Raw genomic sequence first — 56,124 nt, forward strand, 5'->3', positions numbered from 1 at the left:
ATCGTGACTGAATGGGACGCCTTCCGCGCGCTCGATCTGAGGCGCGTCAAGGAACTCGCCAACGCGCCCGTGCTGGTCGACCTGCGCAACATCTACAACCCCGATGATATGGCCGCCGCCGGATTCACTTATGTGAGCGTGGGACGGGTTTAAGCCCCGCCCCCCCGCCCCGGGCTTGACCCGGGGCCCCGCTTTCTTTGCCGTTTCAAAAGGGCGCTGGGCCCCGGGTCAAGCCTGGGACGGGGATGAGGTTTAACGCGGCGTCAGATCCAGCCCGTCGGCAAAGCCCGCTCTTGCGCCGCAGCTGATGAACTCGCCCGCTTCCTCCGGCGTCCCGCCGAGGTTGCCGCTGTAGCGGAACAGGATGCGTCGCCCCTCGATCCGGAAAAGCGGAACCTTCGCGCCCGTCTCCGCGCTGACCGCGCTCCACCAACCGGTGGCCCGGTCAAACCGCGCCGCCTCCACCCCCAGATCGCACATATGCGCATTGCCGCCGATGGCGCTGCCGGTGGCGGCAATGCTGCCGTCGGGGTTTCCGGTGAGGGTCACGCTCTGATCGCTCGCATCGATCAGCACCGGCACGATGCGCCCATACAGCGCGCCGCTGCGCATCGCTTCAGGCAGCGGCAGCAGGCGGCCGTGATAGGTTACGCTTTGGCCGGGTGCGAGCGTGATGCCGGGGCCAAGCTGGCCGCGCAGCACGGCAAGGCGCGCTTCGTAGAGATCACTGAGGCAGGCCCGATCCTCGCAGGCGGAGCGTGATTTCAGCCAGCGGCGCTGAGCGGCCAGATCGCCCTTCCCCGCCGCCCGCAGGTCGCGCCACACCTCGGCCAGTTCGAGATCATACCGGCGCAGGACATATTCGTATTCGTCGCAGATCATCGTCTCGACCGGGGTTGCGGCCTTGGCGCAATCAAAGCTGGGGCGATCCACCTCGGCGCTGGCGGCAAGCGTGCCGTCGATGATCGTGCGCGCCTCCTCGGCGCTGATCGTGGCGGTGACGGGGACATATTCCCCGTTGGGATAGGTCGGGGTGAAATAGGTCGCCAGCCGCAGCGGGCCGTTGATCCGCGCGCCGCCAAGGTTGACGAGCGAGCGCGGCGAGACCGTGGTGTTGTCGAGGGTCACGCCGAGGTTCATCCGCGCATCCCACAGGCCCAGCGCGCTGATGTCGGCTCCGGTCAGATTGGCGTCGGTCAGGTCGGGCGTGGCATTGATGCACCATTCGTCGACCGTTATCCCGCAGGCGAAGCTCGCGTCGGTCAGGGTTGCGGCCCTGAAGCTGACCTCGCCAAAATCCGCGCCCTGCCACGCGGAGACGAAGCGGATGCCGTAAAGGTCTGCGCCGGTAAAATTGGTGCCTGCGAAATTCGTCCCGTGCATCGAGCCCCATGACCAGCGCGCGCCAGTGGCCTTGGCATTGGTCAGTGCGACCCGCACCAGTCTCAGCCCCGGGACGATGGTGTTTTCCCAATTGGTGCCGTCGAGATCGGTCGAGACCAGGCACGCATTGGCGAGCAGCGTGGCGGGCTCGCGCATGTCGGCGCCCTTGAAACTGCCGCCCCGCACGATCCGACGGTGGCCCGCAGGCGCGGCACGCAGCGCTGCGGCGAGGTCGGCGGGCGATGTCATGGCGCGCGCATCGATGATCGCCCACTTCGCGCGGGCACCCGGGGCCTCGCCGGGGAGCGCGCAGGACTCGATGGCTTCAAGCTCGGCTGCGTCCTCAGCATCCCCCGGCACAGGGGCTTGGGCAGCAAGCGAAAGTGCGGCGGCAAGCGTGAACATCGGCGACAGGTCCTCCCGATCAAGGGTTTACGCGAAGGGGCGGCGGGCACCAAGCCCTTGCGACGAGGCGATCCGTCCCCCTTCCCCGCCCCGGACGAGATCCGGGGCCCCGCTTTTGGCGCGCGAACAAGGGGAGCGGGGCCCCGGGTCAAGCCCGGGGCGGGGGAAAGAGATGCAAGTCATAGCATTGGATCGGCCCGCCGAAGGACAGGCCGCAAGGCCGACCGGCCGCCCGCAGGTGCTCGAGCCCGCAGGGATCGAAACAGGACCGAGGACGAGCGCCCGGATGGGCGCTCGAAAAACAAAGGTGCATCAGGGGGCCATCATAAGCCGGGTTCTGTATCCCCGGACGGTATCCTTGCGGACCAGCGCCGGGGCGGCAGCCATTCATCTGCTCGCCGGATTGCTCCGGCGCTCTAGCAGCCAACCCGGGTCTCTCGGCGCGAAACACGCCTACCCTTCTTGCGAAAGGCGCGAGACCCCTATTCGGCCTTGCTCCGGGTGGGGTTTGCCATGCGGTTGCTGTTGCCAGCCCCCCGGTGCGCTCTTACCGCACCCTTTCACCCTTGCCTGTGCGCCCTTTCGGGAAGCCATCGGCGGTTTGCTCTCTGTGGCACTTTCCCTTGCGCCCCCGAAGGAGCGCCGGCGGGCGTTACCCGCCACCCTTGTTTCGTGGAGCCCGGACTTTCCTCGCGCCCCCGAAGGGACACGCGGCTGCCTCAGGCCCCCTGACCCGGCGGCCTATAGGCGGGAGCGGCGGAATTTGCAAAGCTGCCCCGCCGCTCGCCCGCCGTCACGCAGCAGGATCGCTGTCACGCCCACCGATATTGGCGAGGCTCTCGTCCGGTGCCAGCAACAGCTTCCACACCAGCGCACCAATCGCGGCCCCAGCCAACGGGGCGACCCAGAACAGCCACAACTGCCCCACCGCCGCCGTATCGGCGTAGAACGCCACACTGGTCGAGCGCGCCGGATTGACTGAGGTGTTGGTGACCGGGATCGAGATAAGGTGGATCAGCGTCAGCGCCAGCCCGATCGAAATCGGCGCAAAGCCGCCCGGCACCTTTGACGAGGTCGAGCCGAGGATAACGATCAGGAAGCCCGCCGTCAGCACCACCTCAATCACCAGCGCAGACAGCATCGAATATCCGCCCGGCGACAACTCGCCATAGCCGTTGGATGCAAATCCGCCAGCTGCAAAGCCGGGTGCTCCGCTGGCGATCACGAACAACACGCCCGCCGCGCAGAAGGAACCAATCACCTGCGCCGCCCAGTAAGGTGCCAGCTCAGCCCACGAAAAGCGCCCGCCAATCGCAAGGCCCAAGCTGACCGCCGGATTGAAATGCCCGCCCGAAATACCGCCGACCGCATAGGCCATCGTCAGCACCGTCAACCCGAAGGCAAGCGATACGCCCGCAAAGCCGATCCCCAGTTCCGGAAACCCCGCCGCCAGCACCGCCGACCCGCAGCCTCCGAACACCAGCCAGAACGTGCCGAAAAACTCGGCTGCCAACTTCCTCGTCATCCCACTCTCTCCCGTATCGCCCGCCGGATCCCAATCCGGCCAGACGTTGAAAAACCCCTGTCCTACCGCGTCCGCCCCTGATCGCGGTCAAGCAGCAATTGCCACAGGATCGCGGCGATCTCGCCATCGGGGATGCCGGTGATGTGTTCGGGCCGCCAGCGCCGCTCGAACGCCTCGACCGCCTTGGTCTGATCGGTGATGTCGTAGCCGAAGCGTTCCAGAGCGAGGAAGAACGAGCCTTCGTTGTGGAACGGATTGCCCGCGGCAAGGCTTTGCGGACGCGGCAGGCACAGCTTGTGTTGTGCGAGCCGGTCCCAGGGGAACAGCTCGCCCGGATCGACCTTGCGCATCGGGGCGACGCAGGAATGGCCGACCACATTGGCGCGGGGGATGTCGTATTGCTTGACGATCCGGCTCAGCAGCGGGATCAGCGCGTCGATCTGGCTATCTGCAAACCCGCGATAGCCGAGCGCGTGGCCGGGGTGATCCAATTCGATCCCGATGCTCGCCGAGTTCACATCCGGGATGCCGCGCCAGTAGCTTGCGCCCGCGTGCCATGCCCGGCGGGCTTCGGGCACCAGCCGTATCACTTCGCCCTCTTCGGTGATGCAGTAATGCGCGCTCACCGAGGCGGCGGGGTCGCACATCCGTTCCAGCGCGGCTTCGACCGGCTTCATCTCCGTATAGTGGATCACCACCATCGAGATCGGCAGCGTCCGCTCACCATGATTGGGCGAGGGAACCTCGCGGTGGACCAGTTCTGCGTCGTCGCCCCCCAGCATCGATGCAGCCTAGCCGATCATGCCGTCAGGCTCAGGCAGCACCGCGCCCAGCACCAATGCCCCATCGCCCAGCTTGTACTGGAGCCCGCCCTCCATTTCCTCGGCGAGGACCGCGATCATGTGGGCGGCGGCGGTGCGGCTGGTGATTTCGCTTTCGGCGAGGTCGCCTTGCAGTGCCCGGCCGATGGTTTCGTCGAACGCGATCCGCTCGCCCCGCGCGCGGGCGACGATTTCGACCGCGCCGTCGCGCCGCTCCGCCCCGATATCGAGCGTCCCGCCGCGCACCAGCGCGTCCAATCCGATCTGCGCGAGGTTCAGCAGCACCTTGACCGCCGGCTTGGGCAGGCTGGGTTCCGCGATCGCCCAATGCACCTCGACCCGCTTGGCATCAGATGCCAGCGCGTCGATCACGGCCTTGGCCTCATCCACCGGGATCGCTTCGCCAAAGCCGCCTGCCGCGCCGAACGCCAGCCGGAAGAACTTGAGTTTGTCGGTGCTGATCCTCGCGGACTGTTCCAATAGCTCCATGCAGCGCGCGCGCATCTGGGGGTCCTGCTCGTCGGCAAGCAGCTCCAACCCGTTGGCGAGCGCGCCGACCGGCGAGAGCATATCGTGGCACAGGCGCGAGCACAGCATCGCGGCAAGATCAGTCTGGGAAATCATGCCGCTTTCCTAGCCATCGATCATGGTAAAGGGAAGGGCGACAAACCCCTGTTCCCCGTCCATCCAGAACTTCACGTCGCGTCCTGCGATGATCGCCCACACCCGGCCATCGCCTGAAGCCGAGGCGCGGTCGGTGGCAGAGGGCGCGGGCGGCCCTGCGGGATGCGAGTGGAAATAGCCGATCACCTCCGGCCCGGTTCCGCCCCGCGCGGCGCGATGCGCATCGATCAGCGCTTGCGGGTCGATTTCGAAATGGGTCTGCGGCGCGGGATGGACGTTGCGGGTTTCGCGGGCCTCGGTGATGCGCGCGCCCTCGCCCAGCAACAGCCCACACGCCTCCGAGGGGTGAGCGGCAGCGGCAGCAGCGCGCATGGCGGCGAGGGCTTGGCTTGTCACTTCGACTTGCATCACGCATGGCCATACCATGTCCGGACCCGAAATCATCACTGGCACCATCGCCGCCCCATCCCGCCTCGACAAGGCGCTTGCAGACGCCACGGGCCTGTCCCGTGCGCGGGTGCAGGGGCTGATTGAGCAAGGCCGGGTCGATGTCGCTGGCAAGACCGCCACCTCCGCCTCGATGAAGGTCGCCGCCGAGACACCGTTCCGCATCATTATCGCCGCCGCCATGCCCGCCGAGGCGCGGCCCGAGGATATCCCGCTCGTCATCGCTTATGAGGACGCGCACCTGATCGTCGTCGACAAGCCGGCGGGCATGGTGGTTCACCCGGCGGTGGGCAATATCACCGGCACGCTGGTCAACGCGCTGCTGCACCATTGCCGGGGCAACCTGTCCGGCATCAACGGGGTCGCGCGGCCGGGCATTGTCCACCGGATCGACAAGGATACCTCGGGCCTGCTGGTCGTCGCCAAGTCGGACGCGGCGCATGAAGGGCTGGCCATTCAGTTTGCCGCGCACACCGTCCACCGCCGCTATATCGCAGTCTGCGCCGGGCACCCCTCGCCGTCCGAAGGCACGATCAACGCCCGCGTAGGACGGTCCGATGCCGACAGAAAGAAAATGACGGTGCTGCCCAACAATTCCTCACGCGGGAAAACCGCGATCACCCATTACACAGTGATCGAACGGCTGGATGACGCCGCGGTGATCGAATGCCGGTTGGAAACCGGGCGCACCCATCAGGTGCGTGTTCACTTTGCGTCAATCGGCCATCCGCTACTGGGAGACCCTGCCTATGGCCGTACCCCCAAATCCCTTCGCGCCGATCTGGAGCGACTCGGCTTTGCCCGGCAGGCCCTGCATGCCGCCGAGCTTGGCTTTGTCCATCCGGTGACGGGCGAATCGATCCGTTTCAGCAGCGATCTCCCGCAAGACATGTCGGAACTTATCGACCAACTGCGACATAGTAATCGATGAAACCCGCATACATCTGAGGCGTTTTCGCGTATAGATAGAACCCGTGGCCCAGTCCGCGGGATGCCCATCAGGGGTCCTGCGCAAGCGGTCGACGCTAGAAAGGTTAGGTAAAACGTGACCAAGTCCCCAAGTGTCCGATCGAAGTCGTCTTCGGTCCCGGCCCTCAGCGGTGAGCAGAGCCTCAACCGCTATCTTTCGGAAATTCGCAAGTTCCCGATCCTTACCGCCGAGCAGGAATATATGCTCGCCAAGCGGTATCAGGAGCATGAGGATCCCGAAGCGGCTGCCCAGCTCGTCTCCAGCCACCTGCGGCTCGTCGCGAAGATCGCGATGGGGTATCGCGGCTATGGCCTACCCGTCTCCGATCTGATTTCGGAAGGCAATGTCGGCCTGATGCAGGGCGTCAAGAAGTTCGAACCCGATCGCGGTTTCCGCCTCGCGACCTACGCGATGTGGTGGATCAAGGCGTCGATGCAGGAGTTCATCCTGCGCTCGTGGAGCCTCGTCAAGATGGGGACCACTGCGGCGCAGAAGAAGCTGTTCTTCAACCTTCGCCGGATGAAGAAGCAGCTCGAAGCCTACGAAGACAGCGACCTGTCGCCCGAGGACGTGACCAAGATCGCGACCGATCTGGGCGTGCCGGAGCAGGAAGTCATCAACATGAACCGCCGGATGATGATGGGCGGCGATGCGTCGCTCAACGTCAGCTTGCGCGGGGATGAGGAAGGCTCGGGCCAGTGGCAGGATTGGCTGGCGGATGATCGCCCGTTGCAGGACGAAACCGTCGCCGATGCCGAAGAATCGCAGATGCGCATGGCGATGCTGTCCGAAGCGATGGAAAGCCTCAACGAGCGTGAGCGTCACATCCTGACCGAGCGCCGCTTGACCGAAAAGCCGCAGACGCTCGAAGAGCTGAGCCAAGCCTATGACGTGAGCCGCGAACGCATCCGCCAGATCGAAGTGCGGGCGTTTGAAAAGCTGCAAAAGGCAATGCAGCGGATCGCTGGCGAACGGTTGCTGCCCGGAGTGGCGTAAGCGCTGACCGGCCGGGGCCGCCGTGGCGGCGTCTTTGCCGGGTTATTGCACGGTTATGTCGCGGTTATAGCCCGGTTATAAATCGGCATTGAAGGGGCGCTGCGAGCAATCGCAGCGCCCTTTTCCCTGTCAGGCCAGCCAATGTTTCACGTGGAACATTTGCGGAACGATTACTTCGCCGGAGCCAAATCCAGCACCGCTGCAACCATCGCACGCGTGCCCAGCACCACGCTTTCGCGCGGGGCGACCTGGAACAGCGGGGAGTGGTGCCCGGCAATCGGCGCACCGCCCGCCTTGGCCGTTGCGATCCGCTCCGGCGTCGTCCCGCCAACCGCGAAGTAGTAACCCGGCACGCCCGTATCGGCCGCAACGAAATAGGTGAAGTCTTCGGCCCCCATATTCTTCTGCTCGAACGGCACGAAGGCCGCCGTGCCCAATTCGCGCTGCATCACCGCGTTGAGACGGCGGGCAAGCGCGGCGTCGTTGATGGTGGTCGGCGTGCCAGGAAGGCGCGTAACGGTGACCGGCATATTGTCGGGCAAGCCATGCGCCTTGCCGATATTGACGGCGATGCGCTCGACCGTGGCGATCACCTGTTCGCGAGTCTCCTCGTCATTGGCGCGCACTGTGACTTGCAGCTTCGCCTCGTCCGAGATGATGTTGTGCTTGGACCCGGCATGGAACGAACCGACGGTCACCACCACCGGTTTGGTCGGCGAGATTTCTCGGCTGTCGATGGATTGCAGCGCGGTCACCACCTGCGACGCGATGTACACCGGATCGCGCCCCAAGTGCGGCGCTGCGCCGTGGGTGCCGATCCCCGGCACGCGAATATCGAGCGAATCCGAGGAGGAATATTGGATGCCTTCCGAGGCGGAGACCTTGCCCGTCTCCAGTTCGGCGGCGACATGGAAAGCCAGCGCATAGTCGGGCTTGCCGAAGCGCTGGTACAACCCATCCTCCATCATCGCCTTGGCCCCGCGCACGCCTTCCTCGGCGGGTTGGACGATGAACATCAGCGTGCCCTTCCACTGGCTTTTCATCGCCACCAGCCGCCGCGCGGTGCCAACCAACGAGGTGATGTGCACATCATGCCCGCAGGCGTGCATCACGGGATATTCCTTGCCGTCCTCGCCCACCTGCATCGCCTTGGAGGCGTAACCGAGGCCCGTTTTCTCCTCGACCGGCAGGCCGTCCATGTCGGCGCGCAGCAGGATCAGCGGGCCATCGCCGTTCTTCAGGATGCCGACCACGCCGGTCTTGCCGACGCCTGTCGTCACCTCCAGCCCGGCCGCTTTCAGCTCCGCTGCCATCTTGGCCGCCGTGCGATTTTCAAGGAAACCCATCTCGGGATTCTGGTGGAAGTCGAGGAACAGCGGGGCGAGGTAATTGTCGTACTCCGCCTCGATTGCCGCCTTGGTCGCGGGCGCTTCGGCGAGCGCGGGTTGCGAGGCAAGGACAAGCGCGATGGCGCTGGCGGCGGCGGCGTGGAACAGGCGCATGGAATTCTCCCCAAGGTTTGGACACAGGTAGCCACGGCGCGGCCCCGCCTGCAAGCGCCGATGCTTCCCTGCGCCGGATTGCTGCGCTAGAGCCTGCGCTGTGATCACGATCCTGCGCCTCATCGCCAAGGCCTTTGGCGCCTTTATCGGTCTTACGCTGGTGCTGGTGGTGGCGTTCAAATGGCTGCCTGTCCCCGTCACCGCAACTATGCTGATGGACGATAAGGGCATCACCAAGGACTGGGAAAGTCTCGACAATATCGACCGCAATCTGGTGAGCGCAGTGATCGCGGCGGAAGATTCGCGCTTCTGCGAGCATTACGGCTTCGATGCCGAGGCCATCGAGCAGGCGATGCGCGAGAATGCGGAAGGCGGGCGCATCCGCGGCGGATCGACCATCAGCCAGCAGACTGCCAAAAACGTGTTCCTGTGGCAGGGCGGCGGGTTCTTCCGCAAGGGGCTGGAGGCGTGGTTTACCTTCTGGATCGAGACGATCTGGGGCAAGCGGCGGATCATGGAGGTCTATCTCAACGTCGCCGAGACCGGGATCGGCACCTATGGCGCCGAAGCGGGGACGCAGCGCTATTTCGGCCATTCCGCCGCACGCCTTTCAACAGACGAGGCGAGCCGGATGGCAGCGGCCTTGCCCAGCCCCAAGAAACGCTCGGTCAAAAGCCCCGGCGGCTGGCTCGCGCGCCACGGCAACCGGATCGAACGCCGGATCGGGATCGTGAGGCGTGACGGGCTCGACGCTTGCGTCTACAACTGATCTGACATGCACGCGCACGCTCATCATCACCATCACGCCAGCGGCGCTTCCGACTGCCACGGGCTGCATAATTCGCATGGGCACCACCATGCGCCGGCCGATTTCGGCAATGCGTTCCTGATCGGCATCGGGCTCAATATCGTCTTCGTCGTGATCGAAGGCGCGGCGGGCCTGATCTATGGTTCGATGGCGTTGGTTGCGGATGCCGGGCACAACCTGTCGGATGTGCTGGCGCTGGTGCTGGCCTGGGTCGCGAGCATCGCTGCGCGCCGGCCGCCATCGGGCCGCTTCACCTATGGTTTCAAAAGCTCCACCATCCTCGCCGCGCTCGGCAATGCGCTGCTGCTGGCAGTGGCGATTGGGGCGATCCTGTTCGAAACCCTGCACCGGATCATGACCCCGCAAGAACCGCAGGGCATGGCGATGATCGTCGTCGCCGGGATCGGGATCGCGATCAATGCGTTGACAGCCATGCTGTTTCTGAAGGGGCAAGAGGACATCAATATCCGCGGGGCCTATCTCCACATGGCCGCCGATGCGCTGGTGTCGCTCGGGGTGGTTGTGGCGGGGCTGGCAATTGTCATTACCGGCCTGTGGTGGATCGATCCGATGGTGAGCCTCGCGATTATCGCCGTCATCGCATGGGGCACCTGGGGCCTCGCGCGTGACAGTCTCACCATGGGCCTGCTCGCCGCTCCTGCCCGGATCGATCTGGCTGAGGTCAAGCAGCACCTCGCCAGCTTTGACGGGGTGAGCGCCGTCCACGACCTTCACGTCTGGCCGATGTCGACCACCGAAGTCGCGCTGACCGCCCACCTTGTGATGCCCGGCCGTCCGGCAGCCGATTCTTTCCTGCGCGATATCGCCGCCTCGCTCGAAACGCGCTTTGGCGTGGGCCATGCGACGCTTCAGGTGGAAAGCGGCGAGAACCCCTGTGGAGGCTGCTGCTGATGGCTGCCCGTCCCCGCCCTGCCTCTGATGAAGCGCGCGAAGCGCTGCGCGATGCCATGGCGCGGCTGGCGACCGGCGATCAGGCGGCGCTGGAAGAAATCTATCGCGCCACGCGGGTGAAGCTGTTCGGCATCTGCCTGCGTATCTTGGGTGATCGAAAGGAAGCCGAGGACGCCTTGCAAGACGTCTATGTCAATCTGTGGCAGCGGGCCGACCGCTATGACCCGACCCGCGCGAGCCCGATCGCGTGGCTGGCGGCGTTTGCCCGCAACCGGGCGATTGACCGGCTGCGCACGGGCAAGGTGCGCGGCGGTGCTGTGCCGGTTGAGGAAGCCGCGCCGCTCGCCGATGAAACCCCGCTCGCCGATATGCTGATGGTCGATGCCGAACAGGCCGCGCAGATCCACAAATGCCTCGGCGCTCTGGATGCCCGCACGCAGGGCCATATCCGTGCGGCGTTCTTTGACGGGCAGACCTATGCCCAGCTGGCCGAGGCGGCTGACGTGCCGCTCGGCACCATGAAGAGCTGGATCCGCCGCGGCCTGCAACGCCTGCGCGCCTGCCTCGAAGCGAGTGAAGCAGCATGAGCGGCCCCGAAGATACCGGCCCCGAAGTGACCCGGGACGATCCGATGATCGCCGCCGAATGGGCGCTCGGCCTGCTGGAAGGCGAGGAATTGCTCGCCGCGCGCGGTAAGGCCACGACCGATCCGGACTTTGCTTGGCGCAAGCAATGGTGGGACGATTGGTTCGCCCCGCTCACCGATGGCATGGCCGGGGCCGAGCCGGGCGAGCAAGTCTGGGACGGCATTGCCGCCCGCATTGCCGCACAGCAGACCGCTGCCGGTGTTGCAGCCGCATCGCCCGAGGCGCCTACCGTCAACGTGGTCGCGCTCGAAGCGCGGGTGCGGCGCTGGCAGTGGGTGGCGGGGATTTCGTCGATGGCGGCTGCCGTGGCGCTGGCGCTGTTCCTCTCCTCACCCTTGGGCTCACCCGTCGCGCCCCCCGTTCAGATTGTCGCCACTGAACCGATGGTGGCGACGGTGCCGATTGGCGAAAATGGGCTCAGGCTGGATGTGACCTATATTCCCGAAAGCGAGAAGATGCTGGTCGCCGCGATCGGTCTTACCGCTGACGGCGTGCATGATCACGAGCTGTGGCTGGTGCCTGCTGATGGCTCCGCGTTGCAATCGCTGGGCGTAGTTGCGCCGGGCGAAGTGCGCAGCATGGCGCTCCCCGCAGCGGTCACCGCCAAGCTTAGCGACGGGGCGAGCCTGGTGCTCACCCGCGAACCGATCGGCGGCAAGCCCGAGGGCGTCGACGCCGGCCCGGTGGTGGCCAAGGGCGCTTTCAGCCGCGTCTGAAGCAATTTCGCTTCGCCGTATGCAAGCGGCAAGTCATCCTCATTAGCAATAAGTGCGCATCCGCCTGCCGCAAGCCTGCGTAGCTTCGTGGCAAGCGGGAGGGCTTGCAGACGTGACATTCCCTTTACGGAGATCCCCACTGTGACCCCCAAGAACACCCTGACTGCCGTGATCGCCGCCGCTCTGGCCGCCACCACCGGCTTTGCCGCACTCCCCGCCGTTGCCCATCAGCATGGCGACCATGCCAAGGCCGCGCCGAATATCATCCAGACGGCGATGAGCACCGGCGTGCACAACACGCTGGTCGCAGCCGTCAAGGCCGCTGGCCTCGTCGAAACCCTCTCCGGCCCCGGCCCCTTCACCGTCTTCGCACCGACTGACACAGCCTTTGCCAAGCTGCCTGAAGGCACCGTGGCCACGCTGGTGAAGCCCGCGAACAAGGGCATGCTGACTGGCATCCTCACTTACCATGCCGTCGCCGGCAAGGTGACCAGCGCCGATCTGGTTAAGCTGATCAACCAGCACGGCGGCGAAGCGACCATCAAGACCCTCGCCGGCGGCGAACTGACCGCGCGCCTTTCGGGCGACAAGATCGTCATCACCGATGCCACTGGCGGCGTGACCGCCGTGACGCAGGCCGACGTCATGACGTCGAACGGCGTGGTGCACGTGACCGACGGCGTATTCCTGCCGGGCTGATTTTTCGAACAAGCTGGCGCTGTCCCTCATCCCCCATCCCCTCCATCCGAGGGGCAGCGCTTCTCCCGACCCCGTCCGGCCTCCCCCCGAGGCCGGTCGGGGTTTTGGCTATTTGGGCAGGTCCAGCCAGAGCGTTAATTCTTGGGCAGCCAACGCTTCATCTTGGCCCGCAGTAGCCGGACGAGTGCGGGGTCCATGAACGCGTAATCGTCCGGGATATCGAGCACTATCAGTCGCTTGTCCTTGAGCGCTGCCTTATGCTTCTGCTGGAGCTTGCCTCGATGCTGCCGCTCCATGACGAAGATGAAATCGGCCCAGTCGACCAATTCATCGGTGAGCGGATTTTCAGCATCGTTGTTAGTGCCGGCCGAGGCCGTGACGATACCCGGCACCTCGGCGAAGATGTGCTCAGCCGTGGGACTGCGCAGGCGGTTCTGGCTACAGACGAACAGGTAGTGTCGCATCGCTACCATCGACACAGAAGGAGGGACGGTCGCGCAGCGACCGCAAGGCCGACCGCCGCCCGAGCTTATGCGAGGAAAGCCAAGCGCGCGGATGCGCGCGCCCGGCGCTCGAGGGCGAACAAATTACGCCGCCTCTTCCTTCTTCTTTTCCAGGCCGATCACGCGGATCGGTTCCTTCTTGCCCGCAACCACATCGGCGTCGATCACGATTTCGGTGACGCCTTCCATGTCGGGCAGATCGAACATCGTGTCGAGCAGCAGGCCTTCGACAATCGAGCGGAGCCCGCGCGCGCCGGTTTTGCGCTTGATCGCACGCTCGGCAATCGCCTGAAGCGCGTCGGGCGTGAAGGTGAGTTCCACATCCTCAAGCTCGAACAGCTTGCGATACTGCTTCACCAGCGCGTTCTTGGGCTCATTGAGGATCGTCACCAGCGCCGGCACGTCGAGATCGTGCAGCGTGGCGATCACCGGCAGACGACCGACGAATTCGGGGATCAGGCCAAACTTGAGGAGATCCTCAGGCTCGGACTTTTCGAGCAATTCGCCCACGCGGCGCTTGTCCGGATCGGCGACATGCGCGCCGAAGCCGATCGAGCGCTTTTGCAAACGGTCCGCGATGATCTTGTCCAGACCCGCAAAGGCCCCGCCGCAAATGAACAGGATGTTGGTGGTGTCGACCTGCAAGAATTCCTGCTGCGGATGCTTGCGCCCGCCCTGCGGCGGGACCGAGGCGGTGGTGCCTTCCATCAGCTTCAGCAGCGCCTGCTGCACACCTTCACCCGAAACGTCGCGGGTGATTGAGGGGTTTTCAGCCTTGCGGGTGATCTTGTCGATCTCGTCGATGTACACGATCCCGTGCTGCGCCTTTTCGACATTGTAGTCGGAGGATTGCAGCAGCTTGAGGATGATGTTCTCCACGTCCTCGCCCACGTAACCCGCTTCGGTCAGCGTCGTCGCATCGGCCATCGTGAAGGGCACATCGAAGGTGCGCGCCAGCGTCTGCGCCAGCAGGGTCTTGCCCGAACCGGTGGGGCCGACCAGCAGGATGTTCGACTTCGCCAGTTCGACATCGCCCGATTTGCCGGAGTGCTTCAGCCGCTTGTAGTGATTGTGCACCGCGACCGAGAGCACGCGCTTCGCGCGGTCCTGCCCGATCACGTAATCATTGAGCTGCGTGAAGATATCCATCGGCGTGGGGATCTCGCCGTCTTTCTTGCCGGCGATCCCTGCCTTGGTTTCCTCGCGGATGATGTCGTTGCACAGCTCAACACATTCATCGCAGATGAACACGGTCGGGCCGGCAATAAGCTTGCGCACCTCGTGCTGCGACTTCCCGCAGAAGCTGCAGTAGAGGGTGCTCTTGCTATCGGATCCGCTCAATTTGGTCATTCCTGTGTCCTCGAATCCAGCCCTGCACGCTGCGCTACGCGGATGGCGGATTCGTCAAGTGTATCCATGGCACCAGATGAATCAACACATGGCGCGATATTTCGTGTTGTTACCATAGCGGCACCGCTGCCGAATGAACGGGAAAAGCGGCCTGGCAAGGCCACTGTCCCGCCCCGGTGCAGGTGGCAGACAAAGCCTTGATGCTGGCCTTACTCAGGCGCGCCGCCCGAACCGAGCTCATCGCCGGTTTCGTCATTTTCGGGCCGGGTCTCGAACACCTTGTCGACCAGACCAAAGGCCTTGGCTTCTTCGGCTTCGAGGAAGGTGTCGCGGTCCATCGCCTTTTCGATTTCCTCGAGGCTGCGGCCGGTGAACTTCACATAGAGATCGTTCATGCGGCTGCGAATGCGCAGGATTTCGCGTGCCTGGATCTCGATGTCCGAGGCCATCCCACGTGCGCCGCCCGAAGGCTGGTGGATCATGATCCGCGCATTGGGGAGCGCCACGCGCATACCCGGCTCGCCCGCAGCCAGCAGGAAGCTGCCCATGCTGGCGGCCTGCCCGATGCAGACGGTCGACACGCGCGGCTTGATGTACTGCATGGTGTCGAAGATCGCGAGACCGGCTGTCACCACCCCGCCGGGCGAGTTGATGTACATGCTGATCGGCTTGCTGGGGTTTTCGCTTTCGAGGAACAGCAGCTGCGCCACGATCAGCGAGGCCATGCCATCTTCGACCTGTCCGGTCACGAACACGATGCGTTCACGCAGCAGGCGCGAGAAAATGTCAAAGCTGCGTTCACCGCGGCTCGTCTGCTCGACGACCATCGGCACCAGCGCGCCCGTAATGGGGTCGCGCGTGAACTGTCCCTGGGTGCCGTGGGTCTCGCCGGTATTGCCGAACAGATCGATCATGTCAGTGCCGTGTCCTTCGTAGGTGTCGATACGGCTATGTCGGACGCTGGGGGGCAATTTCAAGGGCGTTTACCTTGTCCCTGTGAATTGGTGTGCATTGGCGGCGTATAAGCACCGCCATCCGGGGCGTTTTGCCCCTTGCTGTTGCGCATAACCGTGGCAAACCCTGAAGCGATGAAAACAGCCCACCTCGCCCGCCCGGCCCTAGCCCTGCTGCTCGCCACCTCGGCCACCGCAGCTTTAGCCCAAACCGCAGGTCCCGCCCCGGCCCACAACACGCAAGACCGGGCGGCCATGAACGAGCTGCTGGCGGCGGATGAGTACATTCTTCGCATTCAGGCGCTCGACGATAATGGCCCGCGCATCAATGCAGTGATCGACTATGATCCCGCCGCTTCGGTCAAGGCGCGACAATTACTCGGCACCGGCCCCTTGCGTGGGCGCACCGTGCTGGTGAAGGACAATGTCGAGACGGCAGAATGGCCAACGACCGCGGGCAGCCTCGCCTTGAAGGACAACGCGACGGGCCGCGATGCGACGCTCATTGCCCTGCTGCGCAAGAATGGCGGCGTGGTGCTGGGCAAGACCAACCTGTCCGAATGGGCGAATATCCGCTCCGACGGTTCAACCAGCGGGTGGAGCGCGGTCGGCGGGTTGACGCGCAACCCCTACGCCATCGATCGCAACACCTGCGGCTCCTCCTCGGGCAGCGGCGCGGCGATTGCGGCGGGCTTTGCCTGGGGCGCGATCGGGACGGAGACCAATGGCTCGATCACCTGCCCGGCGGCGATCAACGGCCTCGTCGGGTTCAAGCCCAGCGTCGGCATCGTCAGCCGCACCCATGTGGTGCCGATTTCGAGCACGCAGGACACTGCCGGGCCGATGACGCGCACGGTGCTGGACGCTGCCTTGCTGCTGACCGCGATTGCGGGCGAGGACAAGGCCGACCCGGTCACGCTCGAAGCCAAGCGGGTGAAGGATTACACCGCCGGGCTGGAAGCCGCCTCGCTGCAAGGCGTGCGTATCGGTGTGTTGCGCAGCGCCGTGGGAAGCCGCGGGGATGTGAAGGCGCTGTTCGAAGCGGCGCTGGCCGATCTCACGCGCGCAGGCGCCGTGCTGGTCGATATCGAATATGCCCCGCCGGGCGACCTGTGGGGCGCCTCGCTCCCGGTGCTACTCTATGAACTGCGGGTCGAGATGGACAAGTACCTGAGCGGTCGTCCCCTGGCTGAAGGTCCGCGCAGCCTTGCCGATGTGGTCGCGTTCAACCGCGCCAATGCAGCAGCGGAAATGCGCTGGTTCGGGCAGGAGCTGTTCGAACAGGCGCTCGAAACGACCGACGCGGAAGCCTATGCCAAGAACCTCGCCACCCTGCGCCGCCTGACCCGCGCCGAGGGGATCGACAAGCTGCTGAGTGACAACACAGTCGCCTTCCTCGTCGCGCCGACCACCGGCCCGGCATGGACCACCGACCTCGTCAACGGCGACAATTTCGGTGGCGGGATTGGCGCAGGCTATCTCGCCGCGATTGCCGGCTATCCGCACCTCACCGTGCCGATGGGCGGGGTCGAGGGCTTGCCGGTGGGAATCAGCATCATGGGCGGCCAGTGGCAGGACCATGCCGTGCTGAAGGCGGGCGCGGCCTACGAAAAAGCGCGGACAGCCAAGCTGCCCGCGCCCACATTCCGTCCGTGGCGACCGGCGGGGGAATAGTCCCCCGCCCGCGCCGGATTACTTCTTCGCAGCCGCCTTCTTGGCTGGAGCCTTCTTGGCAGCAGGCTTTTCCTCGGCCGCAGCTTCGGCCTTCTTCGCCGGGGCCTTCTTAGCGGCAGCAGGCTTGGCTTCCGCCGCCTCAGCCGGAGCGTCGGCCTTCTTCTTGGCAGGCGCCTTCTTGGCGGGCTTTTCTTCGGACGCCGGGGCTTCTTCAGCCGCAGCTTCCGCCTTCTTGGCCGGAGCCTTCTTCTTGGCCGGGACCTTCTTCGGAGCCGGTGCGGCTTCCGCGCCGTCTTCGGCTTCGATTGCGGCCTGAAGTTCCTCGACGGTCACTTCACGCTCGGTCACTTCGGCCTTGTCGAACAGGAAGTCGACGACCTTGTCTTCATACAGCGGGGCGCGCAGCTGGGCGGCGGCCATCGGCTCGGACTGGATGTACTGCACGAAGCGCTCACGGTCTTCGTTGCGGTACTGCATCGCGGCCTGTTGGATCAGCATGGACATTTCCTGCTGGGTCACTTCCACGCCATTGGCCTGGCCGATTTCCGAGAGCAGTAGGCCCAAACGCACGCGGCGCTCGGCGATCGCCCGGTATTCGTCCTTCTCGTCTTCGATCTGCTTGAGCGCGCCAGCGGGATCCTCGTCACGCGCGGCTTCCTGCTGGAGCTGGGCCCAGATCTGTTCAAACTCGGCGGCGACCATGGTGCCGGGGACTTCGAAGCTGTGGCCAGCGGCAAGCTGATCGAGCAGCGCACGCTTCATCTGCGTGCGGGTCAGGCCAGCGGTCTGTTGTTCCAGCTGCGCCTTCATGATCTCCTTGAGCTTGTCGAGGCTGTCCAGCCCGAGGCTCTTGGCGAATTCTTCGTCCAGCGTGGTTTCGGTTTCGACCTTCACCGCCTTCACGGTAATGTCGAAAGTGGCGTCCTTGCCGGCGAGGTGCTCGGCCTGATAATCAGCGGGGAAGGTGACGGTGATCGTCTTTTCCGCGCCGGTCTTCACGCCGACCAGCTGGTCTTCAAAGCCGGGAATAAAGGTGCCCGAACCGATCACCAGCGCGGCGTCTTCGGCCTTGCCGCCATCAAACTCAACGCCGTCGAGCTTGCCGACGAAGTCGATGATCAGCTGATCGCCATCCGCCGCCTTCTTGGTCTTGGGCGCGTCCTTGTAGCTCTTGTTCTGCGAGGCAATGTTGCCGAGCGCTTCGTCGATCTGTGCGTCCGTCACCGGCACGACCAGCTTTTCGAGCTTCAGCCCGTCAAGGCTCGGCGCTTCGATCGCGGGCAGCACTTCGAGGCTTACGGTGATTTGGGCGTCCTTGCCCTGCTCGTAATCATCATTGAGGCCGATTTCAGGCTGCATCGCCGGACGCAGCGCTTCATCGCGCAGCAGCTTGTCGACCGATTCGCGGATCGTGTCGTTCACCACCTGGCCGTGCAGGGCTTCGCCGTGCATCTTCTTGACAAGGTTGGCGGGCACCTTGCCCGGACGGAAGCCGGGCATCCGCACCTGCGGCGCAACCTTCTTGATCTCGGCGTCGATCTTCGCGGTGAGATCGGCGGCCGGAATCGTGATGAGATAGGCGCGCTTGAGCCCTTCGTTGACGGTCTGCTTGGTCTGCATGGTGACTGATTGAAGCCTTCTTGCCATAAATCCGGTGAGCCGGGCTGGTTCGGGGCGAATTTGGTGCGGGCGAAGGGACTCGAACCCCCACATCTTGCGATGCCAGAACCTAAATCTGGTGCGTCTACCAATTTCGCCACGCCCGCATGCCCGAACGAAGCCGCGCGGGGAAACCGACTAAGGCACCCCGCGCGTATTAGCGAGCGCCTCTATCCCGCTCCGCCGAAAAGGGCAAGCGCAACACGCTTGAAGGGAGCGGCATTGGCGATTAAGGGCGCGCGCATGACCGAAGAAACCCCTGAAATCGTCCCCGCAGCCCCCGCTGGCGCAGACGTTCCGCCCGATCACCTGTCGGTCAATCCGCGCAGCCCGTTCTTCGATGCGGAAAAGCTGCAGCGCGGGGTCGGCATCCGGTTCAAGGACCGCGTGCGCACCGATATCGAGGAATACTCGATCACCGAAGGCTGGGTGCGGGTGCAGGCCGGCAAGGCGATGGACCGCAAGGGCCAACCGCTGACGCTGAAGCTGACCGGCCCGGTCGAAGCGTGGTTTGAAGACCTTGGCGACAACCCGCCGGTCGCCCGCAAGGCCTGACGTACAAGGGCGATTCTCCCTCCGGCTTGCCAAAACGGGCGTTTGCGCCCACTTGGGCCGGGTTATGCCCCTCCCCAAAAAGCCTGAAGTCGTCATCATCGGTCGCCCCAATGTGGGCAAGTCCACGCTGTTCAACCGGCTGGTGGGCAAGAAACTCGCCCTCGTCGACGATCAGCCCGGCGTCACGCGCGACCGGCGAATGGGCGATGCGGAGATCGCGGGGCTGAAGTTCACGATCGTCGACACCGCCGGGTGGGAGGACGAGGACGCGCACACCTTGCCCGGCCGGATGCGGATCCAGACCGAAGCCAGCCTCGAAGGCGCAGACGCTGCGGTGTTCGTGGTCGATGCGCGCGCGGGCCTGACCCCGCTCGATGAGGAAATCGCCCGCTACCTGCGCGAGCAGGAGGTGCCGGTGGTGGTGGTTGCCAACAAGGCCGAGGGCAAGGGCGGCGAAGCCGGCGCGATGGAAGCCTATGCGCTCGGCCTTGGAGAACCGCTCGCGATGTCGGCAGAGCATGGTGAAGGCATCGCCGACCTGTTCGGCGGGCTTTGGCCGATCATTGGCGCTGCATCCGAAGAGTGGGAAGAATTCAACGATATCACCCGCGCCGAAATCGCGGCGATGGACGAGGAAGATCGTCCCACTGGTCCCCTGAAGCTGGCGATTGTTGGCCGCCCCAATGCGGGCAAATCCACGCTCATCAACCGCCTGCTCGGCGAAGACCGCCTGCTGACTGGCCCGGAAGCCGGGATCACCCGTGATTCGATCGCGATCGACTGGGACTGGACCGATCCGAAGACCGGCGAGACGCGCGAAATTCGCCTGATCGACACTGCCGGGATGCGCAAGAAGAAGAACGTCACCGAGAAGCTGGAAAAGCTCTCGGTCGCCGATGCGCGCCGGGCGGTGGACTTTGCCGAGGTTGTGGTGCTGCTGCTCGATGCGACGCAGGGCCTTGAGCATCAGGACTTGAAGATCGCCAGCCACGTGCTTGAAGAAGGCCGCGCGCTCATGATCGCGATCAACAAGTGGGACGTGGCCGAGGATGCGAGCAAGCTGTTCAACGGCATCCGCGCCGCCTTGGACGATGGCCTTGCGCAGGTGCGCGGGCTGCCATTGTTCGCCGTGTCGGCCAAGACTGGCAAGGGCCTCGATCAGATGCTCGGCGGCGCGTTCGAACTGCGTGATGCGTGGTCCAAGCGCGTTTCCACCGCAGCGCTGAACCGCTGGTTCGACGATGCGTTGGAGGCCAACCCGCCGCCCGCGCCCGGCGGCAAGCGGATCAAGCTGCGGTATATCACGCAGGCTGGCACCCGCCCGCCGCGCTTTGTGATCTTCGGCTCGCGGCTCGACCTTTTGCCGACCAGCTATGAACGCTATCTGGTGAACGGCATCCGCGCCAAGCTCGGCTTTGACGCTGTGCCGGTGCGCGTCACGCTCAAGACCAACAAGAACCCCTACGCCAAGGACGGGTAATGCTGTTCGATCTGCTCGCTGCCGCCGCCGAGGCCCGCCTGCCTTTCGCGCTGGAGATTTTCGAGCGCACCGCCTCCACACCGCGGGTGCAGCAGGTGGTGCAATTGAGCCTCGCGCCAGCGTTCCTGCTGTCCGGGATCGGCGCGGTGATGAATGTCATCATGAGCCGGATGATCTGGATCGCCAAGCGGATCGAGACCATCGAGGACAAGATGGAAGAACACCGCACCCCGCGGCAGGTGCGCGAATTCGGTTGGCTGATGCGGCGTCGCAAGCTGATGCAGGGGGCAATCCTGTTCTCCACCGCAGCGGCGGTGATGATCAGCGCGGTGATCATGCTGCTGTTCATCTCGGCCTACATCACCTCACAAATCGGCACTGTGATTGCCTTTATGTGGGTGCTGACCATGGCGCTGCTGGTGACGGGCCTAGGCTTCTTCCTCCTGGAAACCCGGCTGGCCGCCATCGGGGCGCAGGCGCCGAAAGACTAATCAAAAAACAAAAGGGGCAGAGCCGCTGACCGGCCGTGCCCCCTTTTTCATCAGCCCTGCGGCATGCCCCTAGCTGTCGCCAGCGGGCGCGCTTTGCAGCTGGCAGTAATTGTGCAGACCCATGCGCTCGATCATCTCGAACTGGGTTTCGAGGAAGTCGACATGCTCTTCCTCGTTTTTGAGGATGTCCTCGAACAATCCGGCCGAGGTGTGATCCTTGACGCTCCGGGCATATTCCGCGGCGTCCTTGAGCAGCGGGATCGCTTCGTGTTCGAGCGCAAGGTCAGCCTTGAGGACTTCCTCGACCGTCTCGCCGACCTTCAGCTTGTGGATTGCCTGGAAATTGGGCAGCGCTTCGAGGAACAGGATGCGTTCGGCAAGCTTGTCGGCGTGCTCCATTTCCTCGATCGATTCGTGGCGTTCATAAGCGGCGAGCTTCTTCATGCCCCAGTTGTCGAGAACGCGGTAATGGAGCCAGTACTGGTTGATCGCGGTCAGCTCGTTCGTGAGCGCCTGATTGAGATAGTCGATGACCTTGGGGTCGCCCTTCATGGGGAAGTCCTTTGCGAGAAATCAAAGCCGGGTTGCGGCAACGCGGCATAGATAGACGCTGCCGGACTATGTCCGCAAGGATATTCAGGAAAAATTTGTTTGCAAATCAGGGGTTTGCGAGACGTTCGCAATCGCGGTTCACGCCGCTTCTACTGCGAATTCCTCGCATGATGCCGCTGCGCGTTCAGCGTCGATAATTTCCTGCGCTTCTTCAAGGCACTGGCCGCAATTGGGTCGCTTGCCGAGGCAGGCATACGTCGCTTCAGCGTCGCCTTCGCAAGAAAGCGCGGCCTTACGCAAATCAGTTTCACGAATGGCATTGCAGATGCAGATGTACATGAGCGTGTGAATCTTTCCTGCGAAGCGTTTGCAGGAGCGAATGTATGCGAGTTGTTCGCAATAACAACTCCTTTTTTTGCGCATCGCCTCCGCGATGCGAAATCCTCGCTCACACGGCCTGAAGGCCGCGTCGCTGCGGGCGGCCAGTCGGCCTTGCGGCCTGTCCTTCGGCAGGCCGGATCAGCGCCAGTCGGCGAAGCTTGGCGCTTGCCGCTATTTCTTCAGCGGGAAGATCGTCCTGTAGGTTAGGCACCGCCAAAGCCATTCGAGCGGGCCATAACGGTAGCGATCAAGCCAGGGCTTCGACCATGCCAGCATCAGGGCGCAGGTCAGCGCCACCACGATGTAGAGCTGCGGGCGGTTCAATTGCCCGAACAGCCCCAACGCCCAGCCTTGGAAGACGAACATCATCACAATCGACGTGCCGAGATAATTGGTGAACGCGGCCCTTCCCGCCGCTCGGACCCGTTCGGCCAGCCAGCCGGTCGCGCTCGGCGAATAAGCAACCAGCAGCGCGGCGATGCCCAGCACCATCCACAGGCGCGGCAGCGGGCTCCAGCCCATGAACGCCGCGAGTGTACCGTAGAAGGTGAAACCGCCCGCCTGCATAACCAACCCGATTGCCAGATGCGCAGCCGCCCCGGCGATCAACCCGATCCAGCCCCAGCGGATCATCTTTTCCCGATCAAACGCGCCCGAAAAAAACCCCATCCGGTAAAGCGCAATCCCGATCAGCATCAGCGGAATAGTCTCGAAAGAGAAGAAAAGCGCATTGCTCCACGGCTCCATCCACTGTTCGGCCAGACGGTGCGCGATCAGAGCGGGATAATCACCCGCGACGATCGCATCATTGGATACCGCGCCGTGCGCCACCGCCTCATCGATCCCTGCGACCATATCGGCGCGCGTCTCGAGCATGTCGGGCGAGCTTGCGCCGAAAGGCGTGTCGACCACAGCCCACGGAAAGCTCATCGCTGCAGCATAGAACACCACCCCGACCATGTAGCCTGCCAGCCCAACCACCAGCTGGGTTTTCACTTTCCATCGGAGGCAGGCCAGCACGATGAGACCGAACAAGCCGTAATAGAACAGGATGTCGCCCGGCCAGATGAAGAAGAAGTGGATCATCCCGAAGGCCATCAGGATCGTCAGCCGCCACGCCTGTAACTTGCGCGTCGCGCCGCGCGCCCAGGCTTTCTCCATGAACAGATACAGCCCCGCGCCGAACAGCACGGTGAAAAGCCCACGCATCTTTCCGTCGATGAACATGAACTGCACTATCCACATCCACCCGCCCGGATCGCCCGCATCGGTCAGGAACGCAGCAGGATACATATAGGCTTCGAACGGCTGGCCGAAGGCGACGATGTTGGCCGCAAGAATGCCCATCACGGCAAGGCCGCGAATGAAATCAAGCGTATCGATGCGTTCGGCCGCGCTGACAGGTGCGATGGCGCGCTCCTGCGTGCCGAAGATTTCCCCTGCCGCTTGCGGCGAAAGCGTCTCATTCATAGCTGATCCCCCGGCCTAAAAACAAAGGGATAGTATCACTTCCACAGCACTTGGGAAGCGCAGCTTGTCGGTGCACTTTCGCTTTTGGTCGGACGCTTAGCCCTGACCAGCGACGACGCAGGCTTTCCCGTCACGCTTGAGCGCGGCGCAGGCGCGGGTGGCTTCGGCCTCGCTAGCAAAGCCGGTCGCAAGCAGGCGCGTGAGATTACCGCTGGGCAGCAGTGTCTTCTTCGTGCCTGCGAGGGCCGCGTGATTGCCAAGCTGGCCCCAGAGCCGGTCGGCATTGGCCGCGACCCCGAAGGCACCCAGCTGTACGCGCCACCTGCCCTGCTTACGAACGGGCGCGGCGGCGGTGGGCGCGGGGGCGGCCTTGGGCGTCATGTCAAAAGCAACGGGAACGGGCGTCATCGGCTTCGGTACAGGCTGCGTCACAGCCGCAACCACGGGAGTCGCCGCGGCGGGGCGCGGTCCCAGGTCCGCAGCGGCCAGTTCGGCCGAGCGCTGCGCCTTGGCCCCGGCCTCAATCTGCCGGGCGAGCGACTGGGCCTGGCTACGCTGGCCTTGCGGAATATATTTGTCCATCTGCGCCAGCGCGTCGCGCGCCTGCGGCAAGCCGGCGCCGTTCGCTAGCGTCATCAGCGCATAGGCGCGCACCCAGTCGCGCGGTGCGTAGTCGGCGTTGAAGTGCGAAAGGCCCAGCACGTATTGCGCGCGCGGATCGCCGCGCTCGGCTGCCGCCTTGATCAGCGGCATCGCCTTTTCTTGCTCGCCTTCCTGAAACAGCAGCAGGCCGTAATTGTCCGCCGCCTTCACATGGCCGAGGCTGGCGGCCTGTTCATAGAGCTTGCGCGCGCGCGCGTTGTCGATCTCGACCCCGCGCCCCAAACGATAGGCCTGCGCGAGGTTGAACAGCGCATCGGGATCTCCTGCCGCTGCCGGACCCTGCCATTCAACCACGGCGCGCGAGAAATCACCCGCGCTCCACGCATCGACCCCAGCCTTCACGTCGGCGACGGCAGGCGCGGCCACCAGCGCCAACACTACTGCGCTCAGCCCGGTTGCCGCCTTGTGCGAAAACTTTGCTGCCATAATCCTTGCCATTGCTGTCATGCCTCGTCGGGTATGAGAAAAATTCCGTCTCGCATAATATAGCCGAAACAGGGTTAGCAAATGGTTGCCCGCCCCTCAGGCGGACTGCGGCAAGGCGCAAACCCTTGTGACAAACCGATTGCCACCTTGCAGGAAGGTCGGCGGTGTTAACCCTAAATTAGGGGTATCCTGCGATCCCGTGGTCATCCAGCCGTTATCAGGTGCCGCAATAGGGCGGGCTTGGGCGGTTCAATCCAGGGGGACCCAGGCGTTGCGTGTACTCGCTTTGGCATCGCAGAAAGGTGGATCGGGAAAGACCACCCTGTCCGGACATCTTGCCGTCCAGGCTCAGCGCGCTGGCGCTGGCCCGGTCGTACTCATCGACATCGACCCGCAGGGCTCGCTGGCCGACTGGTGGAACGAGCGTGAGGCGGAATATCCCGCTTTCGCCCAGACCACCGTGGCGCGGCTTGCCAATGACCTTGCGGTCTTGCGCCAGCAGGGCTTCAAGCTCGCGGTGATCGATACGCCGCCCGCCATCACCATGGCGATCCAGTCGGTGATTTCGGTCGCCGAACTGATCGTCGTGCCGACCCGGCCCAGCCCGCACGATCTGCGCGCTGTCGGCGCAACGGTCGATCTGTGTGAGCGTGCGGGCAAGCCGCTGGTGTTTGTCGTCAATGGAGCGACCCCAAAGGCCAAGATCACCTCGGAAGCCGCCGTCGCGTTGTCGCAGCACGGCACGGTTGCGCCGATCACGCTCCACCACCGCACGGACTTTGCCGCTTCGATGATCGATGGCCGCACCGTCATGGAAGTCGATCCCGAAAGCCGCTCGGCTGCGGAGATCGCCGCGCTGTGGCGCTACATCGCCGACCGGCTCGAAAAGAACTTCCGCCGCACCGTGTTTGCCCCGACTCCCAATGGTCAGGCGCAGCAACTCGGCGGCCTGCCACGTCCCTCCGGCGGCTTCGGTCGCCGGGTCGCACAGTAAGCGCAGCGGAGGCGACAGGCCATGTCCGAACCAGGTTTTGCCTCGCTTGGCCCGTCGCTGCTGGCCCGCAAGGGCGGCGCGAAGCCCGCGATGCGTCCCCAGGTCGCGCCGCTGGTGGCTGACGAGACGGCGATTGCCACGCTCGGCGAAGACCAGCTCGAAGACTTGGGCTGGAACGACATGGGCGATTCAGAAGGCCATGGCGCTGGCGCGGACATCGTGCCGATCAACGCCGATGTCTCGGCGGACGATTATGTATCTGGTCCCGGCCCGATCGTGCGCCGCCAGCAGCGCCGCCTCGAAGAGCGCGTGCTCGCCGATGCGGTGATGACCGGCCCTGAAGATGCCGATCCCGAATATGACGAAGAAGACGAGCCGGTTTACGGTGAGGCCTTCGACGACGAGGAAGACTACGCGGACGAAGACGAAGGTGCCGATTACGCAGCCCTCGCCCCCGCCCCGCAGCCTGAGCCTGTGATTGTTGCACCGGCCCCGCGGCCGCGCGCTGTGCGCAGTGCGCGCGTGCCGGCCGCGCAGGCTGGCCGCCGTGCTGCCTTCACGCTTCGGCTCGATGCTGATCGTCACCTCAAGCTGCGCCTTGCTGCCACCATGCAAGGTGTAAGCGCACAGGCGCTCGTGACCGAAGCGCTCGACCGGCTGCTGGCCGAATATGACGAGCTCGATGTCATCGCCAACCATATGAAACGCCACTGATCGTCAACTTTTCAAATTGACCTGAACCAACCGGATTTACGGGGGAAATGACAATGGACCGCAGCTTCAAGACCGGCAGCCGCTCCAAGCCGTATCGGGCGCCGCGCCTCGCGATCGCCATCACCACCGCTATCGCAGGCCTGACGCTGGCCGGCATGGCCGCCAATGCCGCGCCGGGCGCGCAGGTTTCCTTCAGCAAGGCGCAGACCGCGCTGAGCAAGGGCCAGGTCAACAAGGCGATCACCTACGCCGAAGCTGCGGTCAGTGCCGATCCGCGCAATCCCGGCTATCGTGCGCTGCTGGGCGCTGCCTATCTTGAAGCCGGCCGGTTCCAATCGGCTGCGACCAGCTTCGGCGACGCGCTCGACCTCGGTGACGAGAACCCGCGCACGGTCCTGAGCTTCGCGCTCGCCAAGATCGCGATGGGCGATTCGGGCGCAGCCGTCAGCGTGCTCGACGAATATGCGCGGGCGATTGATCCGACCGACCTCGGCCTGGCGTTGGCACTGGCCGGTCAGCCGGAACGCGGGATGCATGTGCTGGTGAACGCGGTGCGCTCGGCCGAGCAGACCACGCCCAAGCTGCGCCAGAACCTCGCCTACACCTATGCGCTGGCGGGCAATTGGCGCGCGGCACGGGTGATGGCGGCCGAAGATGTGCCGGGCGATCAGCTGGAAGCTCGTCTATCGCAATGGGCATCGATGTCCGCGCCCGAGATGTTCCAGCAGCGCATCGCTGCCCTGCTTGATGTGACCCCGCGCGCCGACAGCGGCCAACCGCAGCAATTGGCACTCGCCAACTTCCCGGGCCAGGAAATGCTGGCCGCCGCATCGGCAGAGGGCGCAGCGACAGACCTTGCGATGGGTGAACCTGCGCCGATGACAATTGCCTACGTCGCACCGGCGCCGACCCCTGTTGCGCAGCCCGCACCGAGCACCACCTTCGCGCAGGCCTTTGCCGCGTCCGAACCTTCGAGCTCGGGCATCCGCTACGTGTCGAACCCGGTGGTGCAGGAACTGCCAATGCGCGCAGCACCTGCCGCATCGCGCGTCGCCGCAGTATCGCCGCAGCGCCGCATGGCCCCCGCGGCCGCTCCGGCTCCCGTTGCCAGCGACAAGGCTGCCGCCACGCACCTCGTCCAGCTCGGATCGTACAGCAGCAAGCTTGAAGCCGAGCGCGGCTGGAACGTGCTGAAGGCGAAGTTCCCGCAGCTCAAGGATCACAAGCCGGTCATCACCGAAGCGGTGGTCAACGGCCGCAACTTCTGGCGCGTTGCCGCCGCTGGCTTTGGCCCGAAAAGCGCGCAGTCGATGTGCGGCACGGTCAAATCATCCGGTCGCGGCTGCTTTGCTTACGCCGCGTCGGCGCCGCCTGCCGGTGCCGTGAAGCGCGACGTGCAGATGGCCTCGCGCAGCCGCTGAAATTCCCTGCCTTGGCAGGAATGAGCAAGCCTCGCTCCCGGATAGCGTTCGCGCTGTCCGGGAGTTTTCTTATGCGGACAGGCTGACCCCGCCCTTCCACAGACCGAGCACCCGCCCCTGCGCGCCCTGCCGGTCGAACGGGGTGTTGTCGGCAGTCGCTTCCATCTTGCGACGGTCGATAATCCATGGCGCGTCGGTGTCGATAAGGGCGAGGTCGGCTTCCAGCCCTACCGTCAGCGCGCCGGCCGGAACGCCGAGCAATCGCGCAGGATTGCGGGCGAGGCAATCGAAAGCGCGGGCCGTATCGATAACCTCGTCACGCACCAACCCCAGCACCATCGCGAGCAGCGTCTCGGCCCCGGCCATGCCCGGCGCGGCATCGGCGAAGGGCAGGCGCTTGTCTTCCGGCCCGCGCGGATCATGACCGCTGGCGATCACGTCCACGGTGCCGTCACCAATCGCTGCGAGTGCCGCCTGCCGGTCCGCCTCGGCGCGCAAGGGCGGCGAAATGCGGGTGAAGGTGCGGAAATCGGCGGTCGCGAGGTCCGAGAGCATGAAATGGGCCGGGGTGATCCCGCAGGTGACAGGCAGGCCCCGCGCCTTGGCCTCGCGCACCAGATCGAACCCGCGTGCGGTGGTGACCTGCCGGATATGAAGGCGCGCACCCGCCAGTTCAGCGAGCGCAATATCGCGGGCAATGGCGAGCGCTTCGGCTTCGGCAGGCGCGGCTGGCAGGCCCAGCCGGGTGGCGATTTCGCCCGCGGTCGCCGCAGCCTCTCCGGTCAGCCCGCCATCCTCGGCATGCGTGACGACCACCAGATCCAGCATCGCAGCATATTGCAGCAACCGCAGCATCACGCCCGAATCGGCAATCCAGCGCCGTCCGGTCGCAATACCCCGTGCGCCAGCGTCCTGCATCAGCGCGATTTCAGCGAGCTCCCGCCCTTCCAACCCGCGCGTGGCAGCGGCGAGCGGATGAACCCAGAGATCCGGCTTGCCGCTCTTGGCGATGAAATTGACCCGGCTCGGCAGATCGAGCGGCGGTGATTGATCGGGCATCAGCGCCGCACGCGTGATCCCGCCGAAATGGAACGCAGGCTTGTCGACTGCGAACACGCCCAAGTCGATGATGCCGGGCGCTAGCAGTTTGCCGCGCGCGTTGATGACCTCGTCACCGTCCTCGGCTGCGACATCCGCTCCGAGTGCAGCGATCAACCCGTCCACGCAGCGCAGCGCGCCCGCAGTGACGCCGCCAGGGGTCATCAATTGCGCATTGGTGATGGTGAGCGGGCGCGCCTGCTTCATGCCGCCCACCCTGCCACGCCACGCGCCTCGCGCGTCAAGATATCGAGGCACGCCATGCGGATCGCGACGCCCATCTCGACCTGCCGGGTAATCAGCGAGCGGCCCTCCAGATCGGCGATCTCGCTGTCGATCTCGACCCCACGGTTCATCGGGCCGGGGTGCATCACCAGCGCGCCCGGCGCGGCGAGCGCCAGCCGCTTGGCAGTCAGCCCGTAGAGGTGACGATATTCGCGCGGGCTAGGGATGAACTGCCCGCTCATCCGCTCGGACTGGAGCCGCAGCATCATCACCACCTCAGCCCCTTCCAGAGCCGCATCGAACCGATGGAACACCTCCACGCCCATCGCCCCAATCCCGGTCGGCATCAAGGCAGGCGGCGCACAGACGCGAACATTCGCGCCCATTGCGGTGAGGCAAAGGATGTTCGAGCGCGCGACGCGGCTGTGCAGGATGTCACCGCAGATCACGATATTGAGCCCGGTGAAATCTTCGGCCCCCTCGCCCCGCTCGGCCAGCGCATGGCGCAGGGTCAGGGCGTCGAGCAGGCCTTGGGTCGGGTGTTCATGGCTGCCGTCGCCTGCGTTGAGCACCGGGCAATCGACCTTGTCCGCGATCAACCCCGTCGCACCGGACGAACCATGCCGGATCACGATCGCATCGGCGCGCATCGCGTTCAGCGTGATCGCGGTGTCGATCAGCGTCTCGCCCTTTTTCACCGAACTTTGCGCGGCGTGCATGTTGACCACGTCCGCTCCCAGCCGCTTGCCCGCAATCTCGAAGCTGAGCAGCGTGCGGGTGGAGTTTTCGAAGAAGGCGTTGATGATCGTCAGGCCCGCCAGCAGGTCCGTATGCTTGGTCCGCCGGCGGTTGAGCGCGACCCATTGTTCAGCCTGATCGAGCAGATAGAGAATCTCATGCCGCTGCAACTGGCCGATGCCAGTGAGGTCGCGATGCGGAAACGCCAACCGCCCGGCCGGAAAGCGGCCCTGTGCCGGTGAAGTCTCGCGTGCATCCATCAAGTCCATGCCCCTAGTCGAGCCTCATCCGCTGCTCAACCCATCGCGTAAGGTTTCCGATAGCAGTTACCGTGCAAAGCCCCTAGATCGACGGGGCAAGCTGAAGGAACGAATGCATGAATTTTGTCGGCAAGGTCTGGAAGATCCTCGTGGGGATCAAGGACGGACTGGTGCTCCTGTTCATGCTGCTGTTCTTTGTGGCACTGTTCGCCATCCTTTCGGCCCGCCCCAACCCCGGTCAGGTGCGCGAAGGGGCGCTGCTGATCGATCTGGACGGCATCGTGGTCGAAGAAAAATCGGTGCTCGATCCGATCGAGACCCTGCTGTCAGGCACCGCCCCGGTCGGCGAATACCGCTCCCGCGACATTGTCCGCGCGCTCGATGCTGCTGCAAGCGATGACCGAATCAAGGCCGTGGTGTTCGATCTCACCACCTTCCTCGGCGGCGGGCAGGTGCACCTCAAGGACATCGGCGAGGCGATGGACCGGGTGCGCAAGGCGAAGAAGCCAGTGCTGACCTATGCGGTCGGCTATGCAGATGATCACATGCTGCTGGCCGCCCATGCGAGCGAGGTGTGGCTCGACCCGCAGGGCTTGGCCGTCATCTCCGGGCCGGGCGGCAACCGGCTTTACTATGCGGGCCTGCTCGAAAAGCTCAGCGTCAATGCGAGGGTGTACCGCGTGGGTGCGTTCAAATCGGCGGTGGAGCCCTATTCGCGCAGTTCGATGTCGGACGAGGCGCGCCAAAACCTTGGCGGCCTGTACGGCGCGATGTGGGAGGAGTGGCAGGCAAATGTCACCAAGGCCCGTCCCAAGCTTGCACTGGCGCGGGTGACGAGCGATCCGATCGCCTGGATCCAGAGTTCGGGCGGTGATCTGGCGCAAGCAGCCATCTCCGCAGGGCTGGTCGACAAGCTTGGTGACCGCGTCCAGTTTGGCGCGCGGGTGGCGGAATTGGCGGGCAAGGACCCGTGGAGCGACCTGCCCGGCACCTACGCCTCGAGCGAACTTGGCGCCTACCTCGCCGATGCCGGAAAGGATCGTTCGGGCAAAACGATCGGCGTGATCACCATCGCGGGCGAGATCGTTGATGGTGATGCCGGGCCGGGGATCGCCGGGGGCAGGCGGATCGCCGACCTGCTCGACGAGGCGCTCGACGATGATTTCGCCGCGCTGGTGGTGCGGGTCGATTCGCCCGGCGGCTCTGCTACCGCGGCCGAGGAAATCCGCCGCGCGATCCAGCGTCACCGCGACCGCAAGATTCCGGTCGCCGTATCCTTCGGCAATGTCGCGGCAAGCGGCGGCTACTGGGTCGCCACCTCAAGCGACCGGATCTTTGCCGAGCCCGATACCATCACGGGCTCAATCGGCGTCTTCGCCGTGGTGCCAACCTTTGAACAGGCCGCCGCCCGGCTTGGGGTCAACGCCGATGGCTATCGCACCACGCCGCTTTCGGGCCAGCCCGACTTCATCGGCGGATTCAGCCCGGAAATGGACACGCTGTTCCAGACCTCAATCAGCGGCACTTACAAGGACTTCATCACCCTCGTCTCCAAGGCGCGGCGCATGCCGGTCGACCAGGTCGATAGCATTGCACAAGGTCAGGTGTGGGACGGCGGGACAGCGCGCCAGAAGGGTCTCGTGGACGAATTCGGCGGTATGGATGCTGCGCTCGGCTGGGCGGCGGCCAAGGCTGGTTTGAAGGACGGCGGATGGCACGCGGTCTATCTTGGTGAGCAGAGCGAGAATTACGATTCGCTGATCCGCCAGCTGGTTTCCAGCCAGGCCGCGCGCGCGCGCGCCGTGAACAGTGGCGATCTGTTCGCCATGGCAGCGGCGCGCAGCGAGAACCTCGGCGCACGGCTCGCACGCGATGCCGAACGCCTCCTGGGAACGCGCGGTGTTCAGGCATTTTGTGCCGAGTGTCCGCCAAGCTCTGCGCACCCGCCCTCCCCCGCCAAGCGGCCTGAGGGGATGCTGGCGCTGCTGGCGTGGCTGACAGGCGGCTAAGCATCAGCGAAATCGCACCTTACCTAGCCGCGAGCGCTTGCCAAGCGCGCAAGGCCCGATTAAAGGCGCCCCCCTGTCCGGGTCGTATGGCCCCACGGGCGGGCGCGTAGCTCAGCGGTAGAGCACACCCTTCACACGGGTGGGGTCACAGGTTCAATCCCTGTCGCGCCCACCATTTTTCCCTAGGTTTCAGAGTCTTTTAACTCTGTGGGTAAAGATGGTCCTTCGCTTCAGTGCGGAACAATGAGTGAAAATGCAGGCCAACGCGGCCCGAAACCGTACAATCCCCCTAACCGCAGACTCTCCCCCTGAAAGGCGTTCCGGGCGCGGATATCCTCACGACGATCAACCACCCGCGAAGGATCGCGCGGGTTCGCAATACATGCGGCAAGCCGCCCGCAGATCCTCATCATTCGCTCGACCTGCGACAGCGCCAGCAGCATGCCGCCGTCCGAAGTGAGCCTACTCCCACACCAAACGCAGCTGTGGCCCTCTTGCCGCGAACCGCTGGAAACGAAAATACGGGCGCGCTATCAGCGCTTCCGACAGGTATAGTCTGCGGAACTTTCTACGTTGTATTTAAAGGAGTTAGCTGTGACAAATCGTGACGGTTGGCCGGAGGCAACGAGCTACTTGCTGCTTCTGGCCGCTATCCCACCGCTTCTGCTTATTCCCCTCAATCACGATGTCGTCTGGCAACTTTGGATTGGCAGAGAGATGACCGCTGGCGCGCAGCTGTATGTAGATATTCTAGAGATAAATCCGCCACTTTGGTTTTGGATTGCGCAGTCCCTTAATGTATTGGCTGAGAGTATTAGAGCACCTGCAACAGGCACGCTGATCATAGCATTTGGTTTAACTATTGGCATAAGCATCACACTCTTATCGCGTCTGATTTCTGATAAGCGAGCAATCCAACGATTTGCAGTCTATGCCGCAGTGCTGACGGCCACCATCGTCTTACCTCTCAATGATTTTGGCCAACGTGAGCACTTCGTCTTAATTGTCTCAATTCCGTATTGTGCATTGATCGCTGCTCGTCTTGATGGAAAATCTCCTTCAAACAGACTAGCTTCTGCAATCGGACTCTTGGCTGCTCTAGGATTTGCATTGAAGCACTATTTTGTGCTGGTTCCGTTGGCGCTTGAGCTATTGCTCTTTCTTTCCAGACGCGCCGATTGGAGAGCCTTGCGCGCCGAAACTGTTGTGCTTGGAACATCTGCACTGACATATGCCGCCTGCATCTTCATTTTCGCGCCTGAATTCATCAAAACGATGGTGCCATTGGTGCGGCTCGCATACGACAGTTATAATGTGCAGTTCTCCGAACAACTTCAGCATTCCTTCGTCGGCGTTTACCTTTTTGCTGGATTTGGATTTCTCGTTTACGGATGGCCAGCTTCCAAGCTCTCGCAAGCTTTGATTGTTGCATCCGTGATGTTTCTCGGCGCCTACTTTCTTCAGCAAAAAGGCTTCCGCTATCAGGCGCTCCCAGCGACCGGTCTAATGTTTCTTGGAATTGTAATGGAGATTATGGAAGCGCGGCTCCGATCATTTCGACAGCGTGCTGGGGCAAGCATGCTTTCATTAGCGCTTCTTTTTCCGATCGTCGTGGCGATTGCCAGCGGCACATATTTCAACAGCAAACGTATCGAAGCTGAACTCGCCACTGAGGATCTCAGTTCGGGAGACGTGGTTCTGACACTGGGCGCAAATCCGAGTGACATTTGGCCCATGAATTACGAACGCGGGCTGGTCTGGCCATCCCGCCATTTTGCATTCTGGATGTTACCGACGTTTGCCAAAAGGACCTCGCCAGAACTAGAAGCTTTTGCCGATCGGGTTCGCCTTGATACTGCACACGACATCGCCTGCCTGCCTCCAGATCGCATTCTTGTGAGCTCAACATATGGCCGGAGTTGGGAGGGGGTACGTAGTTTCGATATTCTCGGCTTCTTCCGAGCGAATAAGGAATTTGAGGAGGTGTTCCGGCAGTATAGTATTGGACACCGCTACGGCCGGTTTCAAGGCTATGACCTAGTCGGCAAGATTGACAGGCCTGACAACTGCCGGCCCCGATCTCCTTCAGCTCAAGGCGACATTGGGGCGAGTTAATAGCGGACGCTTTCAAGCGTCTGGATGCTGCGACGGGGCTTTGCCGTGGATGGTCGCTTGCGCGCGCTCGATCGCATCGGGGCTCAATTTGCCGCTTTCGTTCAACAGTGTGGAGGCTATCGCGCGGAAGCCGTGCGCGGTCATTTCATCGGTAGCGTAGCCCAGCCGCCGCAGACCGGCATTGATGATGTTTTCGCTCATCGGGCTGGTGCAGGTGCGCACGGATGGAAAGACGTAACCGATCGGCCCCGTCACTGCCTTGACTTGCCGGGACAGCTCTACAGTCTGCCGCGATAGGGGAACATGATGCGCCGGCCGGGCTGAAAGGTCTCCATGTCCATGATGCGTTCTAGCGCGAATGCAGTCAGGTTGGATATGATCAGGTACAAAGCTCGTACACTCGGCTTAGGCCTACGCTATGATATTCTATCAAAATCATAATATTAACTTAGGCCACCAGCCCCCTTCACACGGGTGTGGTCACAGGTTCAATCCCTGTCGCGCCCACCATTTCCTTCCCTTTGCGGCAGAGTGGAAATGGAATGACTGTGAACCGCCTTGGCCCGCTGCGCCTCCTACTTGCGTCATTCGCCCCTCCTGCCTTGACCGGGCAACGGTGTTCGCGGCAAGGCTTGTCGCTCACGCCGTCGGGCGATCAAGCGAGGTTCTTCATGCGCAATAAATTCTGGGGCCAGTGCCTTGTCGTAATGGCGGCTCTGATGAGTGCAGGCCAACCTGCCGCGGCGCAGTCCTTTACCGAGGGCAGCTTTGATCCTGCGATCCCCACGTTGACCGCTACGGTCGGCCATGCGCCGGGCGCCCGCATTACCTCGCCGGACCAGACCTATGTCTATCTGAAGGCGCTTGCCGAAGCTGCGCCGGATCGGGCACGGCTGGTGCAATATGCGGTGAGCTGGGAGGGGCGGCCGCTCTATTACCTCGTGCTGTCCGCACCCGCCAACATGGCGAAACTCGACGCAATTCGGGCCGATATGGCGACAATTGCTGCGGGACGACCCGGCAATGGCTCGGCGATGCCCGTGACATGGCTTGCCTACGGCGTCCACGGCAACGAGATCTCCTCGACCGATGCGGCGCTGATGACCGCCTACCACCTGCTCGCCGCCAAGGATGACGCGCGCGCCGCCAAGATCATGGCCGGCACCATCGTCGTCATCGACCCGATGCAGAACCCCGACGGGCGCGCGCGGTTTGTGAACAATTTCCTCGCTTCGACCGGCATCACCCCAGCTGCCGACCGGCAGGCGGCCGAGCATGACGAGCCGTGGCCTTCGGGCCGGGTCAACCACTACATGTTCGATCTCAACCGCGACTGGTTCACGCTCAGCCAGCCCGAGACCCGGGGCAAGGTTGCCGCGATCCGCCAGTGGAACCCGGTGGTGGTGGTCGACCTGCACGAAATGGGCGGGGACGAGACCTATTTCTTCAGCCCCGCCGCGCAGCCCTTCAACCCCAATCTCTCGGCAGCGCAAATCCGCAGTTACGAGCTGATCGGGCGCTACAACGCAGCCGCCTTTGATGCGCGCGGCGAGCCCTATTTCACGCGTGAGGTCTATGACCTGTTCTACCCCGGTTATGGCGACACCTGGAACGCGCATCAGGGCGCGATCGGGAGCACCTACGAACAGGGTTCTGCGCGGGGCTTGGTGTTTGCACGGCGCGACGGGACGGAACTGACCTACGCTGACGGCATCACCAACCACTTCACGGCCAGCCTCGCCACCGCTGCTGCTGTGGCCGACAATCCTGCGCGGTTCCTCAGCGACTTTGCCGCCAATCGCAGCGGCAATGCCAGTGGCTCGGCCGGACGCGGCACGTATGTGATCGACCTGTCGAAGCGGCGCTGGAATGCCGAGCGGCTGGGCCGCCGCTTGGCCGAACAGGGCATCACCGTGCTCCGACGCGAAGGCAGCGCGAGTGTTTGCGGAAAGTCCTATCCCGCAGGCTATCTCGCCGTCCCGCAGGCCCAGCCCGCCGCGCGGCTGGTAAAGAGCCTGCTTGACCGCGACACGCCGTTGCCGCCCGATTTCCTCGCCGAACAGGAGCGCCGCCGCTCGGTCGATCTGCCGCATGAGCTTTACGATGTGACCGCATGGTCGGTGGGGCCGATGGCGGGCGTGGATGTGGCGCTGTGCAATGCGGCCGTCAGCGGCGATGCAATGAGCGCCGATGCGCCGATTGCAGCCAAGGCGGAAGGATCAGGCAGCTTTGGCATTGCCGTGCCGTGGACCGACAGCGGGCAGGCGCGGCTGGTCGCCTTGGCGCTGCGCGAAGGGATCGACGGGCGCGTGACCGACCGCGCCTTCACCACCGCAGGCCGCGAGTTTCCGCGCGGGACAGTGGTGTTCCCGGCAGGCTCCAATAGCCCGGACAAGCTGGCACGCCTCGCCGAACTCACCCGAGACGTCGGTGCGCATACGGTGGCGCTCGAAAATGGCTGGGTCGACGATGGGCCGAACCTTGGCAGCGAGCATTTCGTGAGGCTAACCATGCCGCGCGTCGCCGTGGCATGGAACGACGGCGTCTCGCAATTGAGCGCGGGCGCGCTGCGCTATGTGCTCGAACAACGGCTTGGCCTGCCGGTAACCCCGATCCGCACCAGCCGGTTGGGCCGCGCAGACCTGTCGGATTACGATGTGGTGCTGGTGCCCGAAGGCGATCCGTCGAGCGTGCTCGGCGATGGGGGCCTGCGGGCGATCCGCAGCTTCGTGCAGCGCGGCGGCGTGCTGGTGGCAATCGGTGAGAGCTTGGAAACCTTCAGCAGCGGCGAAAATCCCCTGCTGGCTGTGAAGCGTGAAGCGGCGCTGGGACGTGAGCCTGCCGACGGCGATGACGACAAGGCCGCGCTGGCTGAAGCAGTCGCGATCGGCAACGACGCGGAATACCGTGAAGCGATCAAGGACCAGCAGGCACTCCCCGACACGCTGCCGGGCGCGCTGCTCAATGTCGTGGGCGAGCCCGATCACTTCCTCTCCGCCGGTTACGACAATGGCGCCGTGGTGCTCGCGACGGGCACGCAGATCTTCACCCCGCTCGACCGGGCCAATGGGATCAACGTCTTGCGCTTCGCCGCGCCAGGCAACCTGATCGCCAGCGGCTATGTGTGGGACGAGAATCGGCGGCAGCTGGCCTATAAGCCCTACCTGATGGCGCAGCCGCAGGGGCGCGGGTTGGTGATCGGCTTTGCCCATGATCCTTCGGCCCGTGCCTATCTCGAAGGGCTCGACCTGATGATCGCCAACGCGGTGATGGTGGCGCCGTCTCGGGTGCGGTGACAGGCTCTAGGCGCGGCACGGCGATTGTGTCATCTTGACCGGGATGGCGTTGTTTGAAGCCCTTGTAGTCCTTCATGTCGCCACCGGAGCAGTGGGGCTGACGGCGTTCTGGGGGCCGATCGTAACGCGCAAAGGTGCCACCAAACACCGCAAGTGGGGCCGCGCGACGTGTTACGGATTTCTGGGCGCGGGCGCACTCGCCATCGCGATGGCGCTGCTGTCGCTCTACGGGCCCGACCATCGCCACCCCGAAGTCACTGACCGCGCGCTGTATGAAGGCCTGTTCGGGTGGATGATGCTGTACCTTGGCGTGCTCACCATCGGCTTTGTCGACTATGGCCTCGCCGTGGTGCGCCACAGCCGCGACCGGCGGGCGCTGCGTTCGGTCCGGTATCAGGCGATCATTGGCGCTGTGGTGATCTCGGGCGCGTGGTGCGGGATTTACGGTTTCAAGGTTGGCCACCCGCTGATGATGCTGGTCGCTTTCATCGGCATTGTCGCGATGATGATCCAGCAGCTTTACATCTGGCGTCCAGCCGAGTCGCTCCGCACGACATACATAGGCGAGCATTTCCGCGCGCTGATCGGCATGGGCATTTCGGCCTATACCGCCTTCCTTTCGGTCGGGCTGATCCGGCTGATCCCCGAACACGTGTTCAACCCTCTGATCTGGGCCGGGCCGAGCATCATCGGCGTCAGCCTGATCCTCTACTTCACCGTGAAGGGCAAACGCACCGCTACCGGCACAACCTCAGGACCGCGCCCACATCCGCAATAGGTTGGCGATGGTCTTGTCCAGCGTCAGCAGCTCGGCCGACTGGGCGGGCAATTGCTGGCGGAGTGCGGTGCGCAGGTTTTCGAGATCGAACAGCATTTCACGCTGCGCCGGATCGGCGACCGTGCTTTCGATCCAGCCGATGCAGACGATCCGCGTGCCCTTGGTGACCGGCTTGACCTCGTGGATGCTGCCCGAGGGATAGAGCACCAAATTGCCCGCCTCGCCCTTCAGCTCCTGCGTCATGCCCGCGGCGTGGATCACCAGCTCGCCGCCCTCGTATTCGCCGGGCGGCGTCAGGAACAATGTAAAGGAAAGATCGGTGCGCAGCCGCTGCGCGCCCCGACCCATCAGCGCATTGTCGACATGGGCGCCATACTTGCCGCCCACGCCCGTCCGGCTGATGATCACCGGCGAGAAGCGGCGCGGCTGCGCGGCGGCTTTCACCACGATATTGTCCGAAACCAGCTGGGACAGCTCGTCCTGCAAGGCCCGGCCCGCTGGCGAGTTCATCGCCGCCTGCTCGTTACGCTTCACCTGCCGCGCGACCGATCCTGCGGTCTCCCGCCCGTCGCGCCATTCTAGCATCGCGATCCGCTCGGCAATGGCAGCGCGGTGGTCGGCATCTTCGAGCGCGTTGATGACAAGGATCATAGGTTCCGCTCTAACGCTTGGGCCGCCACCCAGCAAGAAGGCCGGCGGGAAGCGAGGACACAGCTTCCCGCCGGCAGGGGCACCGAGGATTTGGGGACGCTTAGCCGCCCTTGCGGGACGTGCCTTCCTCGATCAGCGCCAGCGCCTTGGCGCTCGCGGCTTCGGGGGTCTGCTTGCCGTCCTTGATTGCGTCGGCGAGCAGCATCAGTTCATTGGCGATGGTGGTGCCGGCGCTGGCTTCTTGTGCGATGCGGATGCCGCCATTGGCTTCGGCCACTGCCTCCCACTTCTCCCGCACGGCGTCCCAATATCCCTTGGTCTTGGCCCAATAGGTTTCTGCCGCGGCCACGTTGTAGCCATTGAAGCGCTCGTAGGTGTTGAGGACATATTCCTGCACTACCGGCGCGGCCTCGCCGCCGTCCTTGGGGGTCACCATCTTGGTGTTGTCCTGCCAATGGATCCACCCGTTCGGGGTCAGCTGGTGGCGGTTGATGCCCATGTAATGGTCGTAGACCGGATTGCGGATCGCATCGCGCCGGGCGAGCGGGCGGGCCGTCCAGTTGGAACGCCAGCGGCGGATGCCCTGTGTCGTCTCCCATTCGCCCCACCCAGCATAACGTGGGCTGTCATCGACCTGATACACCGTCTGCGACCAGCGCCCGGCGCGCATCTTTTCCGGCACGGCGGTCAATTCCCAGGTGTCACCGCCGGTGAAGGCGAGGATCTTTTCAGGCTGAAATTCCCAGTCCTGCCGCCAGTGCTTGACGACATAGGGATTGGCCTCGTCCCCCGTCACCAACAGGTGCTGGAGCACGATGCGAGCGCCGGTATCCTCAATCACGCGGACGCTTTCGTATCCGCCGGAAATCTTGCGCTCCAAGGGCGCGTAGCCCTCCAGCCACGGGGTCGATTCCTGCATGTCGAAGGTGACTTTGAAGTCACCCGCCATCGCAAGGATGGTCTGGCGGTCTTCCTCGAAAGCAGCCTTGGCGGCTTCGGCGGTCTGGACAATCGGGCCATCGGCGAGCGCCGGGGCGGGGGCACCAGCCAGCGCGAGCGCGGCGATCCCGGATGCAAACAGGGTTTTGGTCAGTCGGTTCATGGGGTCCTCCATTCAGGTTCAGAAGCGGTAGCTGGCCGAAAGGCTGAGGTTGCGGCCCGGCCGGGTGAAGGCATCGGCGATGCCCGCGTCCGCGACGCTGAGGCCGCGCACATCGGACCACAGGGCGTAGGTCTCGTCCGTCAGGTTGAAGAGGCCGGCGCGCAGCTTCAGCCGCTCGGTCACGGCGTAGAAGGCGGTGAGATCGAGGATGGTGGACGCATCGGGACGCCCGAACAGATCGTCGCCATTGGCCGCGCGCTCCAGCTCATTGGCGCCCTTACGGGCATTGTGGGTGAGGATCAGCTCTCCCCCGAACCGGCCCGAAGGCGCGCGGTAGCCCACGCCTGCGTTCATGTTGAACGGATCAATGGTGTCGAGCGGCGCGCGGCTGCCATCGGGCGCATTCACATCGCCATTGGCATAGGCCAGCGCGACCCGCGCGTTCCAGCCGCTGTCCAGCTTCACCTCACCCCGCGCTTCCAGCCCTTCGATCTCCACGGCGTCGAAATTGACGAACTGGAAGATCGCCGGATCCTGCGGGGTGAAGCTGCCGCTGACCACCTGCTGGTTGATGAAGTTGTCGTAATCGCCCTTGAAGCCGGTCAGCTGGAACGAAAACACCTCGCCCACATAACGCGCTCCGACCTCCCAGCTTTCGCTGGTCTCGGGCCGCAGATCGGGGTTGGGGATCGAGGTGTAGCCGCCCGCGACGAATTCGAAGAAGTTGTTCACCTGGCTTGGCGTCGGCGCGAGGAAGCCTTGCGCGTAATTGCCGAACAGGATCACATCAGGCGCGAGTTTTACGGTGACGCCCAGCTTGGGGGAGAGACGACTGTCGCTTTGGCCTGAGGCGGTGAAGGTCGGCAGCAGCGGGTCTTCAGTCGGGTTGAGATCGTAGAAGTCGAACCGCAGCGCCGGGAACAGCGTCACCGCGCCATCGAGCAGACCGATCTCGTCGGCGACGAACAACCCGCCCAGCGTGAAATCGGTTGCCGGGAAGGCCCGGGTCGGGAACGTCTCGCCCCGCCCCGGCACCGTGCCGCTGCGCAGTCCCTCTTGCCGGGTCCAGCTGACATCGCCGCCGATTGCGACGCGGTGCGCCATGCCGCCGAGGTCGAAGCCTGAGCGCACCTCGCCCGCCGCGCCGTAAACGCGGTTTTCGAAGGTATTGAGCCGCTCACGATCCGGGGCGGGGGTCGCAGTGAGCGTGGTCCGCTCCTCAAGCGCGAACTGCCGGTCTTCGGCGTCCTGCCAATAGGCTGAGAGGAAGGCATATTCGATTGGGTCCTCGGGCGAACCGTCATAGGTCCAGTCGAGCGAGGCGCGCAACCGCTCGGTCGTGTCGCGGGCGTTGAGGGCGTCCACGGTCCACACGGGATTGGGGCCAAAGGTGAAAGCCGGGCCGATGCCGGTCAGCACCTGCGTCTCCACCGCACTATCCAGATGTTCGCCCGTCAGGCGTATGCGATACGGGCCGTTGTCCCACACCAGCTTGGCGAGCATCGCATCGCTGCGCCCATCCTGTGGGTTGGGCGCGGTGCGGGTGGGGCCGGTGCCTTTGATCGTGCCTTGATTGTCCAGTTCGGCGAAGTCGCGCCGGGTATAGGCCACCATCGCCGACCAGTTGCCGGTCTGCCCGGCCAGCGTGGCGGTCTGGGCAAATTCATTGTCGTCACTCGAGTATTGCGAGGTAACGAAGCCGCCGATGCTGGCGCCCGCGATGATATCGACCGGATCGGGGGTGACGAAGCTGATCGCGCCCGCCAGCCCATCCGAGCCGTAGAGCGCCGAGGCCGGGCCACGTAGGATTTCGACCTGCTTGACTAAGCTAACATCGGCAAACCCGCCGCGTCCGGCGTCCTGCGGGCCGAAGCTGAAGCCCTGCGGCGCGCGGATACCGTCGACCTGGACCAGCACCCGGTTGCCGCCGATCCCGCGCACGGTGAAGCCTTCGTTGCGCGCGCGCCCTGTCGCCCCGATAGCCGCGCCGAAGCGGGCGGGCGCGCGACGGACGGAGACGCCGGGTTCGAACCGGACCAAGTCCTTGATGTCGGTCGCAAGTTGGTCGGCGATTTCCTGATCAGTGATGATCGTGACGGTGGCGGGCGCCTCCTCCTGCAACACCGGAGTGCGGGTCGCGGTGACCGTGATCCGCCCGGTTTGCTGCTGCGCTTCAGCCTCTGCTTCGGATGTGAGATCCTCGGCCGCAGCGGGTACTGCGAGCAGGGCGAGGGGGGCGGTGGTCAGGGCAAGTCTGTTGATAAAGTACACGCGAAGGGCATCCTGCTGGGGGAGTGAAGGAACCCCAGCTTGATGTTATTATTGCTAATGCGAGTCAATAAGGAATGCAAATAAGAATCGTTCGCATTTTAAGCGCGCAACTCCACGCTCGCCGGATCACCCGACTCTACCGCCGCAGCAGCCCTTCAGCGAGCAGCCGATTGACGCCCGCCGCGACCTCCTCAGGCGACTTGTCGGCCAGGCCCCACACGGCAAAGCGCAGGCCTGCAAAGACGTTCATCCCCATCATCGCCCAAGCTTCGATCTCGCCCAACCCGTCGCGGAATTCGCCCCGTGCTGCCCCTGCCTGCAGGCGCTCGACAAAGCGCGCGGCGATCGTTTCGTAGTGGTCGCGGTAGCTGGCCGGATCGACGAATTCGGCCTCGTCGATGATCCGGTAGACTTCCTTGTGCTCGGCCGCGAAGTTCAGGAAGGCGAGCAATCCCGCCCGCTCGATCTCGAGCGCGCCCATACCCTCACTGATCGCCGAGCGTGCGCTGCTTTTGACTTGCTCGCTCATGTCGGCGACCAGCGCGCGGAACAGAGCGTCCTTGCTGTCGAAATATGTGTAGAAGCTCCCCAGCGCCACGCCTGCCCGCCGCGTGATCGAGCTGACCGAAGCTTCGTGGAAGCCCTTCTCGCCGAACTCCTCCGCCGCAGCATCCAGCAGCTTGCGCAAGGTCCGCCGCCCGCGCTCGGTACGCGGCACTTTGGCGTCACCACAGGCCGCGTCTTCGACTCCGGATTCGACCTTTGTCTTGGCTGTCTGAGTGTTGCCCATCAGCTACTCCCTCCACGCTTTCGGTAGGCGGCGCAAGACTCGTGCACAAGTCTAAACTTGAAAGGTGGTTCAACTTTCAATATTGCTATCAGCATAAGAGGGCCAGGAGAGGAAACATCTCGATGAACATTAATCTTTGCGCGCGTGCTTTGCTGCTTGCCGGATGCGCTGGAGTCGCCACTTTCGCCGCGCCGCTCGCCGCGCAAGACAGCGCTGCGGATATAGCCGCCGAAGCCGCAGCAGCAGCTGAAGAAGACAACACGATCTACGTCACGGCCCGTCGCCGCGAAGAACGCCTGATCGACGTGCCGCTGTCCGTCACCGCGCTGTCGGGCGATGATCTGGTCAAGCAGGGCGTGCAGGATCTCACGCAAATCGCCCAGCAAGTGCCCAACATCACGCTCGAAGTCAGCCGCGGGACCAACACCACGCTCACCGCCTTCATCCGCGGCGTCGGCCAGCAAGATCCGGTCGCCGGGTTCGAAGCGGGCGTCGGGCTCTATGTCGATGACGTCTACCTCAACCGGCCGCAGGCCGCCGTGCTCGATATCTATGATGTCGAGCGTATCGAAGTGCTGCGCGGGCCGCAGGGCACGCTCTATGGCCGCAATACCATCGGCGGCGCGATCAAGTATGTGACGGCGGAACTACCCGACGAAACCAGCGTGAAGATCCGCGGTACCTATGGATCCTATGATCAGGCCGACCTGATCGTTACCGCCTCGACCCCGATCACCAGCAACCTCAAAATCGGCGCCAGCGGCGCAAGGCTTTCGCGCGGCGGTTTTGGCGACAATCTGACGCTCGGAACCGAAAACTACAACAAGGACGTCTGGGCCGCACGCGGCACGATTGAATTCGACAATGGGCCGGTGTTCGTCCGTCTGTCGGGCGATTACGTCAAGGACAGCTCCGAAGCGCGCCAAGGCCACCGCTTCATCCCCGGCCTGCGCAGCGGCGCTCCCGTGCTGGACGACGTGTTCGACACCCGCGCCGGGCTCAACATCGTCGATCAGGAAGTCGAGGCTTATGGCGGGGCGCTGAACGTCGCGATCGAACTCAGCGACACGCTGACCTTCAAGTCGATCACCGGCTACCGCGAGGACAAATCGACCACCCCGATCGACTTCGACAGCCTTGCCGCCGTCGATCTCGACGTGCCGGCGATCTACAACAATGATCAGCTGAGCCAGGAATTCCAGCTGCTTTATGAAAGCGACAGCCTGTCAGGCGTCGTGGGCTTCTACTACCTTGATGCCAACGCCTTCACCGCGTTCGATGTGGCGCTGTTCACCACCCTCAACGGATTGACGGCGCAGACGCTGGGCGATGTGAACACCAAGACCTGGTCGGTCTTCGGCGACTTCACCTATGACCTCAGCGACACGATCAGCGTCTCGGTCGGCGGGCGTTACACCAATGACAAGCGCACCAGCACGGTGCTGAGGACCACCTTCCTCGGCGGGTTCTCCAACCTGTTCGGGGGTACCGGCGTTGCCGCAGCGGTCACCAGCAACTTCAACGGCAGCGCGACCTTCAAGGACTTCAACCCGCGCGCGTCGATCAGCTGGCAGCCGAATGCCGACAACAATGTCTATTTCAGCTATTCGCAGGGCTTCAAGGGCGGCGGTTTCGACCCGCGCGGCCAGACCACGGCCTGCCGCAATCCGCGCGGCGGAGCCTGCACTGCGGACGAGGTGTTCGATTTCCTCGCCTTCGATCCGGAAACGGTCGACAGCTTCGAACTGGGCTGGAAGGCCTCGCTTCTCGACAACCGATTGAACATTAGCCTGGCGGGCTTCCTTGCGCAGTACAAGGACGTCCAGATCCCCGGCTCGGTTGGCTTCGATGGCAATAATGACGGGGTGAACGAAAGCTTCATCGGAATCACCTCGAACGCGGCGAGCGCAGACGTCAACGGGATCGAATTTGAAGGCAACGCGCTGGTCGGGGAAGACTTCGCGGGCGAAGGCAGCCGCTTCAGCGTCAACTGGTCGCTCGGTGTACTTGATGCCAAGTTCAACACCTTCATCGACGCCTTTGGCCGCGACGTAGCGGATCAGCGCGTGTTCCAGAACACGCCGGACATCACTGCACACATGGGCTTCAACATGGGTGTGCCGCTGGCAGGCGGGATGATGGATTTCATTGGCCTCGCCTCGCTAAGGTCGGATGCGAGCCAGTTTGAAGTGCCCAACCCGTTCCTCGATCAGGACGGTTTCGTGCTGGTCGATGCGAGCATCATCTACACCTCGGACAGCGGGCTCTACTCGATCGGGGTCCACGGCAAGAACCTGTTCGACAAGGAATATATCGTCGCCGGTTACAACTTCGTCGCTGGCGGGGTTGGCGGTGCGCCGTTCATCCCGACGCTGGGCCGTGAAGGTACGCTGACCGGCTTCTACGGCGATCCGCGCCGCGTGTTCGTCACGGCGCAGGTCAACTTCTGAACGCTCTTTCCCCAGGGGGCGGCGGCCTCTGAATTGCCACCGCCGCCCCTTACTCCATTACTGGGTTACTGCTGGACGGGAGCAGTCGGCGGGGTGGGCTTGGTGGCCTGCTCCGCCGTATTCTTGTCCATGATGCGCTTAGCGACATAGCCGCCGACACCCAGCGCCACCATCGCGGGCAAGCTGACTCGCGAGATGATGAAGGGAACGGCGGTCGCCAGCACGACGCCAGTTGCCCCGCCTGCTGCCGGATGCTTCTTTGCGACGCTTGCGCCAATCGCGGCGCCGATGAGTTTACGGATCATTTTGCGATACCTCCTGCGCAATCAACCCTCCGAAGCACAGGGATGTTCCATGGCGATTGCGGCTTTTCTTGGGCTTCCCAAGCGGGCATAGCGCCACGCCATGCACGACATCCGCTTTATCCGAGACAATCCCGAAGCTTTTGACGCAGGCCTCTCCCGGCGCGGGCTGGCCTCGCTCGCCGCGCATCTGATTGCGCTGGACGAAGAGCGCCGCGCGGCGACCACGTCCGTGCAGGTCGCGCAGAGCCGTCGCAACGAGGCGTCCAAGCTGATCGGCGCGGCGATGGCGAAGGGGGACAAGGACGGGGCCGAAGCGATCAAGGCCGAGGTTGCGGCGCTCAAGGATCAGATGCCCGCATTGGAAGCCCGCGCCGATGAACTGGCGACGAAGCTGAAAGAGGCGCTGGAGATCATCCCCAACCTCCCCGGCGCGGACGTGCCTGACGGCGGCGGCGAGGAAGACAATGTCGAGGTCTCGCGCTGGGGCGATGCGCGGGTGTTCGACTTCACGCCCAAGGAACACGCCGACATCGCGCCTGCACTCGGCATGGATTTCGAAACCGGCACCCGGCTGTCAGGCGCGCGCTTCACTTTCCTGCGCGGCGGCATGGCGCGGCTGCACCGGGCGCTCGGACAGTTCATGCTGGATGTGCAGACCGGCGAGCATGGTTACGCGGAGTGCAACCCGCCGGTGCTGGTGGGCGACGATGCCATGTATGGGACCGACAAGCTGCCGAAGTTTGCCGAGGACAGCTTCAACACCACCAACGGCCGTTGGCTCATCCCCACCAGCGAAGTCAGCCTCACCGCCAGCGTCATGGGCGAGTTGCTCGACGAGGCCGCACTCCCGATGCGGCTCACCGCGCTCACCCTGTGCTTCCGCTCCGAAGCAGGTGCGGCGGGGCGCGATACGCGGGGGTTCATCCGCCAGCACCAGTTCGAGAAATGCGAGCTCGTCAGCATCGTGCGGCCTGAAGACAGCGAGGCCGAACACCAGCGCATGGTCCGTGCGGCGGAAACGATCCTCGAACGGCTGAACCTCCCCTATCGCAAGCTGCTGCTGTGCACCGGCGACATGGGCTTCGGCGCGCGTAAGACCTACGACCTCGAAGTCTGGCTTCCCGGCCAAGGCGCGTTCCGCGAGATCAGCTCGTGTTCGAACACCGGCGACTTCCAAGCGCGCCGCATGAGCACCCGCTACCGCGTCGCGGGCGAGAGGCGCACCGAGTTCGTCCACACCCTCAACGGCTCGGGCCTCGCGGTCGGGCGCACGCTGGTCGCGGTCATCGAGAATTATCAGAACGCCGACGGCTCGGTGACCGTGCCCGAGGCGCTCAGGCCCTATATGGGCGGCGTCCAAGTCATCTCGCCTAACTGACCCACCTCGTCACCCTGAACTTGTTTCAGGGTCCATGGTGCCCCAAACACTGCACAGCGACTGGCAGACACATGGATGCTGAAACAAGTTCAGCATGACAAGATTGGAGAAGATCTCTGAGAATCCTCCTCACCAATGACGACGGCATCCACGCCCCCGGCCTTAAGGTGCTGGAAGAAATCGCGCGCCAGTTCTCCGATGATATCTGGATCTGCGCCCCGTCCGAAGAACAGTCCGGCGCGGGCCATTCGCTCACGCTGACGCGGCCCGTGCGGCTGAACAAGCTGGACGAGCGGCGCTTTTCGGTGACCGGCACACCGACTGATTCTGTGATGATGGCGCTACGCACCGTCATGCCCGATGCGCCCGATATCATCCTTTCGGGCGTCAACCGCGGCGCGAACCTCGCGGACGACATCACCTATTCCGGCACCGTCTCCGCCGCGATCGAGGGCGCCTTGGCGGGCATCCGCTCGATTGCGTTCAGTCAGGTCTATGCCCGCGAAGGCATGGGCGATGACGTGCCGTTCGGCGCCGCGCGCGAGTGGGGCGCCAAGGTGCTCAGGCCCCTGATCGACGCACCGATGGCCGACCGCACGCTGATCAACGTCAACTTCCCGGCCCGCGCGCCCGAGGACGTGAAGGGCATCCGCGTCGTGCGCCAAGGCTTCCATGATTACGCCCGCGGCACCATCGTCGAAGGGCGCGATCCGCGCGGCTATCGCTATTTCTGGTTCGGGCTCGACCAGATCGAGCACACATTGGATCACGGCACCGACCTTGAAGCGATCGAGGACGGCTACATTGCGGTCACGCCCTTGCAGCTCGACCTGACGCACTATTCGACCATCGGCATTCTGGCCGAACGGTTCGGCGGCTGATGGCTGAGGCGCCCAGCCGCAATCCGTTCAAGCGCAAGGCGCTGCTGGCCGACCAGTTCCGGCCGCTCCGCCGTCAGGTTCGGATCCCGGTGTGGGGCGATCTCGGTATCCGCACGGGACTGGCCTTCGGGCTGATTGCGTTGGTGGTGGCCATCCACTGGTTCGACCGCGACGGGCTCAAGGACAATCACGACAACGTCATCAGTTTCCTCGACGTCGTCTATTTCACCATGATCAGCATCACCACCACGGGCTTTGGCGACATCGCCCCGATTTCCGACCGCGCGCGGCTGATCGAGGCGGTGATTGTCACCCCCGTTCGCATCGCGGTCCTGTTCATCTTCGTGGGCGCCGCCTACGATTTCGTCATCAAGCGCAGCTGGGAGAAGTTTCGCATGGCCCGCATCCAGGAACAGCTCACCGATCACGTGGTGGTGCTGGGCTTCGGCGTCTCCGGCTCGCAGAGCGTCGGCGAGCTGATCGAGCGCGGGGTCGATCCGCGCTGCATCGTGGTGATCGACCCGTCCGAAGAACGCCTGGCCGAAGCGGAGAAGCTCGGCGTCAACGTCATGGCCGCCGATGCCACCCGTGACGAGACGTTGAAGTCCGTCCGCATTGCCGAAGCGCAAAGCGTGCTGGTCAGCGCCGGGCGTGACGATACCTCGATCCTGATGGTGCTGACCGTGCGCCACCTCGCCCCCAAAGTGCCGATCAGCGTTGTGGTGCGCGCCGAGGATAATGAATTGCTCGCACGGCAGGCGGGCGCGAACAATGTCATCAATCCGGTGCGCTTTACCGGCCTGCTGCTGGCCGGCAGCGTCAAGGGCGCGCATATCGCCGATTACCTCGCCGATCTCGCGAGTGTTGGCGGGCGGGTGCAGCTGGTCGAGCGCGAGGTGACCGAGGCGGAATGCGGCAAGTCGATCAAGCAGCTGGAGAGCGGCGGCACGGGCCTGCGCGTCTACCGCAACGGTCGCGCGATCGGGTTCTGGGAAGACGAATGCCAGATGCTCCAGCCCGGCGACGTGGTGGTGGAAATCGTCCCCACCGCCGGGAGCGAGAGTGGTTGATTTCCTGATGGGGCCGCTTTGCCCATGTTTGAGAAAAAAGCTGCCGTTCGGCTGACGACCCTAATCGGACATCAGTGAGGGACTGTACGCCCCGACAATTGTCAGCCCCCAGGTGGAAGTTCAGTGATGGCCGCAGGCGCGCTTTTGCGAGTGTGCGCGAGCAGCAGATAACCAGCTGAAAGACCGGCAACCAGTACCAGTCCCACCAGCGAATAAAACGGGTCCTGCGCCACGAACACCGCGAGCAGGAGCAGATCGAACCCCAACACCAGATATCCGGTAAGTGGAAAGAACGGCATCGCAAAGGGACGCAGCATATCGGGCTCGGACCGGCGCAGCTTGATCGCGGCCAGTGCCACCAGCACGAACACGCCCTGCGCCAAGGCGACCGACGTCGCGATGAGCGCGATATAGGCATCTGACCACAGGAACGTCATGGAAGCGATGGTTGCGAGGCCTAAGGCTCGCAGCGGCGTGCCGCGCCCGGAAACATGCGCAAACCACTGCGGCAATATTCCCTCGCGGGCGGTTGCGAAGACTACGCGGCTTGAGGTCATCAGTCCGAGGTTGGTAATGGCCCCGACCGAGAATACCCCGAAGAGCGTGAACACCATGTCTCCGTTCGAGCCAAGCAAGCCCCGAGCCGCATCGGCTGCGGCGAAGTCCGAGCGCGCGAGCTCTGCCGGCGAGAGCGCATACAGCAACGCGAGATTGACCGCCAAGTAAAGCGCGGCAATTCCGAGGATGCCGCCGAACAGTGCGCGCGGGATGGCCCGTCCAGGATCGGCGATATCTTCGCCGTAATTCACCACGTCGCCCCACCCCGAGTACGCAGAGAAGATGACCAGCAGCGCTGCGCCGAAGCCGTACCATCCGGCGTTAACAGCTGGCAGTACGGTGTCGGATGAGGGAGCTCCGGGCTGAGCGAACAGCGCAATGACGAGAGCGATCAGCACCAGCCCTTTAAGACTGCTCAGCGCCACCTGGATTGCGCCGCTGACGCGGGTGCCAATAGCGTTGGAGACAAAGAACAGCACCAGCAGAATGGTCGCGACAGTTCCGGTGCCGAGTTCCATGCCCACTCCGAGGCGCGCGAGAAACTCCGCGGTGACGTAGGCCAGAAGTGCGACGGAAGACAGGTTCATCAGGACGAGCGTGAACGCGGTCACAACCACCATGCGCCGGCCGAATGCGCGTTCGGCAAAGGCGATCGGTCCGCCCGCTTGTGGGATCGCTGCGCCGAGTTCAGCATAGGGGAGTGCAGCAAGCATCGCGAGCGCGGCACCTACTACCCAAAGTCCGATCAAAACTGTCGGAGACCCACTGGACTGCGCGACGACCCCGGGCGAACGCAGAATTCCCTGCCCAACTACGCTGCCCACGACCGCGGCAAGCCCGAACGCGAGCCCGAGTACGCGCACCAAGTGGTCTGTTCGAGATTTCATTGTTGCTTCCCCCCGGAGCGCGGCCAGAGCGAAGTGTGCGCGGCTAGCTATGCATTAGCAAGCGATTGCGTCGCACGCGCCCGAATGCCAACCGGCACTGCTCCAACTCTTCTCGGTCGGCTCGTCAGAACCGCCATTCCAACGTCCACCCAGCGTCGGCCGTTCGCCTCCGCCGCGGCGTTCGCCAAAAGCGGCCATCCATCGCCTCAATGACCTCATCCCCGAAACCACACGAACACGCCGCCCATCGCCGCCATGCCGGTGAGGAAATGCCCGGCATCAATCAGGAAAAGCGCCAAGGGCTTGCGCTGATGCAGGTAGTTGATCCCGATTGCCGGGATCATCACGCCCACTGCAAAACCGACCGCCATCATCATCACCACAAAGGCAGGCGGATCGGTGCGGACCAGCAGGTGCCACAGCACCATCGCGATCAGCATCTCGAAAGCGAAGGTCAGCGCGAAGATCACGCCCATATTGCCGCTGCGCAGCTGCGTGTTCGAAAGCCCCGCCGCGCGCTGCCACGGCTTGGCGAAGATCACGCCGTACCACAGAGCGCCCACGGCAAAACACGCCGCCGATCCGGCCAGCACCGGCCATAGGGCAAAATCACTCATCTTTGATCTCCTTCGGCCTCAGGCCATTCGAGTTCCAGCGTCGCATTAACGGCAACGTCCCGCCAGTCGCTCAGAAAGGCATCAAGGGCGGCGCGGATGTCGCCCAGCTTGTCTGGCACACCGGCGGGCGGCGGCACTAGCGAGGTCGCCCAGGCCGGCTCCGCCATGGCCATGATTGCCGCGTCATCCGCCCCGCCACTCCAACTGGCGGCCTCGAAGCATTCGACCAGCCGCTCGGCCTGGATGAGTTCGACGATCTCCGGATCGGGCACGGCTGCGCGCGCGGCGCTGGCATGACCGCCTGCAAGGGCCATCGCCTGCACGGTTTCCGGCTCCATCCCGCGCGCAACCAGACCCCAGAAGCCAGCCTGCATCCCGAGGCCGCGCTCAACGAAGAAGTGGAAGGCATCGTGCGGATAGGGGCCCTTCTTGGTGAAGGCGAAGCGCGTGCGCGAACCGTCGGCCCGCGTTACCGCGACATGATCCTGCGTCGTCCCTTTGGTGATCGCGATGCGCATGGGGGGCCTGTAACCTAGTTCGCGGCCCGCGTGTAGGGCGCCCGCGCGCTAGATCACATAAGCGAATTCCTCGGCCTCAGGCGAAGGCTTCCGGCCGCGCATCTCGGCGTCGAGCTGTACGACGGTGCGGCTCGCGGTCTTGACGAACAGGCCCGGAACCACCGCGTGGACCATGCAAGCCAGCCCGCCGACCACCATGCGACAGCCGAAGCTGAGCGCCGTGCGGGCGTGCTGGCCATAGGTTTCGCCAATGGCGCGCGGGTGTTCGGTGAAGAGCTTGACGATCATGGCTCCCCAGATGCCCGAGGCGCGGCCCGGCGGTCAACCCCGCGTAGCGAGGATATTCTGGCGCAAAGCCCGTACACAGTGTAGGGGCGCGCCGCTATGTCCACCGCCCCCACCATCGCACCCACCGTTCTGGCCGACCAGAAGAAGATCGGCATGGTCAGCCTAGGCTGCCCCAAGGCGCTCGTCGATTCCGAGCGGATTCTCACCCGCCTGCGCGCCGATGGCTATGCCTTTGCCGAGGATTATGCGGGCGCAGACGTCGTGCTGGTCAACACCTGCGGCTTCCTCGATTCCGCCAAGGAAGAAAGCCTTGCCGCGATTGGAGAGGCCATCGCCGAAAACGGCCGTGTCATCGTGACCGGCTGCATGGGCGAGGAAGCCGACGCGATCCGCGCTGCCCACCCGCAGGTGCTCGCGATTACCGGGGCGCATCAGTACGAACAGGTGGTCGAGGCGGTCCATATCCATGCCCCGCCGAGCCAAGGCCCGTTCATCGACCTGATCCCGCAGCCGGACATCAAGCTCACCCCGCGCCATTACAGCTACCTCAAGATCTCCGAGGGCTGCAATCACTCCTGCGCCTTCTGCATCATCCCGGACCTGCGCGGCAAGCTGGCGAGCCGCCGGATCGATGCGTGCCTGCGCGAGGCAGAGAAGCTGGTCGCGGCGGGGACCAAGGAACTGCTCATCATCTCGCAGGACACCAGCGCCTATGGGGTCGATATCCGCCACGAGACCCGCCAGTGGAAGGGTCGCGATGTCCGCGCGCACATGACCGATCTGGCGCGCGAGCTGGGCGGCCTTCGCACGCCGGAAGGCCATGCGCCGTGGGTGCGGCTCCATTACGTCTACCCCTACCCCCATGTCGATCAGGTCATCCCGCTGATGGCCGACGGGCTGCTGACGCCCTATCTCGACATCCCCTTCCAGCACGCTAGCCCCAAAGTGCTGAAGCTGATGCGCCGCCCAGCGAACGAGGCCAAGGTGCTTGAACGGCTGAAGTCGTGGCGCGCCATCTGCCCCGATATCGCCATTCGCTCCTCCTTCGTGGTCGGCTTCCCGGGTGAGACCGAGGAGGACTTCCAGTACCTGCTCGACTGGCTGGAGGAAGCCCAGCTTGACCGCGTCGGCGCATTCCGGTTCGAGCCGGTCGAAGGCGCGGCGGCCAATGCCCTGCCCGATCAGGTGCCCGAAGCGATCAAGGAAGAACGCTACGCCCGGATCATGGAAGTGACCGAGCGCATCAGCGCCGCCAAGCTCACCGCCAAGATCGGCCGCACGCTGCCTGTGATCATCGACGAGATCGGCGAGCCCGACGAAGACGGCGATATCGGCGCGACCGGGCGATCCCAGGCCGATGCGCCCGAGATCGACGGGGCGGTGTATCTGCGCAACGTGCCGGAGACGCTGGCACCGGGCGACATCGTCGAAGCCACGATCGAGGATGCCGACGCGCACGACCTGTTCGGGGTGATCGCAGCGCGCTGAGTCGCAGCCCGCCTCCAGCAGGCCGGGGCCGGGTTGTTGGAGACACATGAGACACTGTCCAGGAACGCAAAATCCTCCCGCCCAAAAGGCACGCGCACGCGCAGGGTGATTGACCGGTTCAAACATCAGGCCTGCACCGTAGCGCGGCGTCGGCCAGTAGGAAATTCGTGCGGACGGGCCGAGGCGCCGTTAACCCCTCCCGCCGCGCCGTCCCCGCAAGGGACGCAAACCGGTTAGCCTCTGGCAAGCTAACGGCTGACAGGGCATAACCTGCCCCATGATCCGGATTCTCGCAGCCTCGCTTGTTCTTGTCGCAACCCCCTGTGTGGTGGCAGCGCAAACCACCGCCGGTCAAACCGGCGATGCCGCCGAGGCGGTTGCGGCCGAGGCGACCGGCACGTTCGAGCAGGTCGATCCCGATAGCGACTTGCCTTCGGCTGACGAAGCGGCAGCAGCCTATGCTGGCCTTCCGCCCCTTACGGCGGACGAGGCGCCCGCGATGGTGGCCGCGCCCGCACTCAAGCCCGAGCCTCCCCGCGGCCCGGCCGTGCGGATGATCGCCAATGAGGTCGCACAGCCGCTCCCCGCAGCAGCGCCCGCACCTGCGCCCGCGCCCGCGCTCACTCCGGCGGCTCTCACCCGCAATGATCCTTTCGTCATCAAGTCGATCCTGCCGATCGAAGGCAGCATCCGCTATGGCGACTGGTTCTGGGATGAAAGCGCCGCGCCGCGCACGGGCAAGCTGGTCATCACTGTCGATCTCGAAGCTCGGGTCATCAGCGCCTTTCGTGACGGGCACGAAATCGGCACCGCCGTGGTGCTGGTCGGCACGCAGGATCACCCCACCCCGCTCGGCAGTTTCCCGATCCTGACCAAGGAGAAGGATAACGTCTCGGAGAAGTACAACAACGCCCCGATGCCGCACACGCTGCGCCTGACTTGGGACGGGATCGCGATCCACGGCTCGCCGGTGATGAACGGCTATGCCAGCCACGGCTGCATCGGCGTGCCGGACGAATTCGCCGCCAAGCTGTTCGCCGCCGCCAAGCGCGGGGACAAAGTGATCATCACGCGCGGCAAGATGATCGGGATTGGCGACAAGGTAATGTGATCGAAAAGGTCCCTCCCTGCTCCGCAGGGACGGGGGGAGTCGAGTTCCACCCGCCATGCCATCTGTCTCCCCGCCCCGGACCTGATCCGGGGCCCCGCTTTTTCTCGAGCACCCGATAGGCAGCTGGACCCCGGGTCAAGCCCGGGGCGGGGGATGTTTTCAATTTACAATGCCCCGCGCAGGCTCCGGCCGGAACCGCCAGACGCGCATGGGGACGCCGACCTTTTCCACCCGCTCTACCCCCGGCACTGCCAACACTCCGCCCAATGAGGCGTTCTCGCCTGCCCAAAGCCGATCCCATGCCCGCGCCGCCTCGGCGCGGGTGGCATGGCCGCCGAGCGCGGCGATGATCTTGCAGATCGTCTCGATCGCGATGACGCGCGGGACATTGGCGCAGTAGGTGTAGCCCAGCCCGCCCGGCGCGGCGTCATCGCGCATCACCATTTCGTGCCAGTCGAGTTCCGCATACCATTCGAGCGCCTGCCAGCCTTCAGCCAGATGCGCGGCGCTGGTCGCCAGCGCGACCGGATCGAGCCAGTCCGCCTCGGCCAGTTGTGCGCGCAAGCGGGCGCGGTCGAAGGCGGGATTGGTGTTGGAGGGGTCAGCGGCAGGCGTGATCCCGGCGGCGGCAACCATCGCGGCCAGCTCTGCCTTGCGCCAGCTTAGCAGCGGGCGCAGCAGGGTGATCTCACTCTCCGCGATGGTTGAGCGGGCGCGCACCCCTGCCAGCCCTGCCAGCCCGCTCCCCCGGTTGAGGCGCATCAGCAAGGTCTCGGCCTGATCATCGGCGTGATGCGCCGTGGCAACCGCGCCCAGTCCCTTGTCCTTCGCCCACCTCGCCAAAGCCGCGTAGCGCACGGCGCGGGCCTGCGCCTGAAGGTTACCGGGGGCGAGCGTGACGGCAAGCTGCGTGAAGGGAATGCCGCGCTCCCCCGCGATCCGTTCAACCAGCGCGACTTCGCCTGCAGCCTCGGGCCGCAAGCCGTGATCGATGCTGCACACTGCGATCTCACCCGGCAGGGCTTCGTGCGCGAGCAGCAGCAGCGCCAGACTATCCGGCCCGCCCGAAACTGCGAGGCCCAGCGGGCCGCTACGCGTGTCCTCAGGCCACAGCGCTGCCAGATCGGCAGCGAAGCGCCGAGGCGCTTTGGCGCTTAGCTGCACTTCACCTTGGCGAGGCTGTTCCTGTATTCATCAGCCAAGCGACCGGTCGCGACCAGCGGATAGGTCTCACCAAATTCGGCGAGCGCGATGCAGGCCTTGCGGGTGTCATTCTTCGCGATCATCGCCTTGCCGAGATAGAGCAGGCTGTCCGGCGCGCGGTCGCCCGCCTTGTTGGCCTGATAGTTCCTGAGGAACCAGCGCGCGGCTTCATCCGGCAGATTGTCGTCGAGGAACGCGCGGCCCAGCAGGTTGCGGCCAAAGCTGATGCGCGGATGGCTGGGATATTGTTCGACAAACTTGGTGAGCTGCTGGCGCGCTTCGGGGAAGAACCCGGC

Annotated in this window: 52 protein-coding genes, 2 tRNA genes, 1 other RNA gene and 2 pseudogenes (1 of these 57 only partly in view); 26 read left to right on the forward strand and 31 right to left on the reverse strand. The window is 64.2% G+C overall.

Annotated features, from left to right (window positions below; genetic code table 11):
- A pseudogene (locus GRI59_RS00005) lies at positions 1–153 on the forward strand (UDP-glucose 6-dehydrogenase); the annotation flags it as partial.
- 99 nt (positions 154–252) lie between these two features.
- On the opposite strand, the gene GRI59_RS00010 reads toward GRI59_RS00005, so the two are convergent.
- The 6 genes from GRI59_RS00010 to GRI59_RS00035 all read right to left on the reverse strand — a co-directional run bounded on the left by GRI59_RS00010 (position 253) and on the right by GRI59_RS00035 (position 5,166).
- The gene (locus tag GRI59_RS00010; RefSeq protein WP_160759189.1) at positions 253–1,788 is read right to left on the reverse strand and encodes a pentapeptide repeat-containing protein; all 1,536 of its coding nucleotides are present in this window, start codon (positions 1,786–1,788) and stop codon (positions 253–255) included.
- Between the two features lie 310 nt (positions 1,789–2,098).
- Positions 2,099–2,518, reverse strand: an RNA gene (rnpB, locus tag GRI59_RS00015) — RNase P RNA component class A.
- Between the two features lie 63 nt (positions 2,519–2,581).
- On the reverse strand, positions 2,582–3,313 hold the full coding sequence (gene aqpZ / locus GRI59_RS00020) for an aquaporin Z (RefSeq protein ID WP_160759190.1): 732 nt from the start codon (positions 3,311–3,313) through the stop codon (positions 2,582–2,584).
- A 62-nt stretch (positions 3,314–3,375) separates the two neighbouring features.
- Positions 3,376–4,095 (reverse strand): N-acetylmuramoyl-L-alanine amidase, encoded by a 720-nt coding sequence (locus GRI59_RS00025; RefSeq protein WP_160759191.1) that lies wholly within the window; start codon positions 4,093–4,095, stop codon positions 3,376–3,378.
- A gap of 9 nt (positions 4,096–4,104) precedes the next feature.
- The gene (locus tag GRI59_RS00030; protein ID WP_160759192.1) at positions 4,105–4,758 is read right to left on the reverse strand and encodes a histidine phosphotransferase family protein; all 654 of its coding nucleotides are present in this window, start codon (positions 4,756–4,758) and stop codon (positions 4,105–4,107) included.
- 9 nt (positions 4,759–4,767) lie between these two features.
- Complete coding sequence (locus GRI59_RS00035) at positions 4,768–5,166, reverse strand: M67 family metallopeptidase (RefSeq protein ID WP_160760338.1); 399 nt, start codon at positions 5,164–5,166, stop codon at positions 4,768–4,770.
- A 16-nt stretch (positions 5,167–5,182) separates the two neighbouring features.
- On the opposite strand from GRI59_RS00035, the gene GRI59_RS00040 reads away from it, so the two are divergent.
- Positions 5,183–6,136, forward strand: coding sequence for an RluA family pseudouridine synthase (locus GRI59_RS00040; protein ID WP_160759193.1), 954 nt, complete (start codon positions 5,183–5,185; stop codon positions 6,134–6,136).
- Between the two features lie 114 nt (positions 6,137–6,250).
- The gene (gene rpoH, locus GRI59_RS00045) at positions 6,251–7,171 is read left to right on the forward strand and encodes an RNA polymerase sigma factor RpoH (protein WP_160759194.1); all 921 of its coding nucleotides are present in this window, start codon (positions 6,251–6,253) and stop codon (positions 7,169–7,171) included.
- A 170-nt stretch (positions 7,172–7,341) separates the two neighbouring features.
- On the opposite strand, the gene GRI59_RS00050 is transcribed toward rpoH, so the two are convergent.
- Entirely contained in the window at positions 7,342–8,673 is a 1,332-nt protein-coding gene (locus tag GRI59_RS00050) for a M20 metallopeptidase family protein (protein ID WP_160759195.1), read from the reverse strand.
- A 100-nt stretch (positions 8,674–8,773) separates the two neighbouring features.
- On the opposite strand from GRI59_RS00050, the gene mtgA reads away from it, so the two are divergent.
- From mtgA to GRI59_RS00075, 5 genes are all read left to right on the forward strand, one after another.
- Complete coding sequence (mtgA, locus tag GRI59_RS00055; protein WP_394707028.1) at positions 8,774–9,442, forward strand: monofunctional biosynthetic peptidoglycan transglycosylase; 669 nt, start codon at positions 8,774–8,776, stop codon at positions 9,440–9,442.
- A gap of 6 nt (positions 9,443–9,448) precedes the next feature.
- Positions 9,449–10,393, forward strand: coding sequence for a cation diffusion facilitator family transporter (locus GRI59_RS00060; protein ID WP_160759196.1), 945 nt, complete (start codon positions 9,449–9,451; stop codon positions 10,391–10,393).
- Positions 10,393–10,980 (forward strand): sigma-70 family RNA polymerase sigma factor, encoded by a 588-nt coding sequence (locus GRI59_RS00065; protein ID WP_160759197.1) that lies wholly within the window; start codon positions 10,393–10,395, stop codon positions 10,978–10,980. The genes GRI59_RS00060 and GRI59_RS00065 overlap by 1 nt, the downstream gene beginning before the upstream one ends.
- The gene (locus GRI59_RS00070) at positions 10,977–11,756 is read left to right on the forward strand and encodes an anti-sigma factor (RefSeq protein WP_160759198.1); all 780 of its coding nucleotides are present in this window, start codon (positions 10,977–10,979) and stop codon (positions 11,754–11,756) included. The genes GRI59_RS00065 and GRI59_RS00070 overlap by 4 nt, the downstream gene beginning before the upstream one ends.
- A 141-nt stretch (positions 11,757–11,897) precedes the next feature.
- Positions 11,898–12,455 (forward strand): fasciclin domain-containing protein, encoded by a 558-nt coding sequence (locus GRI59_RS00075; protein ID WP_160759199.1) that lies wholly within the window; start codon positions 11,898–11,900, stop codon positions 12,453–12,455.
- A gap of 134 nt (positions 12,456–12,589) precedes the next feature.
- On the opposite strand, the gene GRI59_RS00080 is transcribed toward GRI59_RS00075, so the two are convergent.
- The 3 genes from GRI59_RS00080 to clpP all read right to left on the reverse strand — a co-directional run bounded on the left by GRI59_RS00080 (position 12,590) and on the right by clpP (position 15,222).
- Positions 12,590–12,928, reverse strand: coding sequence for a low molecular weight protein tyrosine phosphatase family protein (locus GRI59_RS00080; protein WP_337190202.1), 339 nt, complete (start codon positions 12,926–12,928; stop codon positions 12,590–12,592).
- Between the two features lie 114 nt (positions 12,929–13,042).
- Positions 13,043–14,308 carry an ATP-dependent Clp protease ATP-binding subunit ClpX gene (gene clpX, locus GRI59_RS00085; RefSeq protein ID WP_160759200.1) on the reverse strand — a complete coding sequence of 422 codons (1,266 nt, stop codon included), beginning with the start codon at positions 14,306–14,308 and terminating at the stop codon, positions 13,043–13,045.
- A gap of 209 nt (positions 14,309–14,517) precedes the next feature.
- Positions 14,518–15,222, reverse strand: coding sequence for an ATP-dependent Clp endopeptidase proteolytic subunit ClpP (gene clpP, locus GRI59_RS00090; RefSeq protein ID WP_160760341.1), 705 nt, complete (start codon positions 15,220–15,222; stop codon positions 14,518–14,520).
- A gap of 174 nt (positions 15,223–15,396) precedes the next feature.
- Between clpP and GRI59_RS00095 the strand changes: the two genes are divergently transcribed.
- Entirely contained in the window at positions 15,397–16,935 is a 1,539-nt protein-coding gene (locus GRI59_RS00095) for an amidase (protein WP_160759201.1), read from the forward strand.
- An 18-nt stretch (positions 16,936–16,953) separates the two neighbouring features.
- On the opposite strand, the gene tig is transcribed toward GRI59_RS00095, so the two are convergent.
- Positions 16,954–18,555 (reverse strand): trigger factor, encoded by a 1,602-nt coding sequence (gene tig, locus GRI59_RS00100; protein WP_160759202.1) that lies wholly within the window; start codon positions 18,553–18,555, stop codon positions 16,954–16,956.
- A 61-nt stretch (positions 18,556–18,616) separates the two neighbouring features.
- A tRNA-Leu gene (locus GRI59_RS00105) sits at positions 18,617–18,701 on the reverse strand.
- Positions 18,702–18,837: 136 nt separating this feature from the next.
- Between GRI59_RS00105 and GRI59_RS00110 the strand changes: the two genes are divergently transcribed.
- The 3 genes from GRI59_RS00110 to GRI59_RS00120 all read left to right on the forward strand — a co-directional run bounded on the left by GRI59_RS00110 (position 18,838) and on the right by GRI59_RS00120 (position 21,120).
- Positions 18,838–19,149 carry a DUF3297 family protein gene (locus GRI59_RS00110; RefSeq protein WP_160759203.1) on the forward strand — a complete coding sequence of 104 codons (312 nt, stop codon included), beginning with the start codon at positions 18,838–18,840 and terminating at the stop codon, positions 19,147–19,149.
- 64 nt (positions 19,150–19,213) lie between these two features.
- Positions 19,214–20,629, forward strand: coding sequence for a ribosome biogenesis GTPase Der (gene der / locus GRI59_RS00115; RefSeq protein ID WP_160759204.1), 1,416 nt, complete (start codon positions 19,214–19,216; stop codon positions 20,627–20,629).
- Positions 20,629–21,120, forward strand: a complete 492-nt coding sequence (locus tag GRI59_RS00120; protein ID WP_160759205.1) for a DUF2721 domain-containing protein — start codon at positions 20,629–20,631, stop codon at positions 21,118–21,120. Before der ends, GRI59_RS00120 begins: the two co-directional genes overlap by 1 nt.
- Positions 21,121–21,189: 69 nt before the next feature.
- On the opposite strand, the gene bfr is transcribed toward GRI59_RS00120, so the two are convergent.
- The 4 genes from bfr to GRI59_RS00140 form a co-directional block, all read right to left on the reverse strand.
- Positions 21,190–21,672, reverse strand: coding sequence for a bacterioferritin (gene bfr, locus GRI59_RS00125; protein ID WP_160759206.1), 483 nt, complete (start codon positions 21,670–21,672; stop codon positions 21,190–21,192).
- 138 nt (positions 21,673–21,810) lie between these two features.
- Positions 21,811–22,011: a (2Fe-2S)-binding protein gene (locus GRI59_RS00130; RefSeq protein WP_160759207.1), complete on the reverse strand. Its 201-nt coding sequence runs from the start codon at positions 22,009–22,011 to the stop codon at positions 21,811–21,813.
- A 213-nt stretch (positions 22,012–22,224) separates the two neighbouring features.
- A complete protein-coding gene (locus GRI59_RS00135; RefSeq protein ID WP_160759208.1) occupies positions 22,225–23,523 on the reverse strand; it encodes a DUF418 domain-containing protein in 1,299 nt (432 codons plus the stop codon).
- 96 nt (positions 23,524–23,619) lie between these two features.
- Positions 23,620–24,612 carry an SPOR domain-containing protein gene (locus GRI59_RS00140; RefSeq protein WP_160759209.1) on the reverse strand — a complete coding sequence of 331 codons (993 nt, stop codon included), beginning with the start codon at positions 24,610–24,612 and terminating at the stop codon, positions 23,620–23,622.
- A gap of 271 nt (positions 24,613–24,883) precedes the next feature.
- On the opposite strand from GRI59_RS00140, the gene GRI59_RS00145 reads away from it, so the two are divergent.
- From GRI59_RS00145 to GRI59_RS00155, 3 genes are read left to right on the forward strand one after another with little or no spacing between them, the layout of a single operon-like run.
- Positions 24,884–25,606, forward strand: a complete 723-nt coding sequence (locus GRI59_RS00145) for a ParA family protein (protein WP_160759210.1) — start codon at positions 24,884–24,886, stop codon at positions 25,604–25,606.
- Positions 25,607–25,627: 21 nt separating this feature from the next.
- Entirely contained in the window at positions 25,628–26,320 is a 693-nt protein-coding gene (locus tag GRI59_RS15715) for a type II toxin-antitoxin system HicB family antitoxin (protein WP_237440623.1), read from the forward strand.
- A gap of 47 nt (positions 26,321–26,367) precedes the next feature.
- Entirely contained in the window at positions 26,368–27,741 is a 1,374-nt protein-coding gene (locus GRI59_RS00155; protein WP_160759211.1) for an SPOR domain-containing protein, read from the forward strand.
- 69 nt (positions 27,742–27,810) lie between these two features.
- Here the strand turns inward: GRI59_RS00155 and GRI59_RS00160 are convergent, their stop codons facing one another.
- A complete protein-coding gene (locus GRI59_RS00160; protein WP_160759212.1) occupies positions 27,811–29,046 on the reverse strand; it encodes a dihydroorotase in 1,236 nt (411 codons plus the stop codon).
- A complete protein-coding gene (locus tag GRI59_RS00165; protein ID WP_160760342.1) occupies positions 29,043–30,062 on the reverse strand; it encodes an aspartate carbamoyltransferase catalytic subunit in 1,020 nt (339 codons plus the stop codon). The genes GRI59_RS00160 and GRI59_RS00165 overlap by 4 nt, the downstream gene beginning before the upstream one ends.
- Positions 30,063–30,178: 116 nt before the next feature.
- Here GRI59_RS00165 and sppA point away from each other — a divergent pair, with 116 nt between their 5' ends.
- Together sppA and GRI59_RS00175 are read left to right on the forward strand one after the other, a co-directional pair.
- Positions 30,179–32,071, forward strand: a complete 1,893-nt coding sequence (sppA, locus tag GRI59_RS00170) for a signal peptide peptidase SppA (RefSeq protein WP_160759213.1) — start codon at positions 30,179–30,181, stop codon at positions 32,069–32,071.
- 100 nt (positions 32,072–32,171) lie between these two features.
- Positions 32,172–32,246: transfer RNA gene (locus tag GRI59_RS00175), tRNA-Val, on the forward strand.
- 145 nt (positions 32,247–32,391) lie between these two features.
- Here the strand turns inward: GRI59_RS00175 and GRI59_RS15720 are convergent.
- A pseudogene (locus GRI59_RS15720) lies at positions 32,392–32,624 on the reverse strand (transposase); the annotation flags it as partial.
- Positions 32,625–32,665: 41 nt separating this feature from the next.
- Here GRI59_RS15720 and GRI59_RS00180 point away from each other — a divergent pair.
- Complete coding sequence (locus tag GRI59_RS00180; RefSeq protein WP_160759214.1) at positions 32,666–34,186, forward strand: hypothetical protein; 1,521 nt, start codon at positions 32,666–32,668, stop codon at positions 34,184–34,186.
- A 12-nt stretch (positions 34,187–34,198) separates the two neighbouring features.
- On the opposite strand, the gene GRI59_RS00185 is transcribed toward GRI59_RS00180, so the two are convergent.
- A complete protein-coding gene (locus GRI59_RS00185) occupies positions 34,199–34,441 on the reverse strand; it encodes a hypothetical protein (RefSeq protein ID WP_337190203.1) in 243 nt (80 codons plus the stop codon).
- Between the two features lie 416 nt (positions 34,442–34,857).
- On the opposite strand from GRI59_RS00185, the gene GRI59_RS00190 reads away from it, so the two are divergent.
- The gene (locus tag GRI59_RS00190) at positions 34,858–37,482 is read left to right on the forward strand and encodes a M14 family metallopeptidase (protein ID WP_160759215.1); all 2,625 of its coding nucleotides are present in this window, start codon (positions 34,858–34,860) and stop codon (positions 37,480–37,482) included.
- Between the two features lie 43 nt (positions 37,483–37,525).
- Positions 37,526–38,260 (forward strand): hypothetical protein, encoded by a 735-nt coding sequence (locus GRI59_RS00195; protein ID WP_183363568.1) that lies wholly within the window; start codon positions 37,526–37,528, stop codon positions 38,258–38,260.
- Here GRI59_RS00195 and GRI59_RS00200 read toward each other — a convergent pair.
- The 4 genes from GRI59_RS00200 to GRI59_RS00215 all read right to left on the reverse strand — a co-directional run bounded on the left by GRI59_RS00200 (position 38,234) and on the right by GRI59_RS00215 (position 43,074).
- Positions 38,234–38,911, reverse strand: coding sequence for a Fe2+-dependent dioxygenase (locus GRI59_RS00200; protein ID WP_160759216.1), 678 nt, complete (start codon positions 38,909–38,911; stop codon positions 38,234–38,236). The genes GRI59_RS00195 and GRI59_RS00200 overlap by 27 nt on opposite strands.
- Positions 38,912–39,011: 100 nt before the next feature.
- Positions 39,012–40,013: a DUF6607 family protein gene (locus GRI59_RS00205; RefSeq protein ID WP_160759217.1), complete on the reverse strand. Its 1,002-nt coding sequence runs from the start codon at positions 40,011–40,013 to the stop codon at positions 39,012–39,014.
- Between the two features lie 18 nt (positions 40,014–40,031).
- Complete coding sequence (locus GRI59_RS00210; RefSeq protein ID WP_337190204.1) at positions 40,032–42,284, reverse strand: TonB-dependent hemoglobin/transferrin/lactoferrin family receptor; 2,253 nt, start codon at positions 42,282–42,284, stop codon at positions 40,032–40,034.
- A gap of 136 nt (positions 42,285–42,420) precedes the next feature.
- Positions 42,421–43,074, reverse strand: coding sequence for a TetR/AcrR family transcriptional regulator (locus GRI59_RS00215; protein ID WP_160759218.1), 654 nt, complete (start codon positions 43,072–43,074; stop codon positions 42,421–42,423).
- Between the two features lie 122 nt (positions 43,075–43,196).
- Here GRI59_RS00215 and GRI59_RS00220 point away from each other — a divergent pair, with 122 nt between their 5' ends.
- Positions 43,197–45,524, forward strand: coding sequence for a TonB-dependent receptor (locus GRI59_RS00220; RefSeq protein ID WP_160759219.1), 2,328 nt, complete (start codon positions 43,197–43,199; stop codon positions 45,522–45,524).
- Positions 45,525–45,589: 65 nt separating this feature from the next.
- Here the strand turns inward: GRI59_RS00220 and GRI59_RS00225 are convergent, their stop codons facing one another.
- The gene (locus GRI59_RS00225; RefSeq protein ID WP_160759220.1) at positions 45,590–45,829 is read right to left on the reverse strand and encodes a hypothetical protein; all 240 of its coding nucleotides are present in this window, start codon (positions 45,827–45,829) and stop codon (positions 45,590–45,592) included.
- Positions 45,830–45,929: 100 nt separating this feature from the next.
- Between GRI59_RS00225 and serS the strand changes: the two genes are divergently transcribed.
- From serS to GRI59_RS00240, 3 genes are all read left to right on the forward strand, one after another.
- Complete coding sequence (gene serS / locus GRI59_RS00230) at positions 45,930–47,207, forward strand: serine--tRNA ligase (protein ID WP_160759221.1); 1,278 nt, start codon at positions 45,930–45,932, stop codon at positions 47,205–47,207.
- A gap of 116 nt (positions 47,208–47,323) precedes the next feature.
- Positions 47,324–48,088: a 5'/3'-nucleotidase SurE gene (surE, locus tag GRI59_RS00235; RefSeq protein WP_160760345.1), complete on the forward strand. Its 765-nt coding sequence runs from the start codon at positions 47,324–47,326 to the stop codon at positions 48,086–48,088.
- Complete coding sequence (locus GRI59_RS00240; RefSeq protein WP_160759222.1) at positions 48,088–49,158, forward strand: potassium channel family protein; 1,071 nt, start codon at positions 48,088–48,090, stop codon at positions 49,156–49,158. Before surE ends, GRI59_RS00240 begins: the two co-directional genes overlap by 1 nt.
- Positions 49,159–49,259: 101 nt before the next feature.
- On the opposite strand, the gene GRI59_RS00245 is transcribed toward GRI59_RS00240, so the two are convergent.
- The 4 genes from GRI59_RS00245 to GRI59_RS00260 form a co-directional block, all read right to left on the reverse strand.
- A complete protein-coding gene (locus tag GRI59_RS00245; protein ID WP_160759223.1) occupies positions 49,260–50,603 on the reverse strand; it encodes an APC family permease in 1,344 nt (447 codons plus the stop codon).
- Positions 50,604–50,818: 215 nt separating this feature from the next.
- Positions 50,819–51,220 carry a DUF1761 domain-containing protein gene (locus GRI59_RS00250; RefSeq protein WP_160759224.1) on the reverse strand — a complete coding sequence of 134 codons (402 nt, stop codon included), beginning with the start codon at positions 51,218–51,220 and terminating at the stop codon, positions 50,819–50,821.
- A complete protein-coding gene (locus tag GRI59_RS00255) occupies positions 51,217–51,738 on the reverse strand; it encodes a hypothetical protein (protein ID WP_160759225.1) in 522 nt (173 codons plus the stop codon). The genes GRI59_RS00250 and GRI59_RS00255 overlap by 4 nt, the downstream gene beginning before the upstream one ends.
- Before the next feature lie 48 nt (positions 51,739–51,786).
- Positions 51,787–52,026, reverse strand: coding sequence for a DUF6356 family protein (locus tag GRI59_RS00260; RefSeq protein ID WP_160759226.1), 240 nt, complete (start codon positions 52,024–52,026; stop codon positions 51,787–51,789).
- Between the two features lie 96 nt (positions 52,027–52,122).
- Between GRI59_RS00260 and rimO the strand changes: the two genes are divergently transcribed.
- Both rimO and GRI59_RS00270 read left to right on the forward strand, forming a co-directional pair.
- Positions 52,123–53,514, forward strand: a complete 1,392-nt coding sequence (gene rimO / locus GRI59_RS00265; protein WP_160759227.1) for a 30S ribosomal protein S12 methylthiotransferase RimO — start codon at positions 52,123–52,125, stop codon at positions 53,512–53,514.
- Positions 53,515–53,791: 277 nt separating this feature from the next.
- Complete coding sequence (locus GRI59_RS00270) at positions 53,792–54,625, forward strand: L,D-transpeptidase family protein (RefSeq protein WP_160759228.1); 834 nt, start codon at positions 53,792–53,794, stop codon at positions 54,623–54,625.
- A 159-nt stretch (positions 54,626–54,784) separates the two neighbouring features.
- Here the strand turns inward: GRI59_RS00270 and tilS are convergent, their stop codons facing one another.
- Complete coding sequence (gene tilS, locus GRI59_RS00275) at positions 54,785–55,789, reverse strand: tRNA lysidine(34) synthetase TilS (RefSeq protein ID WP_160759229.1); 1,005 nt, start codon at positions 55,787–55,789, stop codon at positions 54,785–54,787.
- A protein-coding gene (locus GRI59_RS00280; protein WP_160759230.1) for a tetratricopeptide repeat protein crosses the window boundary here: on the reverse strand, positions 55,780–56,124 show its end. 654 nt of this gene lie beyond the right edge of the window; only the last 345 of its 999 coding nucleotides appear in the window; its start codon lies off the right edge, out of view — the gene reads right to left on this strand; it ends in the stop codon at positions 55,780–55,782. Before GRI59_RS00280 ends, tilS begins: the two co-directional genes overlap by 10 nt.

It is taken from the genome of Erythrobacter ramosus, from assembly GCF_009828055.1.
GTDB classification, from domain to species: domain Bacteria; phylum Pseudomonadota; class Alphaproteobacteria; order Sphingomonadales; family Sphingomonadaceae; genus Erythrobacter; species Erythrobacter ramosus.

Coding starts and splice junctions, on each gene's coding strand:
- GRI59_RS00195 (WP_183363568.1), top strand. CDS start 37,526: ATGGCGTTGTTTGAAGCCCTTGTAGTCCTTCATGTCGCCACCGGAGCA.
- GRI59_RS00260 (WP_160759226.1), bottom strand. CDS start 52,026: ATGATCGTCAAGCTCTTCACCGAACACCCGCGCGCCATTGGCGAAACC.
- GRI59_RS00060 (WP_160759196.1), top strand. CDS start 9,449: ATGCACGCGCACGCTCATCATCACCATCACGCCAGCGGCGCTTCCGAC.
- bfr (WP_160759206.1), bottom strand. CDS start 21,672: ATGAAGGGCGACCCCAAGGTCATCGACTATCTCAATCAGGCGCTCACG.
- GRI59_RS00070 (WP_160759198.1), top strand. CDS start 10,977: ATGAGCGGCCCCGAAGATACCGGCCCCGAAGTGACCCGGGACGATCCG.
- GRI59_RS00155 (WP_160759211.1), top strand. CDS start 26,368: ATGACAATGGACCGCAGCTTCAAGACCGGCAGCCGCTCCAAGCCGTAT.
- GRI59_RS00140 (WP_160759209.1), bottom strand. CDS start 24,612: ATGGCAGCAAAGTTTTCGCACAAGGCGGCAACCGGGCTGAGCGCAGTA.
- GRI59_RS15715 (WP_237440623.1), top strand. CDS start 25,628: ATGTCCGAACCAGGTTTTGCCTCGCTTGGCCCGTCGCTGCTGGCCCGC.
- GRI59_RS00050 (WP_160759195.1), bottom strand. CDS start 8,673: ATGCGCCTGTTCCACGCCGCCGCCGCCAGCGCCATCGCGCTTGTCCTT.
- GRI59_RS00200 (WP_160759216.1), bottom strand. CDS start 38,911: ATGATCCTTGTCATCAACGCGCTCGAAGATGCCGACCACCGCGCTGCC.
- GRI59_RS00250 (WP_160759224.1), bottom strand. CDS start 51,220: ATGAGTGATTTTGCCCTATGGCCGGTGCTGGCCGGATCGGCGGCGTGT.
- tig (WP_160759202.1), bottom strand. CDS start 18,555: ATGCAGACCAAGCAGACCGTCAACGAAGGGCTCAAGCGCGCCTATCTC.
- GRI59_RS00130 (WP_160759207.1), bottom strand. CDS start 22,011: ATGTACATCTGCATCTGCAATGCCATTCGTGAAACTGATTTGCGTAAG.
- GRI59_RS00220 (WP_160759219.1), top strand. CDS start 43,197: ATGAACATTAATCTTTGCGCGCGTGCTTTGCTGCTTGCCGGATGCGCT.
- GRI59_RS00080 (WP_337190202.1), bottom strand. CDS start 12,928: ATGGTAGCGATGCGACACTACCTGTTCGTCTGTAGCCAGAACCGCCTG.
- GRI59_RS00035 (WP_160760338.1), bottom strand. CDS start 5,166: ATGCAAGTCGAAGTGACAAGCCAAGCCCTCGCCGCCATGCGCGCTGCT.
- GRI59_RS00010 (WP_160759189.1), bottom strand. CDS start 1,788: ATGTTCACGCTTGCCGCCGCACTTTCGCTTGCTGCCCAAGCCCCTGTG.
- aqpZ (WP_160759190.1), bottom strand. CDS start 3,313: ATGACGAGGAAGTTGGCAGCCGAGTTTTTCGGCACGTTCTGGCTGGTG.
- GRI59_RS00225 (WP_160759220.1), bottom strand. CDS start 45,829: ATGATCCGTAAACTCATCGGCGCCGCGATTGGCGCAAGCGTCGCAAAG.
- der (WP_160759204.1), top strand. CDS start 19,214: ATGCCCCTCCCCAAAAAGCCTGAAGTCGTCATCATCGGTCGCCCCAAT.
- GRI59_RS00205 (WP_160759217.1), bottom strand. CDS start 40,013: ATGAACCGACTGACCAAAACCCTGTTTGCATCCGGGATCGCCGCGCTC.
- GRI59_RS00040 (WP_160759193.1), top strand. CDS start 5,183: ATGTCCGGACCCGAAATCATCACTGGCACCATCGCCGCCCCATCCCGC.
- GRI59_RS00110 (WP_160759203.1), top strand. CDS start 18,838: ATGACCGAAGAAACCCCTGAAATCGTCCCCGCAGCCCCCGCTGGCGCA.
- GRI59_RS00065 (WP_160759197.1), top strand. CDS start 10,393: ATGGCTGCCCGTCCCCGCCCTGCCTCTGATGAAGCGCGCGAAGCGCTG.
- GRI59_RS00095 (WP_160759201.1), top strand. CDS start 15,397: ATGAAAACAGCCCACCTCGCCCGCCCGGCCCTAGCCCTGCTGCTCGCC.
- GRI59_RS00165 (WP_160760342.1), bottom strand. CDS start 30,062: ATGGATGCACGCGAGACTTCACCGGCACAGGGCCGCTTTCCGGCCGGG.
- GRI59_RS00160 (WP_160759212.1), bottom strand. CDS start 29,046: ATGAAGCAGGCGCGCCCGCTCACCATCACCAATGCGCAATTGATGACC.
- serS (WP_160759221.1), top strand. CDS start 45,930: ATGCACGACATCCGCTTTATCCGAGACAATCCCGAAGCTTTTGACGCA.
- GRI59_RS00245 (WP_160759223.1), bottom strand. CDS start 50,603: ATGAAATCTCGAACAGACCACTTGGTGCGCGTACTCGGGCTCGCGTTC.
- GRI59_RS00025 (WP_160759191.1), bottom strand. CDS start 4,095: ATGCTGGGGGGCGACGACGCAGAACTGGTCCACCGCGAGGTTCCCTCG.
- GRI59_RS00270 (WP_160759228.1), top strand. CDS start 53,792: ATGATCCGGATTCTCGCAGCCTCGCTTGTTCTTGTCGCAACCCCCTGT.
- clpP (WP_160760341.1), bottom strand. CDS start 15,222: ATGATCGATCTGTTCGGCAATACCGGCGAGACCCACGGCACCCAGGGA.
- GRI59_RS00190 (WP_160759215.1), top strand. CDS start 34,858: ATGCGCAATAAATTCTGGGGCCAGTGCCTTGTCGTAATGGCGGCTCTG.
- sppA (WP_160759213.1), top strand. CDS start 30,179: ATGAATTTTGTCGGCAAGGTCTGGAAGATCCTCGTGGGGATCAAGGAC.
- GRI59_RS00215 (WP_160759218.1), bottom strand. CDS start 43,074: ATGGGCAACACTCAGACAGCCAAGACAAAGGTCGAATCCGGAGTCGAA.
- GRI59_RS00030 (WP_160759192.1), bottom strand. CDS start 4,758: ATGATTTCCCAGACTGATCTTGCCGCGATGCTGTGCTCGCGCCTGTGC.
- clpX (WP_160759200.1), bottom strand. CDS start 14,308: ATGACCAAATTGAGCGGATCCGATAGCAAGAGCACCCTCTACTGCAGC.
- GRI59_RS00135 (WP_160759208.1), bottom strand. CDS start 23,523: ATGAATGAGACGCTTTCGCCGCAAGCGGCAGGGGAAATCTTCGGCACG.
- rimO (WP_160759227.1), top strand. CDS start 52,123: ATGTCCACCGCCCCCACCATCGCACCCACCGTTCTGGCCGACCAGAAG.
- GRI59_RS00240 (WP_160759222.1), top strand. CDS start 48,088: ATGGCTGAGGCGCCCAGCCGCAATCCGTTCAAGCGCAAGGCGCTGCTG.
- GRI59_RS00255 (WP_160759225.1), bottom strand. CDS start 51,738: ATGCGCATCGCGATCACCAAAGGGACGACGCAGGATCATGTCGCGGTA.
- GRI59_RS00120 (WP_160759205.1), top strand. CDS start 20,629: ATGCTGTTCGATCTGCTCGCTGCCGCCGCCGAGGCCCGCCTGCCTTTC.